Raw genomic sequence first — 53,607 nt, 5'->3', positions numbered from 1 at the left:
GTGGGGCTGATGGTGGAGCCTGCTTCGATCAGTACTTCCTGTTCATGTTCCATGCCGGCGCCGCCTTTGCGATAGACCACGGCCTTGCGGTTGCCGTAGGGCGCGCTGAGGATCCAGATCGCCGGGGCTGGGTTGGGGGCCGGGAGCAGGTCGTTGTACGCATGCCAGGCGGCAATTTGAGGGCACAAAGAGGTCGAGAGCGGTTTGTTGGTGACGAAGGTTGCTACTTCGCTCGGGCGGCAGGAACCACCGTGGAACAGCACCTGGCCGGGGGCGATAAACCGTCCGAAGTGCCTGACCTCGGTATTCAAGGTGTCCGCAGTGAACTTGCCAGATGCTCTTTGATACTCCTTGAGCGGTGCGGAATCCTTGAGGTAGGGCATGGCCGCCTTGGCTTGCCTGAGCTGGGGGTGCACTTGGAGTTGGCGGCGGAATTCGTTGACCACGCCCGAACCGACGTAGTGGCCCAGGGTGTGCAGCACAAAGTCCCTGGCGTTACGCACGGTCTGTTGCACGCGCAAGGGCCGGGTTGGCCAGTTGTTCTTCAGCGCGGCCTCGTGATACAGCCGTTCCCGCTCATCCGGAGGGCTGTCGCTGATGGGGTAGAGGTCGATCAAGGGAAGGTGGGTCATGGGGGGCTGGCCTGGTACTCATCCGCGGCGGGCGGCGGGCAAATAGTCGCCAAGCCTCTGCTGCAGAGGCTTGGGCGCAGGAGTCTTGCATGCTTGCCGGGCCCCGGCAATGGTTCGCGGGGCACTGGTTCAGCTGGCCTTGCTGAACCATTCCTGGGCCGAACGCCACAGGCACACGCCGAGAAAGTAGGCCGAGGCTGCCAGCCACAAGCCCATGATCGGCGGGCTGTGCAGCGGGTGGCTGAGGATCAGCAATGCGCCGCTGAGCAGCCAGACGAAGGTCACGATGATGTTCAGCCCCATCCACTTGCGTACCCGGAACGGATGCAGGAACTGCACCCGGGTGGCGGTCAGCAGGGCCAGGGCGAAGATGCTCAGCAGGCTCAGCCAGGGGCCGGGCTCGATCAGATAGAAGCACAGGGCGACCACGTTCCAGGCCGCGGGAAAGCCCTGGAAGTAGTTGTCGTGGCTCTTCATGTTGACGTTGCAGAAACACAGCAGCGACGACAGCAGGATCAGCGAGGTGGCCAGCAACGCGCTGTATTCCGGCAGGGGAATGTAGCGGTAGATGAACAGCGCCGGGATGAACACATAGGTCAGGTAGTCGATCACCAGGTCCAGCACGGAGCCGTCGATGTTGGGCAGCACCGAGCTGGTCTTGACCTTGCGCGCCAGGGAGCCGTCGACGCCATCCACCAGCAGCGCCACCCCCAGCCATAGCAGGCAGGCCTTGGGCTGGTTGTCGAACAGTGCCAGGGTGGCGAGCAAGGCACTGACCACCCCGGTGGCGGTGAAGCCATGGGCGCCCCAGGCTTTGATTCTGGCGATCTGCAGGGTCGATATCACGGACGTTTCTCCAGCGGCTGTGGTGCCCGGGCGATGTCCGGCGCAGCAGCGCCGGCAAGCCTGGCCAGGTTGCAGTTATCGACCGGAAAGCCTGGCAGAAGGTTCAGCGCGAACCTTGAATCAGGCCCGGCGCCGCAAGCGCCGGGCCAGTGGCTGGCCTGGCCCGAGTGCGCGGTCGAGGGGGCTGGTTTGAGTCTAGGCGCCACTCTGGACGAGGCAACAGGAAAAACGCCACGTGACCGAAGGTCAGGTGGCGTTGCGGGCAGGCGCAGGCACCGGAGGGGCTGCCGGGTTGATTACTTCCCGGTCTCCAGGGCCGTGAGGATGGCGTGGGCGGCCTTGATCCGTTCCTCGTTGGGGTAGTTCTTGTTGGCCAGCAGGACAATGCCGATCTGCTGGCTCGGCACGAACACTACATAGGCGCCGAAACCGCTGGTGGAACCGGTCTTGTTGTACAGCGCGTCGGCCTTGGGGGCTGCGGCCGGGGTCAGCCATTGCACCGGGTGCGGCTCAAGGGCCATGGCCGATGAGTTGCCCGCCAGCAGGCGCGCCAGGGGCACCGGGTAGGCGTAGCGCTCCCAGCCCAGGCCCTGGGTCATGTCGCCGACCTGGTAGTAGCCGCTCTGGGTCGCCACCATGGCTTGTTGCAGGGGGCGGTCGAACTGGCCCGGTTGCAGGTTGCCGGCAATGAATTGCAGCAGGTCCGGGGCGCTGGTCTTGACCCCGTAGGCTTCGGCGTCCAGCGGCCCGGGGCTGAGGCGGATCGGCCGGTTCTGCTTGTCGTAGCCCTGGGCGTAGTGCCCCAGCTGGTCCTTGGGCAGATGGATGTAGCTGTGCTTGAGGCCGAATTTGGGAAACAGCGTCTGCTCCATCAGCCGGTCGAAGGGCTGGCCCAGGCTGCGGGCGGCCAGGTAGCCGAGCAGGCCGATGCTGGGGTTGGAATACTGGCGCTGGGTGCCGGGGCTGAAGGTGGGTTTCCAGGTGTTGTAGTAGTCCAGGGTCTTGTCTTCACCCTGCACCTCGTCGGGGAACTGCAAAGGCAGGCCGCCAGCGGTGTAGGTGCCCAGCTGCAGCAGGCTGATGCCGTCGAAGGCACTGCCGCGCAGGGCCGGCAGGTACTGGCTGGCGTGGTCCTCAAGGGCCAGCTTGCCGCTGGCCTGGGCGTAGCCGGCGAGGGTGGCGGTGTAGGTCTTGCTCACCGAACCCACCTCGAACAGGGTGTCGTTGTCCACCGGCTGTTGATTGTCCTTGGAGGCAACCCCGTAGTTAAAGTAATGTCGCTTGCCGTTGGCGATGATCGCCACCGCCATGCCGGGAATGCCCTGCTGGTGCATCAGCGGGCGGATGGTGGCGTCCACGGTGGTTTTCAGAGCGCTGTCCGCGGTGGTCTCGGCGAAGGCGCTGGAGGCGCCCAGTAGCAGTGCGCAGGCGCTGATGACGCTTAGTCCGGTCAAGGTTGTGTGCCGCATGATTGGTTGGTTTCCCTGGGTTCTGGTTATGTACGCCGCGTTTGTCCCAGCGGCTTTGCGGCCCCGGCGTTCTTCGTGGGAACGCCTCGGGCGGCCTGCCCGCGAAGCCTTCCTGGCTCAGGAGGGCGTGGCCGGTGCTGCGCGAGCGAGGCCAATGTAGGCAGTTTAGGGCAGATCGACAAACGACCATATTTCGCACGAGCCATTAGAAAAACTAGGGAATGCCCATGCTCCGTCCCCATCTGCCCCTGAATGCGCTGCGGGCTTTCGAAGCCTCGGCGCGGCACTTGAGTTTCACCCGTGCGGCCATTGAGCTGTGCGTGACCCAGGCGGCGGTCAGCCACCAGGTCAAGAGCCTGGAGGCCCAGCTCAACGTCACCCTGTTCAAGCGCCTGCCCAGGGGCCTGATGCTCACCAGCGAAGGCGAGACCCTGCTGCCGGTGCTGCGCGAATGCTTCGACCGCATCGCCCAGACCCTGGGACGATTCGAGGGTGGGCACTATCGTGAAGTGCTGACGGTGGGCGCGGTGGGCACCTTCGCCGTGGGCTGGCTGCTGCCGCGGCTGGAGGACTTCCAGGCACGCCATCCCTATGTCGACCTGCGCCTGAGCACCAACAACAACCGGGTGGACGTGGCGGCGGAGGGCCTGGACTATGCCATCCGCTTTGGCACCGGGGCCTGGCACGGCATCGAGGCGCTGGCGTTGTTGCAGGCGCCACTGTCGGTCTTGTGCGTGCCGGAACTTGCCCGCCAGTTGCACAGCCCGGCGGACCTGCTGGGGCAGACCTTGCTGCGCTCCTACCGCACCGACGAATGGCCGCAGTGGTTCCAGGCGGCGGGGCTGGGGGCCAACAGCCTGTTGCCCCAGAGCGTGGTCTTCGACTCGTCCCTGGGCATGCTCGAAGCGGCGCTGCAAGGCCTGGGCGTGGCCCTGGCGCCGCCCTTGATGTTCCAGCGCCAGTTGGCCAGTGGCGCGGTGGTGCAGCCCTTCGACATCGGCATTGTCACCGGCAGCTACTGGCTGACCCGCCTGCAGTCCCGGGCCGAAACCCCGGCCATGGGCGCGTTCAAGGCCTGGCTGCTGGAAGCGGTGGCCGGCTAGCCATCAATAGCGCCAATGCCCCGGTGTCCAGACCCACTGGCCGGCGTGCCAGCGGTAATGCCCGGCAACCCAGTGATAGCTCGGCGCCGGCGCCATCGGAATCACCTCGACAATGGGCGGCGGTGGCGGCCGGCGAGGATGGGCCGGGGCCACCACGCAGCCTGCCAGGGTGGTGCCAAGCAAGGTGGCGATGAGAATGCTTTGGATCGTACGAAGCATGGGCGGTTTCCTGAGGGGGCTGTGGGCCCGCGGCCATCGCGGGCGGTTGAGGGTTGAACGTGGCCCGGGGCGAAATCCGTCGCCGGGCCTTCAATCTCTATTGGCTGCGCGGTTTTTCCCCGGGCCCCGCAGGTACATGGCGTCCACCAGTTGCTGGCGCTCCTTGAGCGACAGGCTGCCGGCAAAGTCGGCCAGGACCTCGTCGACCCGGGCCCGCAGGGCGATGTCGGCATCCCGGGACTTGCCCAGTTGGGCATCCAGGGCATTGCGGTCCAGTGGTTCGGCCCCCAGTTCACGCACCACCGCCTGGCGCGCCTCGCGCCCGGCGATGATCAGCGGTTGGCTATCGATGCGAGTCTGGCGCAGCAACTGGCGCAACTGGCGCCGGCGCTCTTCCGGCATCTGCGCCATGGCCTGGCGCAGGCCGTGCTGGGGTACCGCCAGGGCCTGGGCCGGCTTGGGGTGGCCAAGCCACTGATAGAGGCCGCCGGCCACGCCGCCGATCAGGAACACGTTGATCAGCAGCGACAGCACCAGGCAGGTTTTCAGCGCACGCATGGACAGGCTCACTGTTCGGCCTCCTCGGCATTGATGCTCAGGACGAATTCCGCATCGCTCTGGTCGAACACGCTGGGCAGGGCCTCGGCGGAGGTCGACAGCGGCAGGCTCAGGGCCACCGCAAGCATGCCGGCGGCGACCCCGGTAAGGCCGACCCCGACCCAGCCCAGGGAGGCCAGCCAGCCGGCGTAGCGGCTCCAGAACGGCGCGCCGGGCTGCTGCGCGGCGGCGATGATGCGCTGGGCCAGGGCCGGGCTCGGTGCGGGCACCTGGTAGCGGTCCAGCTGGCTGTCGAGCCAGTGCGCCTGGCGCAGGGCTGCCACGGCCTGGGCATCACCGCAGTCGAGCAGGGCCTGGGCGGCGGCGCGTTCAGCGCTGGGCCAGCGTTGCAGGTCAGCGCCATAGGCGTCGGCCAGGTGCACGAAGCGTTCGGGGGTCATGGTTTTCTCCTTCCTGAGAGGTCTGCGCCGGGGGCCTCGGCGAGGTGGCTGCGCAGGTTGCGCCGGGCCCGCGACAGCAGGCTTTCCAGGGCTTCGACGCTGATCTGCATCAGCGCCGCGGCCTCGGTGTTGGACAGTTCCTGGTAGTACTGCAGGACGATCGCCTCGCGCTGGCGATCCGGCAGCTGGTCCAGGGCCTGGGCCATGCGCCGGCTCTGCGCGCTGGCCTCCAGTTGTTCATCGGGCGCCGGGCGGGTGTCCAGGGCCTCGCAGGCGTGCTCGCTATCGACCGGCACATGTTCCTTGCGCCGGCGCAGGCGGTCGTAGCACAGGTTCAGCGCCACCCGGTGCAACCAGGTGTCGAACCGTGCCTGTTCGCTGCGCCAACTGGCGGCCTGTTTCCAGATCCGCAGGAAGCTCTCCTGGGCGATGTCCCGGGCTTCGTCGGCATCCCCCAGCAGCCTGCTGGCCAGGGCCAGCAGGCGCGGCAGCTTGCGCGTGACCATTTCCTTCACGGCCTGCGCGTCGTTGTTGCCGATGCGTTTGAGCAACTCCAGATCCGGGTCGTTTTCGTTCAAGTGGGCAAGTCTCGGTGCGCTAACGGGGTAGTCCAGGGCATCACGGCATCAGCGCACCCAGCGGCCTTCGACCCAGTACCAGCGCGGCCCATGGGCCTGCCAATGGCCGGGCATCCAGCGCCCGCGCTGCATCACCGGTTGCCAGTGGCCGGGCACCCAGACGTAGCCGTGCCCGCGCCAGCGCCAGTTGCCGCGATCCCAGGCGTAGCCGGGGCGGGCCACCGGCATCGGCTCATAGCGCATGGGCGGTGGTGCCTGCTGGATGATGATGGTTTCGGCATAGGAGGGCGTGCTTGCCAGCGCACCAAGTGCCAGGGGGATCAGCAGCAATGTGCGCAGACGCAGCAGGGAACGGACAAGCTTCATGATGACTCCTTCAGGCCTGCGTTCGCTGATGAACGCAGCTGATGGGTTCAACGATAGATGGGCTGGGAATCCGTCGCGGGCAAATGAAATTTTTATCCGCGCCTGGTTCAACCCGGGTTCAGCTGGCGGGGGCAGGGCGCTGGCAGCGGCGGCTGGAAATATTTGTGCAGGGGCGGCGACGGATCTCTGCGCGCTGCGCCGTTGAATCAGTAACCGTGCAGCCACGGCTGGCGATGGTCGCCAGCGGCGCTTGCCGGTCGTATCACTGAACCCATGAGGAATTCACCATGTCCCGTCGCATTGCACTGCTGATTGTCATGGCCACCATGCTCTCCCTGGGCGGTTGCGTGGTTTACCCCGGGCACTACCACGGCTGCTGCTATCGCTATGGCTATTACCGCTAGGGCACTGGGATGAATAGCGGTGTGCCCCGCGGTTCTTGGCTAACCCCCAGGGGCCCGGCACAATCCTCGACCTTGCAGGGCTTGCCTGGCCGTCAGACGGATGGCGGGCATGGCCCGATGCCGTGGAGGAAGGTGGATGCCCGTCTTGAACGAACAGGATCAGCCCCAGGATCCGGATGCGATTGCGCGCCCGGTGTGCGCCTTGCGCATCTCGACTCAGGAACAGCGCTGGGAGCGGCCGTGGCACAGCCATCGCAAGGCCCAGCTGCTGTTCCCATTGTCCGGCGTGCTCAGTTGCGAGAGCGCCGAGGGCCTGTGGCTGGCCCCGCCGCAATGCGCGGTATGGATCCCCAGCGCCACCGACCATCGGGTCCAAGGGTTGGAGAACGCCCTGGGCTATTGCCTGTTCGTCGAACCCGAGCATGCCCGCTCACTGCCGCAGGCCTGCTGCACCCTGGCAGTGTCGCCCCTATTGCAGGAGCTGCTGCAACGCTGCGCGCAATTGCCCTATCTCTATGACCAGCAGGGTGCCGAGGGGCGGTTGATGGCCGTGGCCCTGGACGAGCTGGCGGCGGCGCCCCGGGAGCAGATCCACCTGCCCATGCCCCGGCATGAACAGCTGCGGCGCCTGGCCGGGCAGATCCTTGAACAGCCGGAACGCCGCCTGAGCCTTGGGCAATGGGCCGAGCAGATCGGCCTCAGCGAACGCAGCCTGAGCCGTCTGATTGTGGCCGAGACTGGCCTGAGCTTTGGCCGCTGGCAGCGCCAGTTGCACATTCTTCTGGGGCTCAAGCAATTGGGCCGGGGCGACTCGGTGGAACGGGTCGCGCTGACCCTGGGCTATGACAGCGCCAGCGCCTTTATCCGCATGTTCAAGAAAGCCGTCGGCCAGCCGCCGGGGCGCTTCTTTGCCGAACGCCGCCAGGCCCTGGAACACGACCTACCCCTGTAGCCGCCGAGCCCGTGAGGCTGCGCAAAGGCTCGCAGGGCCTTGCTTGACGCACACCAGCGCCTGCAAAACCGCCACGGCCACCTCCATCACTGCGGTCGTTTGGCCGGATTGATCAATAATTTGTCAATCTCGACTGATGCGGACAGGTTTATACGGGAAGATGATAACCATTCTTGTTTATCAGCTTTCTTGAGGTGTTCCCATGTACTTCGATCATCAGCATTTTCCCCTGGTCTGGATGCGCCCCGCCAAAGGCGCCGGGCAGCCGGGAGTCGAGCCGTTCCAGCAGTTGGAGGCGTTGATGCAGCGCGGTCAGGCCTTCGTCCTGATGAGCGATGCCATGCCCGATCCTGCGCAGCGCAACACCGAGCAGAGCAAGGCATTGCTCAAGCAGGGGGCGTTATGGATGAAACGCAACAAGGCGGCGATCCGTCGCTGGATCAAGGCCATGATCGTCATCGCCCCGGAGCCCGAGGCCCAGGCCGGGGTCGAGGCCTTTGCCGATACCTATGAAAAGTTCTGGGGTTATCCGCTGTTGCACAGTGCCTCGCCGCTGGCGGCTGCCAGCCTGGCCCAGCAACTGCTGGCGCCACCGCGCAGCAACCGGCACAACTGGTGACGGCGGGGCGGCGGCCCCGAGCCACGCAGGTGTTCGGGTAGGTTGGCGCTGATCACCTTGCCCATGCTGATCCGCGGTTCGACCTGATAGCCCAGGGCCTGGTAGAAGCTTTGCACGGCGGCGTTGCTGCTGAGGATCTGCAGGTTGATCTTCAGGCAGCCGCGGCCCTGCAGGGCTTGTTCGCCATGGCGCACCAGGGCTCGGCCAGTGCCGAGCCGGCGCTGTTGCGGGTCCACCGCCAGGGCGTAGAGCCAGCCGCGGTGGCCGTCATAGCCGGCCATCAGGGTGCCTATGACCTGTCCTTGGTCCAGGGCGACGAAGAACAGAGCGTCATCCACCGCGAGCTTGCGGTCGATGGCCAGGCTCGGGGTGTTGTGGGCCGTGTCGTAGCCGAAGCTGCGGTTCCACAGGTCGATCACGGGCTGGCGATGGTGGGGGTTGCTGTATTCGACGATCTGGATCATGGCGTGGCTCGCTAAAGTGGGGGAGCACAGAAGGGCGGGTTTCAGTCCTGATGGCCGGGCCAGGTTTCGGTGGGGAAATAGGCCTCCAGCCCCGGTTCCTTGTGGTCCACTCCGTCCCGGGTCCAGTAGCAGCTCAAGCGTGAGTAGTTGTCCAGGTCGCCGCGCACCAGGCAGGTGGCGTTGTGCCCCGGCCAGCTGAAACGCAGCACATCGGCCTCGGCCATGGTGGCCCGTTCCACTTTGCCGGTGGCGGTGGTGGTCTTGCCGTCGATGGTCTTGACCAGGGTCAGGGCCTGGTTCTCGTAGCGGATCACCGCGGTGCCCGAATAGGTCGGCCCGCCATCGGGCTCCTTGCCGATCAGCATGAACTGGCCGGGCACCATGCTGTAGTAGATGTGAAGGTCCTGGTCCTGCTTGGGGGCGGCCTGGGCGGCAAGGCTGGCCAGCAGCAGGCCGAGGAGGGGCGCGCGGCGGGAGAAATACGGCATTGATGCTCACTCCTGTTGAGGCGGGGGGCCATGATTCCAGACTTGGCCCTGCAGATAAATGCCCGGGCTCTAGCGATGTTCGATGACCAGGATCGCCGTGGTGTCGGCCTCCAGGGCTTCGAACAGGTGGGGCAGGTCGGCGCTGTAGCGGATGTAGTCGCCGGCCTCCAGGCTCACCGGGCTGTCCGCAGGCCCGGCCAGGGCCCGCCCGCTGCAGATCACCAGGTGTTCCACGGTGCCCGGCAGGTGGGCCTTGGACTGGCGCGCCTGGCCGGGTTGCGCCTTCAGGCGATACAGGTCGCGCTGCGCCCCCGGCGGGCAGTCATCGAGCAGGGTCGCCGCGTAGTGGGCATCCTCGGCATGGGCGGTGGTGCCTTCGTGGGCACGGATGACTTTCAGCTGATGCGCCGGTTGCTGGAAAAACCGCGTCACCTGCAAGCCCATGGCCTGGGCCAGGGCCCACAGGGTCTCGATGCTCGGGTTACCCAGCCCGGCTTCCAGCTGGGACAGGGTGGACTTGGCCACCGCAGCCCGCTTGGCCAGTTCCGAAATGGAGAAACCAGCGTTCAGGCGCTCGCGCTTGATGGCCATGGCCAGCAGGCCGATGGGCGACAGGGAGGTTGGGTCGTTCGTTTTATCGTTCATATCTCTATTAAATTATCCTTGATTCTCTTGACGCAGATAAATTTTGCTGTTCATTATATCGGTTAAATGTTCGGTATAAATAAAACAAGGGCGCCGAGATGAACCGATTGTACAAGGCGGGCCCATGGGCCTGAGCCTGCGCCTGATGGCCATTCCGTACCACGAAATCTACCTGGCCGTGCATTGCCTGGCCCACCTGCAACAGTGCCTGGGGGACTGGCTGGTGGCGGGGCAGACTCACCTGTTTGTCGAGTCGCCGCGCTGGTACAGCCGCTAGGGCCGACCGCCGGGCGCGAGGTGGGCGGTGAATCCATTGCCTGCATTAATGCGAAGCATTACTATTCACGCCCCACTTCCCCAGCGCCCCGCGATGACAGCCAAGCCGCCCCGCAGACCAGGCTTTTTCGAGCACTACGAAGAGTTGATCGGCACCTGGACCCGGCGCTTGCGCAATCGCCAGCAGGCCGAGGACCTGGCCCACGACACCTTTGTCCGGGTGCTGGAATCCGATGCCGCCACGGTGCAGCAGCCGCGGGCCTACCTGCATCAGACCGCGCGCAATATCGCCGTGGATGCCTTTCGCCGAGAAGACCGGCGCGGTGCCCTGGAAGAACAGGGGGTCCACCTCAGCGTGTCGCCCAGCGGCGACCCGGAGCATTTCATGCACGCGATCCAGTTGGCCGATTCCATCGAACGGGCGCTTGGCGAGTTACCGGTCAACTGTCGCAAGGTGTTTGTCTGGCAGAAGATCGAGGGCCTGACCCAGGCCGAGATCGCCGAGCGCCTGGGGCTGTCAAAGAACATGGTGGAAAAGTATATGATCCGCACCCTGCGGCATCTGCGCGACCGTCTGGACGGGTCGGCCCCATGATCAGTCGTGGCGATTTCTCACCCTCTGCCAAACAGGAATTTGCATGATGGACAGCCGCGATTGCGCCAGCGCGCAGGCCAGGATTCGTGACGAGGCGGCGGCCTGGTTCACGCGGTTGCAGGAGCCCGAGGTGAGCCCGGAGCAGCAATTGCGGTTCCAGCAGTGGCTGGCCGAGGATCCGCAGCACCGGCACGAGTTCCAGTTGCTCGAAGCCCTGTGGGCGGCCACCGACCTGGTGCCCAGGGCGCGCCTGCAAGCGCTGTGCGCCACCCCGCCGGCCAAGGCCCGGCGGCGCCCGCTGCTGCGCTTTGCCCTGGCTGCCGGGGTGGCGACGCTGGCCGTGGGCCTGGGGCTGTTCAGTGGCCTCAACCAGCCGGTTTCCTACAGTGCGCAATTCGTGACCGCCCTGGGCGAGCGCCGCCATGTGGCCTTGCCCGATGGCTCGCAGGTCGACCTGAACAGCCGCAGCCACCTGCAGGTGCGTTATGCCCGGAACCAGCGGCTGATCGAGCTGGTGGAAGGCGAAGCCCTGTTCAACGTCGAGCACGACACGGATCGGCCCTTCGTGGTGGCGGCGGGAGCGGGCAAGGTCACGGTCACCGGCACCCGCTTCGATGTGCGCCGCGATGAACGCCAGACCCGGGTGGCGGTGGAGCAGGGCCGGGTCAAGGTGCAGGGGCGCGACGCCGCGACGGATGATTTCATTGCCCTGACCCCGGGCCAGGGCACCCATGTCGATGAGCACGGCAAGGTGGCTCAGGCCTACGCGGTGAACCCCGAGGCGCTCACGGCCTGGCGCAGCGGCAAGCTGGTATTCAACAACGCCTCCCTGGCCGAGGTGGTGGCCGAAGTCTCGCGTTATCGCGAACAGCCCCTGCGGGTGGCCAGCGCCGCAGTGGGTGAGCTGCGCCTGACCAGCGTGTTCAAGTCCGACGACACCCAGGCCCTGCTCAAGGCCCTGCCGAGCATCCTGCCGGTGGAGGTGCGGACCCTTGCCGACGGTAGCCAGGAAATTTTTTCACGTTAGATTCAGGTTTTTTTTCAGTTCATCGTCTTCTTGTCCAACTGCAACTGGTTTGCATTAACAGACGCACCTTTGTGTGATCGACAGGACTGCCGCCGACGTGAAAAAAATAGCCGTTTCTCCCGCCGTATCCCCGTTGCCCGCGCGCCGCTGGCTGCCCCTGGCCCTGGCCCTGGCGGTCAGTGCGGCCTTGCCCCAGGCCCAGGCCGGGCAAGCCGCCGCCATTCACATCCAGGCCCAGCCGCTGGGCCAGGCCCTGAGCCAGTTGGGCCTGCAGACCTCGTTGCAGGTGTTCTTCAGCCCCGAGCTGGTGGCCGGCAAGCAGGCCCCGGCGGTGGACGGCAACCTGTCCCCGGAACAGGCCCTGGGCCAGTTGCTCCAGGGCAGTGGCCTGCAATACCGGATCGACGGCGGTTCGGTGACCCTGAGCCCGGCTCCGGCAGCCACGGGCGGTGCCCTGGAGCTGGGCACCAGCAGCATCAGCGTGGTGGGCGACTGGCTGGGCGATGCCGATGTGCAAAAGGTCCAGAACCACCCCGGTGCACGTACGGTGATCCGCCGCGAGGCCATGGTGGAGCAGGGCGCGATGAACGTCGGCGACGTGCTGCGCCGGGTGCCCGGGGTGCAGGTCCAGGATGCCAACGGCACCGGTGGCAGCGATATTTCCCTGAACGTCGGCGTGCGCGGCCTGACCTCGCGCCTGTCGCCGCGCTCCACGGTGCTGATCGACGGCGTGCCGGCGGCCTTTGCACCCTATGGCCAGCCGCAGTTGTCCATGGCGCCGATTTCCTCCGGCAACCTGGACAGCATCGATGTGGTGCGCGGCGCCGGTTCCGTACGCTACGGGCCGCAGAACGTCGGCGGGGTGATCAACTTCGTGACCCGGGCGATTCCGGAAAAGGCCACCGGGGAAATCGGCACCACCCTGGAAACCTCACGGCAGGGCGGCTGGAAGCACATCGACACGGCTTTCCTCGGCGGCACTGCGGACAACGGCCTGGGGGTGGCGCTGCTGTATTCCGGGGTCAACGGCAATGGCTACCGCGAGGGCAACAACGGCAACGACATCGACGACGTGATTCTCAAGACCCACTGGGCACCCACCGAGCAGGACGAGTTCTGGTTCAACCTGCATTACTACGACGCCACCGCCGACATGCCCGGCGGCCTGACCCAGAAGCAGTACGACGCCAAGCCCTACGACTCCGATCGCGACTGGGACAACTTCAGCGGCCGGCGCAAGGATGTGTCCTTCAAGTACCAGCGCCAGGTCGGCGACCGCACCCAGTTCGAAGTGCTGACCTACTACTCCGACAGCTTCCGCGGCAGCAACATTGCCGCCAGCGACCAGAAGACCCTGGTCTCCTACCCGCGCACCTACTACACCTTTGGCATCGAGCCACGGGTGTCCCATGTGTTCGACCTGGGGCCCACCACCCAGGAAGTCAGCGTGGGTTATCGCTACCTCAAGGAAGGCATGCATGAACAGGCCAGCCGCGTGGCCCTGGTGAACAACCAGCCGGTGCTCACCGCGGATTCCGACGGCCATGTCTACCAGGACCGTACCGGCGGCACCGAGGCCAATGCCTACTACATCGACGACAAGATCGACGTCGGCAACTGGACCATCACCCCGGGCATCCGCTTCGAGGACATCAGCACCAACTGGCACGACCGGCCGGTCCCGGGCACCAACGGCGTGCGAGTGCAGGAGAAGCGCCGCAGCATCGACAGCAACGAACCGCTGCCGGCCCTGAGCGTGATGTATCACCTGTCCGATGCCTGGAAGCTGTTCGCCAACTACGAGACTTCCTTTGGCAGCCTGCAGTACTTCCAGCTGGGCCAGGGCGGCAAGGGCGACCAGACCGCCAACGGCCTGAGCCCGGAGAAGGCCAAGACCTACGAGATCGGCACCCGCTACAACGATGATGTGTGGGGCGGTGAAGTGACGCTGTTCTACATCGACTTCGACGACGAGCTGCAATACATCAGCAACGACGTGGGCTGGACCAACCTGGGGGCCACCAAGCACCAGGGCCTGGAGGCCTCGATGCATTACGACCTGGCAGCCCTGGACCCGCGCCTTGACGGCCTGACCGCCAACGCCGGCTTCACCTACACCCGCGCCAGCTATGAAGGCGAGATCCCCGGCTTCAAGGGCCGCGACCTGCCGTTCTACTCGCGCCAGGTGGCCACTGTCGGCCTGCGCTACGACATTGACCGCTGGACCTACAACATCGACGCCTTCGCCCAGTCCAAGCAGCACTCGCCGGGCACCGGGGTGAACGCCAACGGCAGCTTCAACGGCAACTACATCACCGATGGCAGCGCCGATGGCCGGTACGGCGACATGCCGGGTTATGTGCTGTGGAACATCCGTGGTGGCTATGACTTCGGGCCGCAGTTGTCGAACCTGAAGTTGGGGGCCGGCGTGAAGAACGTCTTCGACCGCCAGTACTTCACCCGTTCCAGCGACAACAACTCGGGGATCTACGTGGGCGCGCCCCGGACCTTCTTTGTCCAGGCCAGCGTCGGCTTCTGACCCCCGCAACAGGCGCCGGCTTGCCGGCGAATCCCCAGAGCGGCGCAGGTTCTGGGAGATGGGCCATGGCTGGCGGCCCCTCGCTGGCAAGCCAGCTCCTACAGGGAGGGCGGCGCCTGTAGGAGCCGGCTTGCCGGCGAATCCCCCGAGCGGCGCAGGTTCTGGAGGATGGGCCCTGATTGGCGGCCCCTTCGCTGGCAAGCCAGCTCCTACAGGGAGGGCGGCGAATCCCTGGTGCAATGCTGTGCTTTAGTGGCTCAGACCTTGAGCACCTTGCCGCTGGCGGCCACCGCCAGCAGCAGGACGGCGATCAGGCCGAAGGCCGCGCTCAGGCTGCTGCCATGGGCAATGAAGCCGATCACCGCCGGCCCGGCCAGGATGCCGGCGTAACCCAGGGTGGTGATGGCCGGCACGGCGATGCTTTCGGGCATTACGTTCTGCTTGCCCACGGCGGTGTAGAGCACCGGCACTATGTTCGAGCAACCCGCGCCCACCAGGGCATAACCCACCAGCGCCGCCTCCCAGGCCGGGGCCAGGGTCGCCAGCAACAGGCCAGCGGCGGCGGTGGTGCCGCCGATGATGATCACCCGGCGCGCGCCCAGGCGATGGACGATGGCATCGCCCGTCAGGCGGCCCAGGGTCATGGTCAGGGCGAAGGCGGCGTAGCCCAGGCCGGCGTAGGCGGCATCCAGGTCGCGCTCGGCGGTGAGGAAGACCGCGCTCCAGTCCAGCACCGCGCCTTCGGCGAGGAACACCACGAAGCACAGGCAGCCGATGAACAGCACCACACCATGGGGCACGGCAAAGGCCGGGCCCGAGCTCTGGCTGCCATAGGGCAGCATGTGCGGCGCGGCCTTGAGCAGCGCCAGCAGCATCAGGGCGATCACCACCAGGGTCGCGCCCAGTGGCGACAGGCCCAGGCCGAGCAGGGCGCTGACCCCCGCGGCGCCGACGATCCCGCCCAGGCTGAACAGCCCGTGAAAGCCCGACATCATGGTCTTGCCGCTGGCCCGCTCGACAATCACCGCTTGCAGGTTGACCGTGGAATCCACGCCGCCCAGCCCGGCGCCGAACATGAACAGCGCGGCCATCAGCAGCGGAATCGAGGTCAGGGTGGCCAGCAAGGGCAGGGCCAGGCAGATCAGCAGGGTGCCGCCGGCCATCACTTTGCGGCAGCCGAAGCGCCCGGCCAGGGCGCCGGCAATCGGCATCGCAAGGATCGAGCCCACCCCCAGGCACAGCAGCAACAGGCCCAGGGTGCCTTCGTCGAGCCCGGCCCGGGCCTTGGCGTAGGGCACCAGCGGGGCCCAGGCGGCAATGCCGAAGCCGGCGATGAAAAAGGCGATGCGCGTGGACATCTGTTCGAGGCGGCCGGGGGTGGCCTGGAAGTGGGTGTTGCTGGCAGTCATAAAAATCCTTGGCGATCGAACTCGCTGCCGGCCGCCTGATGCCCCCATGGCGTGATGGCGGCCGGGTGGGGATTGTGACAAATCTGGCCCTCGAAGGTTGCAGAAATCCGCAGCGCAGTGCTTCTGCACAGGGTTGCGGGTGAAATAAATTTGCGCAGGCCGGCGGTTTGTTTCGCATAATCGGCGGCTGTGCACAAAAACGTTGCAGTGCGTGCCGTTCCTTCCCGGAGTTTTCCTGCCCATGAATGCCAGCCTCGACGCCTACGACCTGAAGCTGCTCGCCGAGCTGCAACGTGACGCCAGCACCGCGCAAAGCGAGCTGGGGCTGCGGGTCAACCTGTCCACCGCGGCGGTCAACCGGCGGCTCAAGCGCCTCTGCGACGAGGGGGTGATCGAGCGCTACAGCGCCATCGTCGCGCCGGACGCCCTGGGGCACGAACTGAGCATTATCGTCGAGGTGGAAGTGGAGAGTGAGCGCATCGACCAGATCGACGCCCTCAAGCGCAACTTCCAGGTCTGCCCCCAGGTCCAGCAGTGCTACTACGTGGCCGGCGAGTGCGATTTTGTGCTGATTTTCTGCGTGCGCAACATGGCCCAGTACACCCAGCTGACCCGCGAACTGTTCTTCGACAACCCCAACGTCAAGCGCTTCAAGACCCTGGTGGCGATGAACCGGGTCAAGGTCGGCCTGGAAGTGCCCACGGCCGGCTGAGGTTCAGGGGGCCTGTGGGGCTTGCCCGAGAAAGCCACGAACCCAGGGGCTTCTGTGGCAGGTGGCGTCGGCTGGGGTACCGCGCACAGGTCGTCTTGCCGGCCTGAGCCGGTGTTGTCCTCTGGTCGAGCCGCCGGTTTCTCCGTAATGTCAGCGGCTCGGTTTTCCAGGAGGCGGTGTGATGGCGGCGTTCTACGATGCACGGGGCAACATCTATGGGGTGGTGACACCCGCGCGGTTGCGCAGCCTGGGGGTCGCCTTGCCCGGCAGCGCCGCCCAGGCCGCGCGGGACCGGCGCTTGTGGAGCGAGCAGGCCATCGCCGCCCTCTGTGACTGGGCTCCGGGCACCCGCCCGCCGGGGGCCAAGGCCCACCGTAGCGACGGTCTGCTGGTGGGGCCGTTCCAGGACGTGGCGCCCTTCGATCTGCTGATCGTCAACACCGACGGCACCCTGGCCGAGCGCAGTGGCAATGGCCTGACCATCTTTGCCCAGGCCCTGGCCGAGCAGGGGTTGCTGGCCGAGCAGGGGCCAACCCTGTTGCAGGTGCACCATGACCAGCCCACCGGTACCTCGCCGGTGGCCACCGTGGTGGAGCCGGCCCGGGTGGCGGGGGTGCCAGGGTTCTGGCTGGACCTCGGCCAGCCGTCCTTCGGGCCCGAGGCGGTGGCCGCCATTGGCGTCGAGACGGTGACCCTGAACGGTCGCGAGCTGAGCCGGGTGGCACCGTTGCAGGCACTCGACCCGCGGTGGGAGCACAGCCAGTTCGTGCGCATCGGCAACCCCCACTGCGTGACCCTGCTGGAGGATGCCGAGGCCTTGCCCGGCAACCCGCAGATGCTCGAAGCGCCCCTGGCCGAAGGGCTGACGGCCACTGCTTTTGCCTTGCCCCTGGGCAGCGGCGAACCCTGCCCGGCGGGGGTCAACCTGCAATGGGCGGCGCGGGAATCGGCGCAGCGCATCGTCGCCCGGGTGTTCGAACGGGGCGAAGGGCCGACCGCCTCTTCGGGCACCAGCGCCAGCGCCGTGGCCTGCGCGGCGTGGCGGGTGGGCTGGGTCAAGGCCGGACGGGTCGAAGTGCTGATGCCGGGCGGCACCGCGCCCTTGATGTTGCAAGAGACCGACGGGGTGTTGACCCGGGTGAGCCTGTTCGGCACGGCGCTGGCACTGGCTGAGTGAGGACGCCGGAGTCGCGGTGGCGGAGTGCAAAACGGCTGGAGTTTCTATAGCGTGGCGGCAGTCGCGGCTGGTCGCTCGATACAGCCCACATTTACCGAAAGGACTCGACATGCAAAAAGGAACGCCTCGCCGAGCTTTGCTCAAAGGCACGGTTATGGCCCTGGGGGCTGCGGTCGCTGGCAGCCTTGGCGGCTGTCTGACCAGCAGGCTGTACGAAAGCCGGGCCAGCAATGAGGTCTATACGGAAACCGTCAGCCAGTTCTACATCACGGCGGACGCGAAGAGCTTCGTCATTTTTGGCAAGCAGTATCACTACTTCGTGATGGTCGATCCTGAGTTGCTGAAGGCCATCAAGTCGGACCTGCATGGGAAAATGCAGGCCGAGTTTTCGCAGATCCTCGTCAATGCGTGGCAGAACCTGGAGGGTGAGCTGGTCCTGAGGATACCCGGGCTGGACCAGCTCGACGCCCAGCAGATCGATGCAGCCCAGGCTTTGGGCTTCGTTGTTGCAAGGTCGCAAAACGCCCTGTTGCACCGCTATGCCATTCGCGGCAGCCGCTTTGAGTCAAAGCGGGATATCAGCGCCTATCCGGCCAACGCGTTGAACAGCACCTACACCCTGTACTTCTCGGCGTACCGGGAGAAGAGCAAGGTCGGGCAGGTGCTGCTGACGCCGGTGACCCTCACCGCAGACGGCGTATTGACGATCCTCGCCCTGCCGCTGTTGCCGGTGGCGTTCATGGCGGCCCAGCCGTTTCGGGTCAAGTAAGCATCGCCACGGGTCAGTCGCCGGCCAGTTGCACCTGGGCCATCTGCCGCTGCATCAGCACCTTGCCGTGGCGGATCGAGTACAGCGCCAAGCCCTGGCTGCGGATCATTTCGTAGTCGCTGTCGGCAGACAGGATCAGCAGGTTCGCCGGGCGACCTTCTTCGATGCCGTAGCGCTCGCCCAGGGCCAGGGCCTTGGCGCTGTTGTCGGTGACCAGGTCCAGGGCGTTCTGCAAGTTGCGGTAGCCGAGCATGTGGCAGATGTGCAGGCCGGCTTCCAGTACCCGCAGGATGTTGCCGTTACCCAGGGGGTACCAGGGGTCGACAATCGAGTCCTGGCCGAAGCACACGTTCATCCCGGCCTCCAGCAGCTCATTGACCCGGGTCACGCCGCGGCGTTTCGGGAAGCTGTCGAAGCGCCCCTGCAGGTGGATGCTTTCGGTGGGGCAGGAGACGAAGCTGATGCCCGAATGCCCCAGCAGGCGGAACAGCTTGGCGCAGTAGGCGTTGTCGTAGGAGCCCATGGCGGTGGTGTGGCTGGCGGTGACCCGGGAGCCCATGCCCCGGCTGCGCGCTTCTTCGGCCAGCACTTCAAGAAAGCGCGAATGCGGGTCATCGGTTTCGTCGCAGTGCACGTCCACCAGGCAATCGGTGCGTTCGGCCAGGTCCATGAGGAACTTCACCGAGCTCACGCCCTGGTCCCGGGTGTATTCGAAGTGCGGAATACCGCCCACCACATCGGCGCCCAGGCGGATGGCTTCTTCCATCAGCTCGCGGCCGTTGCGGAACGATTCGATGCCCTCCTGGGGGAAGGCGACGATCTGCAGGTCGATCAGGTGCGCGCTTTGCTCGCGCACTTCGAGCATGGCCTTGAGGGCGGTGAGGTCCGGGTCGGTGACGTCGACATGGGTGCGTACATGCTGGATGCCGTGGGCGGCCAGGGCGCGGATGGTCTTGTGGGCGCGGGCGCGGGTGTCTTCGGCGGTGATGGTGGCCTTGCGTTCGCCCCAGCACTCGATGCCTTCGAACAGGGTGCCGCTCATGTTCCAGCGCGGCTCGCCCGCGGTGAGGGTGGCGTCCAGGTGAATGTGCGGTTCGACGAAGGGCGGCACCACCAGGTTGCCGCCGGCATCCAGGTGCTCGGGGCCGAAGGCCGGCGCGGCGGTGGGGGCGTCCGGGCCCTGCTGGACGATGCGGGCGATGCGGCCGTTTTCCAGGTGCAGTTGGTGCAGGCCTTCACGGTGGCGCAGGCGGGCGTTGGTGATCAGCATCGGAGCGGTTCCTCGGGTCGGGCAATCAGCGGTTCAGCCGTGGGATCCGGGCGGCGGCCCTTGTCCCTCGGTCATTGGGCTGTGCTTCAACCGGTACCGGTCGAAGCAGGCAGGTGGTTCGGGGCGGGTCATGATAGACCCGGAACGCGCCGGGAGGGCAAGGCCCGGGTTCAGGCCCGGGCGTCGAGGGTGGCGCTGGTGCGGGCGCCGAGCCAGGCGCTGAGCAGGACATAGCTCAGGCTTGCTACGCCGATGCCCACCAACGGCGCGACCCAGGGCGAGCAGAAGGCCGCCAGGGTGCCCAGGCCATAGGCGGCCAGGCCCGGCCAGTTCCAGGCCGGCAACTGGCTGTCGGCCAGGCGCGGGTAGCGGCCGCGCCAGCGGTAGAAGAAGTCCGCCATGATCACCCCGCCAATCGGCGGAATCACCGTGCCCAACAGGATCAGGTAGGGCACCAGCAGGTCGTACATGCCGAGCATCGCCAGCAGGGTGCCGATCAGCGCGCCCACCAGGGTCACGGTCTTGCGCCGGTCGGTGCGCAACAGGTTGCAGCCGGCCACGGCGAAGTTGTAGATGGTGTTGTCCTGGGTGCTCCAGATGTTCAACAGCAGCATGGCCATGGCCGCCATGGCAAAACCCTGGAGCAGCAGCACTTCGACCACGTCCGGCTGCTGGTAGACGATGGCGCCGTAGGCACCGATCAGCACCATCAGGCCGTTGCCGATAAAGAAGCCGATCAGGCTGGCGCTCACCGCCACCCGCGCCGAGCGGGAAAATCGGGTCCAGTTGGTGGCCTGGGTGGCGCCGCTGACGAAGGTGCCGAACACCAGGGTGATGGCGCTGGAGAGGTCCAGGCTGGCGCTAGGCGTGACCCCCAGCAAACCGTCGAGGCCGCCGATCTGCCGGGTGGCCACCCACATCGAAAGCAGCAACAGCAGGCCCATGGCCGGCACCGCGATCCAGGACAGGATCTCCAGGCCGCGATAACCGATGTAGGCGGTGGCGCAGAAGGCCATGCCGAACAGCAGCATCAGCCCCAGTACCGCACCCGGATCCAGCTGGAAATACTTGCCCAGCACCACCGCGGCGGTGGCGGTGCCCCAGGCGTACCAGCCGATCTGGGTGAAACCCAGGATCAGGTCGCTGAGCTTGCTGCCCCGTTCGCCGAAGCAGAAGCGCCCCATCAGCACCGTGTTCAGCCCGCTCTTGAAGGCGATGTAGCCCAGGCTGGCGGCGTAGATCCCCAGCAGCAGGTTGCCGACGAGGATCACCACCAGCAGGGTGGTGAAGTCGAAGGCCACCCCCAGCTTGCCGCCGGCGAACATGGTGGCAGTGAAGAAGGTGAAGCCCAGCAGCACCATGGCCATGGAGGCCAGGCCCTTGCGGGCGTGCTGCGGAACTTCGCTCAAGGGGTAGTCGTTGCCGGGTTCGTGCTGGGTCATGGGCCTGTCCCTGGTCGCAGTGATGCCACGCTGTTGCAGGCGCCGTGCCAATCCTTGACGGCAGGGCCGGGCGCCCCAGCAGTTATAGCCGATGCCCGTGCCCCTGCACCGGGTGCCTGTGGCCCGGGGGCGAAAGCGGTGCACCCTTGGGCCAGATTGGTTCACCGGCGGTTCAGTCCTCGTCGGGGCTGAAAATGCTTTCGATGGGCAACTGGAAGGCCCGGGCAATCTTGAACGCCAGGGGCAGGCTGGGGTCGTAGCGCCCGGTCTCGATGGCATTCACCGTCTGCCGTGACACCTCGAGGCGGGTGGCCAGTTCGGCCTGGGACCAGCCTTGCCGGGTGCGCAGTTCGCGCAGTTGGTTGTTCATCGGTAGCGCCGCACGCCGGCCACCGTGGCCAGGGCCCAGACCAGCCCCATCACGGGCCATACGTAGAACATCGAGAGCCGGGGCAGGCCGGCGGTTTCCAGGAAGCCGTAGCTGAAGGTGATCAGCGCGGTGCAGACAAAGGACAGGCCCAGGGCTTCGAGCTGGATGCGCCGGGCCAGTTCGTCCATGCGTCGCAACTGGCGCACCACCGCCAGGGCCATGGCCACCATGGGGACCACCGGCACCAGGGCCAGGGCGATCTTGCCCGGGCCCGGGTTCATGTCCGCCAGCCAGTGGCTGCTCAGCAGCACGCAGGCGATGTAGGCCAGCAAGGCCAGGCCGAATTCCCTGAAATAGCGTTTGGTGCCCATGGGCGATCTCCTTTTAGTAAAGTGTCCTTTACATTAGGGGAGGCGCTTTTTCATGTCAAGGGTGCTTTACATTAACGCCGTCACGCTCAGTCGAAGAGGGCCACGCTGCGCCGGCCTTCGTGGAAGTCGAAGGCCTCCTGGATATCCCGTTCCACAGTGCGTCCCTGGGACAGCGGCGGCAACTGGTCCGGGGCGAAGAACGCCGCGTCGCTGGTTTCGCTGCCGGCCATCGGGGCCTCGGCGTCTTGCCGTTCGCAGAGGAAGTAGAGCTTGTAGAAGTCCCGGTGATCGGGCTTGTAGGGCCCCTTGGCCTTGTGCCGCAGGCCGTACAGCTGGCGCACCGAAACCTGCAGCCCGGCTTCTTCGCGGATTTCCTTGATGATGTTCTGCGCCGCCGACAGGCCCACATCGGCGTAGCCCCCGGGCAAGGCCCAGAGGCCGTCGTGCTGCTCGCGCACCAGCAGGATCTTGCCGTCCTCGATCAGCGCGCCGCGCACTTCCACCATCGGCGTCGAGTAGCGCTGGGCGAAGTCCGAGACCAGTTCGTTGATGCGTTCCAGGGGCACGTTGCCCAGCTGCGCGAGCATGTCGTGGGCGATCTCGGCGACTTCCTGGTAGCGCTCGCGATCATGCACGTCGCGGCAAAAATGCAGGCCGGTGGAGGCGATGGCTTGCAGGCGTTTGGCGTGGGTCAGCCAGCTGCTTTCCATGAGAGAGGTTCCTGCAACGTCAGAGAGAAGGCGCTTGTTTAAGCCCTGGGCGCGCCGGGAGCAAGCACCACGCCGTGGCCGGCGGCGTGGCGCGGTGGGATCACCCGGTGAGCTGTTGCCGATGGCAACGCACTTGCTGCGTCGCATCGCCCAGCAGCTGTTGCGGCAGCTCGCAGCCCGGGCCGCGGCGGCTGCAGCGGTCGAAGAAGAAACAGCCGGCGGGCAGCTTGCGGTTGCCCGGCAGTTCGGTGGGCGCCGAGAGCTGGCTGTCCGCCAGGGGCGCACCGAGGCGCGGCACCGCATCCAGCAGCAGTTGGGTGTAAGGGTGGCGCGGGCGCTCCAGCACCTGTTCGGCGCTGCCCAGCTCCACGATCTGCCCCAGGTACATCACTGCCACCCGGTCGGCCATGTGCCGGACCACCGAGACGTTGTGGGAGATCAGCACGAAGGTCAGGCCGCGGCTGCGTTGCAGGTCCGCCAGCAGGTTGAGGATCTGCGCTTGCACCGAGATGTCCAGGGCCGAGGTCGGTTCGTCGAGGACGATGATGTCCGGGTTCGACGCCAGGGCCCGGGCAATGGCGATGCGCTGGCGTTGGCCGCCGGAGAACTGGTGCGGGTAGCGCTCCAGGTATTCGCCGCGGATGCCTACCTGCTGCGCCACCTTGGCGGCGATTTCGCGCATCTGCGCCACCGGGGTGTTGCCCAGGGCGAACAGCGGCTCGGTGATGATCTTCCAGATCGGCAGGCGCGGGTCGAGGGACGACTGCGGGTCCTGGAACACGATCTGCACGTGGCTGTGGCGCTCGCGGTCGCTGGCGTAGGCCCAGCGCAGGTCGCCGCTGCTGGGCTTGACCAGGCCCATGAGCAGTTGCGCCAGGGTGCTCTTGCCGCAGCCGGATTCGCCGACGATGCCCAGGGTTTCCCCGGGGCGCAGTTCCAGGTCGATGCCGTTCAGGGCATGGGCGAAGGCCCGCGGCCGGCCCAGCCAGTCGTTGCTCAGGGGAAAGCGCACCTGTACATCGTTGAGGCGCAGCAGCGGCTCGCTGCCGGCTCGGGGTTGCGAAGCATTCATTGGGCGGACTCCGGGGCAGCCAGCCAGCAGGCGCTCTTGTGCTGCTGGCTGGCGTTGATCGAATGCAGCGGCGGCCGTTGGGCACACACCGCCATGGCCTGGCTGCAGCGCTCGCGGAAGGTGCAGCCGCCGGGCAGGTGAGCAAGGTTGGGCACCTGCCCGGGAATGGTCAGCAGCGGCTCGCCGGGGCGCACTTGCTCCGGCAGGCCGCTGAGCAGGCCACGGGTGTAGGGGTGTTGCGGGTCGAGCATGACCTGGGCAGTACTGCCTTGCTCCACCACGGCGCCGGTGTACATCACATAGACCCGGTCGCAGAACTGCGAGACCACCGCCATGTCGTGGGTGATCAGGAGGATCGCGGTGCCCCGTTGCCGGGCTTTCTCGCGCAGCAACAGCAGCACCTGGCGCTGCACGGTCACGTCCAGGGCGGTGGTGGGTTCATCGGCGATCAGCAACTGCGGATCGCAGGAAAACGCCAGGGCGATCATCACCCGCTGGCGCATGCCGCCGGACAGCTCGAAGGGGTAGGCCTGCAGCACCTGCTCGGGGTCGGCGATGTGCATGTCGCGCAGCAGGTCGATGGCCTTGGCCCGGGCCTGTTCCTGGCTCAGGCGCTGATGATGGATGATCACGTCGAGCATCTGCCGACCGATGCGCCGGGTCGGGTTGAGGGCAGTCATCGGCTCCTGGAAGATCATCGCCGCATCGCGGCCGCGGATCTGCAGCAGCTGTTTTTCCGGGGTGGCGAGCATGTCGCGGCCCAGCAGGCTGAGGCTGCCGGAGGTGATGCGGTAGCTGCGCTCGGGCAGCAGCCGCAGGCTGAGCATGGCGGTCACCGACTTGCCCGAGCCGGATTCGCCGACCACGCCGACGATTTCCCCCGGGTTGACGTGCAGCGACACGCCGTTGAGGGCCTGCACATTGCTGCGGTAGGCGGGGAATTCCAGGCTCAGGTTGTCGATGTTGAGAACGGCGGATGAGCTCATGGTCATTTCCCCTGTTGTCGTGGATCGAGCAGGTCACGGATGCCGTCACCCAGCAGGTTGAAACCGGTGGCGGTGAACAGGATCGCCAGCCCGGGGAAGGTCGAGTACCACCAGTTGTCGAGGATGAAGTTGCGCCCGGTGGCCACCATCGCCCCCCATTCGGCGGTGGGCTGCTGCGCACCCAGGCCAATGAAGCCCAGGGCCGAGGCCATGAGGATGGCGCTGCCGATGTCCAGGCTCAGTTGCACCAGCAGCGGCGGCATGGCGTTGCGCCCCACGTGCCAGCTTACGATGTGCCAGCGCCCGGCGCCGTAGGTCTGGGCCGCCTTGACGTAGCCCATCTGGCGGATGCTCAGGGCCTGGCCCCGGGCCAGGCGCACATAGAACGGAATGCGTACCAGGGTGATCGCCAGCATGGCGTTGAACAGGCTCGGGCCCAGGGCGGCGGCCAGGGCCATGATCAGCACCAGCGATGGCACCGAGAGCATGATGTCCATCAGGCGCATGATCAGGCTGTCGAAGCGCCCGCCGATGATCCCCGACAGGCAGCCCAACAGGCCCCCGGCCAGGCACGAGGCGAAGGCCACGAACAGGCCCACGCCCACCGACTGGCGGCTGCCGTGGAGCACCCGGGTGAACAGGTCGCGGCCCACTTCGTCGGTGCCGAACCAATGGGCGGCGCTGGGAGCGGCCAGGCGCTGGGCCAGGTTCAGGGCATTGGGATCATGGCTCGACAGCCAGGGGGCGAAGGCCATGCACAGCAGCACCAGCAGGGTCATGCACAGCCCGGCGATGGTCAGCGGGCTTTGCCGCACGCGGTAGCCCAGGTAGGCCAGGCGGGTGCGCCAGCCGCTGGCCTGCGCGGTGGGTTGTGGCAGGGGAATGTTCAAGGGAGCGGACATCTCAACTTACCTCGCCAATGCGCGGATCGATCACCCGGTACAGCAGGTCGATCGCCATGTTCAGCAGCACATAAATGAACGACACCAGGATCGCGAAGCCCATCACCGCCGGGAAATCCAGGGCCTGGATCGACTTCACCACGTAGGCGCCCATGCCCGGCCAGGCGAATACCGTTTCGGTCAGTACCGCGCCGTACAGCAAATCGCCCAGGGTCAGGCCGAGCACCGTCACCGAGGGGATCAGGGCGTTGGGCAGGGCGTGGCGCAGGATCACCGCCCAGCGCGACAGGCCGTAGGCCCGGGCGGTGCGGATGTAGTCCTCGCCGAGTTGGTCGAGCATCGCCGAGCGGATCTGCCGCGCCACCACCCCGAGGTTGACGAAGCCCAGGGTCACCGCCGGCAGGATCAGGTGCTGCAGGGCATTGAGGAACAGCGGGATGTCCCCGGCCAGCAGCGAGTCGATCAGGTAGAAGCCGCTGACCGTGGGCGGCGGCTCCAGGCCTTCGTCCAGGCGCCCGCTGCCGGGCATCCAGCCGAGGTGGCCGTAGAACAGCACGATCAGCCCCAGCCCCAGCCAGAACGCCGGGGTGGAAATGCCGGTGACCGCCAGGGTGCGGGCGATCTGGTCGATGAAGCGGTTGTGATAGACCGCCGACAGTACCCCCAGTGGCACCCCCACCAGCACCGACAGCAGCAGGGCGGCCAGGGCCAGCTCCAGGGTTGCCGGGAAGAAGCTCTGCAGGTCCTCCAGCACCGGGCGGCTGGTGCGGATCGAGGTGCCCAGGTCGCCGTGCAGCAGGTCGAGCATGTAGCGCCCGTACTGCTGGTACAGCGGCAGGTCCAGGCCCAGCTGGTGGCGGATGTTCTGCACGATGGCATCGCTGGCCCGGTCGCCGGCGATCAGCCGCGCCGGGTCACCGGGAATCAGGTGCGAGATGGTGAAGGTAATCAGCGAAACCCCGACCACGACCAGCAACAGGCCGAGCAGGCGTTTGCGCAACATATTCAGGAAGGCCATGAGGCAACCTCGTTAACGCTTGACGAACGGCAGGGGGCACGACGGCCCCTCGCCGGGGACACGGCAACCCGGCGCCGCCCCGTTTCAGGGGCCGGCGACGGGGAACGCAGGGCCGGTCCTACTTGCTGATTTCGGCGATGTTGAACACCTGTTCCAGCATCGGGTGGAACACGTAGCCCTTCACCGAATCGCGCATCGGCAGGCTGTAGTTCTTCTGGTACAGGTAGGCGTAGACGTTGTCCTTGAGGACGATCTTCTGCGCCTTCTGGTACAACTCGATGCGCTTGGCGGTGTCGTTGGTGGCCGCGGCATCGCGGATCAGGCTGTCCACCTCGGGGTTGCTGTAGAACGAGCGGTTGCCCGGCAAGCCCTGCAGGCTGGAGTCGAACCAGAAGTTCATGAACATGTAGGGGTCGGCGAAGTCCGGGCTCCAGGAGCCGATGGCCACGTCGTAGTCGCCCTTGCCCACCCGTTCACGCATGGTGGCGTTGGCCAGCTTCTCCATCTTCAGGTTGATGCCCAGGGGCGCCAGGCCCGCTTGCAGGGTCAGGCCGATGGACTCCCAGTTGGCGTCCTTGTCCGAGTAGAGGTAGGTCAGGTTGCTGATTTTCTGCGGGACCTTGGCCAGGCTGGCCTTGGCGCCGTCGAGGTTCTGCTGCATCAGCGGCAGGCTCGGGTCGTGGGCCCACATGCCGTCGGGGATCGGCCCGTTCATCAGCTTGGCCTGGCCCTTGAGGATGCCGTCGACGATGCCCTTGTAGTCGATGGCCTGGACCAGTGCCTGGCGCGCTTCGACGTTGTCCAGGGGCGCACGCTTGTTGTTCAGGTACAGGTAGTTGACCCGCAGCGAGGGGAAGGTCTGGATCACGATGCCTGGCTTGCCGGCCAGGGTGCCGAGCTGGTCTTCGGGCATGTCCTCGATGATGTCCAGGTCGCCGCGTTCCAGTTGCAGGCGGCGCACCGAGGCCTCGCTGATGATCTTGATCACCACCTTGTTCAGGCTCGGCTTGGGGCCGGCGTAATAGCTGTTGGGTTCCAGCGTCAGCGCCTGGCCCTTCTGCCAGTTGCTCAGGCGGAAGGCCCCGGAGCCGGCGGTGTGGGTCGAGAGGTAGGCGTTGACGTCCTCGCCCTTGTTGGCCACGTCCGGGTTGATGATGCCGCCGCCGTTGTGGGCCAGGGTGTAGAGGAAGGGCGCGTAGGGTTTCTTCAGGGTGAAGCGCACGGTCAGCGGGTCGACCACGGCCACGCTCATGTCATCCGGGAAGGCGCCGGACGGGCCTTGCTTGAGCTGCATCAGGCGGTCGAAGGAGAACTTCACCGCGGCGGCGTCCACCGGCTTGCCGTCGTCGAACTTGTTGCCCGGCTTGAGCTTGAAATCCCAGGTCAGGTTGTCGGCGGAGGTGCTCCAGCTCTCGGCCAGGTCGCCCTGGACTTCGGTGCTGCCCTTGCCGTTCTCGACCTTGTAGGTCACCAGCTTCTGGTAGGCCGGGTAGGTCACGGCCCAGTCGTTGTTGTCGATGGTTACGGCGGGGTCGAGGGTCTGCGGGTCGGCGGCCTTGCCGATCATCAGGGTGTCCTTGGGCGCGGCGGCGCTGGCTGCCTGCCACGCGCCCAGGCTCAGGGCGGCGCACAGCAGGGACAGGGCGACACGGGTGGACAGACGCACATCAGGGTGATTGCGGTTAGGGGTCATGCCGGTTTCCTTGATCATTCGATGTTGGGAAGTTCGTCAGGTTTTTTATAAAAGCTATAACCGGGCAGTTGTTGCTGAAGCAGTGTTGCAGTAGGACCGGCTTGGGGCAGTTAGCTGCCTGTTGTTGTGGCCGGTGGGGAGCGGGAAATCAGTGTTCGAAGGGCTGGTCGTGCTCCTGGATCAGGGGAAAGTCCTCGGCGTTGGGCAGCTCGTAGTGCCACCACTCGGTGGGGATGGCCTCGAAGCCGGCGCTGAGCATGATCCCCAGCAGCATCAGGCGGTTGCGCTGCACCTGGGGCGGCAGGTCGCTGTAGAACTGGTGCGACTTGGGCTCCATGGCGTCGAAGGCGGTGCCCATGTCCAGCGGCTGGCCGGTTTCATCCACCAGGGTCAGGTCCACGGCCACGCCCCGGGTGTGGTGCGAGCCCAGGCGCGGGTCGCGCACGTAGTCCGGGTTGGGCAGGGCCTGCCACAGCAGGTGCTGGGCGTAGGCCGGGCGGTAAGCGTCGTAGATGCGCAGGCCCAGGCCGGCCATGCGTGCCAGCTGGCTGGCCTTGTACAGGCAGGCGGCGGCGTCCTTGTGCAGCAGGCAGCGGGCGTTGCGATAGATCACCTGGCCGGCCAGGTTGTCGGCGCTGGCGTAGATCAGGTCGATCTGAAGCTGATGGCGCTGGGCGTCGATTTCGACAAGGGGGCTGTTGTTCACTCACTCACTCCATCTGGGTTAACGCTTGAAGGTCAGGACTCGAACTGGCCGAAGGCTTCCTGCAACTGTCGGTTCTTGGCCAGGCGCTGGTCCAGGCGCTCGCCATAGCCCTCGGCCACGGCGGACACCATCAGGTTGAACAGGCAGGTCAGGGGCGCGAGGGAATCCCAGAACTGGCCGACATCGGTTTTCAGTTGCAGCAGGTCCAGCGGGTAGTCCCGGGCCCAGGGGCACTGCAGGTCGGTGACCAGGGCCAGGGGCAGGGCGTTGGCATTGGCCACTTCGCAGAAGGTCTGGGTGATGCTGGAGTAGGCGCGAAAGTCGGAGATGATCGCGTAGGGCTTGGCAAAGCCGGAGTTCAGGGTTTCGGCGTAGATGCCTGAAAGCCCGTCCACGTAGTAGACCTTGGGCCGGATGTATTCCAGGTGGCTGTGGAAGGCGTTGAGGATGCCCCGGGTCGACTGGATGCCGATGATGAACACCGCGTCGGCCTCGACGATCTGTTGCACGATGGCGGCGAAGGGCTGGCTGCGGGCCAGGCCATAGACATGCTGGATGGCCTCGATCTCGCGATGCATCGAGCGCTCCAGGGCATCGTCCTGATGGGCTTCGCTGCGAAAGGCGCCGAGCCGATCGGTGATCAGCCAGGAGGCCGGGGCATCGCCGCGCAGGCCTTGCTTGACGTCATCCAGGTTGCGATAGCCCAGCGAGCGCAGGAAGCGCCCCACGGAAATCCCCGTGGTGCCGGCTTGCTGGGCGATGCTGTCGGCGGTCTCGAAGGGCAACTGCTGGAGGTTGGCCAGCAGGTAGGTGGCGATGCGCTTGCCGGTGGGGGTCAGGCTTGCAAACTGCTGTTCCAGGGTGACTTGGAAACTGTTCTTGTCCATGACCATCTCGCCGGGCGTTCGCTGGAAATGTTATTTGTGTTTCATTTTTGTATCTCGTGTTAGAAACATAACATCGGCTTTCGCGACAAGACAAGGCTTTTGTCCGGGGTGGTCGTTTTCGGCAGAAAGTGACGTTGCCGGCTATCTCAGCCCGATGGAGGGGAAGCGCTCAGCCAGCACCCGAGGTCGAAGATGGCGGCTTCCACACTGCTGCTGCGGCCGCTCCAGCTGCAGGCCAGCATCAGGTTGCGCGGCAGGTTGAAGTCCTCCACCGCAAAGCCCTGGGCGTCGCGCCCGGCGTGATCGTGGGGCACCTGCCGGCGCAGGGTGGCGGGGCCTTCGAAGTAGGCCCACACCGGTTTGCCCAGGGCGACCGCCGCGCCCACTTCGAAGGCGGTGCCGGAATCCGGCTCCAGGCCGCGAAAGTCATTCAGGTTGGCCAGCAATGCATCGCAGCCGCGGATCATCTGCAGGTTCTGCCGGTAGATCCACTGTGCGGTGGCTTCTGGCGTGAGGTGAGGTGGCGCCTGGTTATCCAGGGGAAACAGGCCGTGCAGGCCCTGGGCGCTGCACAGTTGCTTGAGGTATTCGCCATGGGCCGGGGCGTCGGCGCGAAACACATCGAAGCCGGCGAGGTAGATACGTGGAGGCATGGAGAGGGCTCCTGGGTTCAGTCCAGTGGCTTGCTCATGTACACCCGGTGCAGGCCGTGCTCCACGGCGCGGTGGGTTTCCACGTAGCCGTGGCGGCTGTACAGGGCGATGTTCTCGCTCATGGCTGCGTTGGTGTACAGGCGCACGCAACGGTGACCGGCGGCCACGGCCTGTTGTTCGGCAAAGGCCAGCAGTTGCCGGCCATGGCCCCGGCCCTGGGCCTCGGGGTGGACCGCCAGGTTGTCCAGCAGCAGGGCTTGATGGGCGTCCAGCAGGACAACGAAACCGGCGATTGCCTGCTGCTCCTCCAGGACCCAGACCTGCCGGGCCAGCACCAGGCACGAATAGTCTTCGAGCATGGGCGCCGGTTCCCGGCCGATCCGCGCGATATAGGGCGCATAGGCGCGCTTGGCGATGCCTTCGATGGCGGCGAGGTCGGGCAGGGCAGCGGGGCGAATGGTCGGCGGCATGGGCGCGAGTGCTCGGGTAACGGCGGGGTGGGGCAATCATAGGCATAAAAAAACCACCCCGTGGGGTGGTTTCTTCGGCGGGCTTATTCGCCGCGGTAGATGCAGCCGCTGGTGCAGGTTTCGTGGATGCGGATCGCACTCAGCTCCGGCAGCAGGGGCTTGAGCTCATTCCAGATCCATTTGGCCAGGACTTCGCTGGTGGGGTTTTCCAGGCCGGGAATGTCGTTCAGGTAGTTGTGGTCCAGGCGCTCGTACAGCGGCTTGAAGATCGCCTTGATTTCCGAGAAGTCGCGGATCCAGCCGGTGTGTGCGTCGACCTCGCCACTGAGGTGGATCGCCACCTTGAACGAGTGGCCATGGAGGCGGCCGCACTTGTGGCCCTCGGGCACGAAAGGCAGGCGGTGGGCGGATTCGAAGGTAAATTCTTTGAAGATTTCCACAGTGTCGGTCAGCTCTGTCAGATGGCTATCGCCCGGGGGCGAGTTGAGGCAGGCGGCGAGTTTATCAGCTTGCCCCGGCGCTTGCGGAAAAACCCTGACTAAAGGGTCAGTGCGCGGCCTGGGGCACCCTCACAGGCTTTGCAGGCGTTCGCCCAGGCGATTCTGCGCCGCCAGTTCGAGGAACTCGTCCCCCAGGCGCCGGCTTTCGTCCATGGCGCTGCGCCAGTATTTTTGCCGGCCGGCGTCGTCGCCCATGAAGCGCTTGAAGTCGTTGCGGTCCGGCAGCTTGCCGTAGGGCAGGCGCGCCAGGTATTCCTTCGACGGCGCCAGCAGCAAGACGTCCCGCAGGCGCTCCGGGCTGGCCCGGCGCCAGGGCAGGGTCTTGTCGAACCAGCCGGGGATCACCCGGTCGGTGAAGTGCGGGTAGAGCACGATGTCGCTGCCGCTGTAGGGCAGGTCCAGGTGGTAGTCCAGCAGGCCGCCGTCGCGGAAGGTGCCGGCCCCGGCGCCGGGCAGTTCGCGCACGCCCTGCATGACCATGGGGATCGAGCCCGAGGCCAGCAGCGCCTGGCGCAGGTTGCCGCGGTCCAGGGGCACGAAGCGCGAGGGGAAGTCTTCCAGGGCGTGCAAGGGCGGGGCCAGGCGCGGGTCGTGCAGCACCAGGCGCTCGAAGTGCCGGGCCAGGCGCGCGCGGCCCCGCAGATTGTCGGCGATCACCGAGGACAGCCCCAGGCCGAGGCGCCCGCGATGGTCGTCGGCGAGCAGGCCGTGGCTTTTGACCACCATGATGTTCAGCCGGTAGTGAGGGTTGTCGAGGATCGAGGCGTCGCGGCCCTCCAGCAGGTCCTCGAGCATGCGCCGGGAGCTCTGGCTGATCTGCGCCATGGTCACGCCCTTGGCAAAGCTCTGGGCGTTGTACAACTGGCCGAGGCGGCGGATGCCTTCGGCGGCGTCCGGCAGGCAGGCGCTGGCGAAGCGCCAGGAACCCACCGAGGCGCCGATCAGCGAGCGTTCCCGGGGCGCCGATGGCAGCCATTCACCGAACAGCGCCAGGTCCAGGCCCTGGATGCCCAGGGCCTTGGGGCCGCCGGCGGCGCCGGGCAAGGTGCCGACTTCACGGGGGTGCAGGCCTTGCTGGCGGATGCGGGCCAGGGCGCGGGGGCCGGCCTTGAGGGTCAGGGCGGGAAACTTGATATGGATGGCGGTCATACCGGGCTCACTCTTGAATCAGCCGCCGAGTATAGAGACACCTGGGGCCGCGGGCCGAGTGAAACCTGTGTCAGACCCATGCTGGCCATTCAGTTTCAATTAAGTTGCCTTGGGTATGGTCTGCGGCATCGGCCTTTGGCCACCGACTTTGGAGAACTGCCATGAAGACCCTTGCCGCGCTGTTCGGCGCCAGCCTTGTCGCCCTGACCGCCAGCCTGGCCCACGCCCGCGACCTGGGGCCGGACGAAGCCCTGAGACTGCGCGACGCTGGTACCATTGTGTCCTTTGAAAAACTCAATGCCACGGCCCTGTCCCGGCATCCTGGGGCGAGCATCAGTGAAACCGAGCTGGAAGAAGAGTACGGCAAGTACATCTACCAGGTTGAACTGCGCGACCCGCAGGGGCTGGAATGGGACCTGGAACTGGACGCCGTGAGCGGCCAGGTACTCAAGGATCATCAGGACACCTAATGAACCGCACTCTGCGCACCGCCGGCAGCCGTGCAGCCCTGGCGCTGCTGCTGTTCTGCTCCCTGGCCATGGCCCGCGACCTGGACCAGGACGAGGCCCTGCGCCTGCGCCAGCAAGGGGTGATCCTGCCCCTGGAGCAACTGCTCAAGCAGGCCATGGACCGTTACCCCGGGGCCAAGCTGCTGGAGGCCGAGCTGGAAGAAAAGCACGATGTGTACATCTATGAAGTCGAGTTGTTGACTGTGGACGGGGTGGTTCGCGAGCTGGACCTGGAAGCCGCCACCGGGCGTTTGTTGAAAGATGAGGAAGACGACTGATGCGCCTGCTTGTGGTGGAAGACCACGTATCCCTGGCCGATGAACTGCTTGAAGGCCTGAACCGCCAGGGCTACGCCGTGGACTGGCTGGCCGACGGCCGCGACGCGCTGTACCAGGGCGCCAGCGAACCCTATGACCTGATCATCCTCGACCTCGGCCTGCCCGGGGTGCCGGGCCTGGAGGTGCTGCGAAAGTGGCGCGCCGATGGCCTGGCAACGCCGGTGCTGGTCCTCACCGCCCGCGGCTCCTGGGCCGAGCGCATCGAGGGGCTCAAGGCCGGCGCCGACGATTACCTGAGCAAACCGTTCCATCCCGAAGAGCTGCACCTGCGGGTCCAGGCCCTGCTGCGCCGCTCCCATGGCCAGGCCAACCAGCAGACCCTGCAGGCCGCCGGGCTGCACCTGGACGAGGGCCGGCAATGTGTGGTCCGCGACGGCCAGGATGTCTTGCTGACCGCCGCGGAGTTCCGCCTGTTGCGCTATTTCATGCTGCACCCGCAGCAGATCCTTTCCAAAAGCCACCTGGCCGAACACCTCTACGACGGTGAAACCGAGCGCGATTCCAACGTCCTTGAAGTTCACGTCAACCACCTGCGGCGCAAGCTGGGCCGCAGTGTGATCGAAACCCGCCGCGGCCAGGGTTATCTGTTCGGCGGAACCGCTTCGTGAGATCGATCCAGCGCCGCCTGAGCCTGGGCCTGATCACGGTGATGGTGGTGGTCGGGCTGGTGCTGGCGCAGACCAGCCTCTGGCTGTTCGAGGTGGGCCTGCAACGCTACCTGGAAGCCGGCCTGCGCAACGACAGCGAGAGCCTGCTGCTGGCCCTGGTGCGCGGCCCTCAGGGGCTGCAGCTGGATGAACGACGTCTGTCGCCGGCCTACCAGCGGCCGTTTTCCGGGCACTATTTCCGTATCGATTTTGCCGATGTGCACTGGCGCTCGCGCTCGCTGTGGGACCAGGAACTGCCGCAACTGGAGCGCGCCGGCCTGCAGGGCAACCTGCAACTGGGGCCGGAGGGCCAGCAACTGCTGGTGCTGCGCAGCGACTACAAGCGCCTCGGGCAGTCGATCTCCATCAGCGTGGCCCAGGACTACACCCCGGTGCGTGAAAGCTTCCAGCGCATGCGCCAGATCGGCCTCGGGCTGGGGCTGGCCGGGCTGCTGCTGATCCTGCTGCTGCAACGCCTGACCGTGCGCCGCGCCCTGCGCCCGCTGGAAACCGCCCGCGAGCAGATCGCCCAGTTGCAACAGGGCCAGCGTTCGCAACTGGATGCCCAGGTGCCGGTGGAACTGGAGCCCCTGGTGGCGCAGATCAACCACTTGCTGGCCCATACCGAAGACAGCCTCAACCGTTCCCGCAATGCCCTGGGCAACCTGGGCCATGCCTTGAAGACCCCGCTGGCGGTGCTCCTGAGCCTGGCGTCGAGCCCCAGGCTCGACGGCCACCCCGAGGTGCGCAGGATGCTCCAGGAACAGTTGGAGCAGGTGCAGCAGCGCCTCAATCGCGAACTCAACCGCGCGCGGCTGGCGGGGGATGCGCTGCCCGGGGTGCTGTTCGAGTGCGATGCCGAGCTGCCGGGGCTCCTGGCGACCTTGAACATGATCCATGGCCAGCACCTGGAACTGAGCTACCAGGCGCCACCGGGGCTGCGCCTGCCCTGGGACCGGGAAGACCTGCTGGAGCTCCTGGGCAACCTGCTGGACAACGCCTGCAAATGGGCGGATGCCCAGGTGCGCCTGAGCGTGGAAGAGCGGCCGCAGGGCTTCTGCCTGGCGGTGGACGACGACGGCCCGGGCATCCCCGAAGCGCGGCGCGATGAGGTCTTCGGCCGGGGCACGCGCCTGGATGAACAGACCCACGGCCACGGGCTGGGCCTGGGCATCGTGCGCGACATCGTCGACGCCTGCGGTGGAACCCTGAACCTGGGGGAAAGCGAGTGGGGCGGCTTGCGGGTAGAGATCGAGCTGCCCAGGCGCTGAACTTGCCGGGCGCCAGGTTCGGCGCCCGTGGCGGCTATCGCAGCCTGCGGCAGCGGGGTCAGACGCGGAACTGGTCCATCAGGCTCTGTTGCTGGTTGGCCAGGCTGTTGAGCGACTGGCTGACCCGCGCCGATTCATTGGCCTGCTCCGACAGCGATTCGGTGACATCGCGAATGGTCGCCACGTTGCTGTTGATCTCTTCGGCCACCGCGCTCTGCTGTTCGGCCGCGCTGGCGATCTGCAGGTTCATGTCGCTGATCACGGTTACCGCATCGCCGATCTGGCGCAGGGCGGTGACCGCCTGGCCCACTTGTTCGACGCTGCCCTGGGCCTGGCGATGGCTGTTGTTCATCGAACCCACCACCTCCCGCGTGCCGTTCTGCAGTTGCTCGATCACCAGGCGGGTTTCTTCCACCGACTCCTGGGTGCGCTGGGCCAGGTTGCGCACCTCATCGGCCACCACCGCGAAGCCGCGGCCGGCTTCCCCGGCGCGAGCGGCTTCGATGGCCGCGTTCAAGGCCAGCAGGTTGGTCTGCTCGGCAATCGAGCGGATCACTTCCAGTACCGTGCCGATCTGCTCGCTGTTGGCAGCCAGGCCTTCGACCTGGGTCATGGCGGCGCTCATGTCGGCGGCCAGCAAGTCGATGCTGCGGGTGGTGTGGTCGATCACGTTCAGGCCCTGGCGGGTGGCCTGGTCGGCATCCCGCGCGGCCTGGGCGGCCTGGGCCGCGCTGCGGGCCACGTCCTGGGCGGTGGCGCTCATTTCATGGGAAGCGGTGGCCACCTGGTCCACCTGGCGATACTGCTGCTCCATGCCGGCGCTGGTCTGGGTGGCGATGGCCGAGGACTGGTCGGCGGTGCCGCGAGCGTCCTGCACCGAGCGTTTCACCTCGGCGATGATCGGCTGCAGCTTGTCCAGGAAGCGGTTGAACCAGCCGGCCAGTTGGCCCAGTTCGTCCTGCTTGTCGTAGGCCAGGCGCCGGGTCAGGTCGCCTTCGCCGCTGGCGATGTCTTCGAGCATGTGGGCCACGCCGAGGATCGGCCGGGTCACGCTGCGGGCCATCAGCCACACCAGCAACAGGCCCACCACCGCGGCCAGCAGGCCCAGGCCGAGCTCGATCAGGGTGCCGCTGTTGTTGCGCGCATCCAGCTCGCTTTTCAGGGCTTCGGCCGGGCCTACCAGGACTTTTTCCGGCACATCCAGCAGTACGCCCCAGGCCTTGCCACCGGGGATCGGGGTGAAGGGCGCCAGCACCTTGAGTTCACGGTTGCTGTGCAGGCTCTGGGTCTGGGTGCTGTTGGCCAGCAGGCGGATCAGCTCGGCGCCGTTGGTGGTGTCGACGCTGTCCAGGCGCTGGCTGAGCTTGCTGGCGTCCGGGCTGTAGCCGGCCAGCAGGCCCACCGGGCTCAGGATGCTGACGTTGGTCTGGCCGGCATAGAGGCGCTTGCTGGCGCTCTGGCTGATGGCCTGGAGGCTGTTGAGGTTGATGTCCACCGACAGCGAAGCGATGACTTTGCCGTCCACCATCAGCGGGAAGACGATGCTGGTCATCAGCACCTTCTGGCCGTCGATGTCATAGAAGTAGGGTTCGATCACGCAGGGCTTGAGGGTGCTGCGCGGGCAGGTGAACCAGGCGTTGGCCGGCTGGCCGCTGGGGCCGGTGCGGGTGTCGCTCATGTCGCTTTCGGGCAGTGACATGGAGGTCAGCTTGCCCGGGGTGGGTTGGGACCAGTACAGGGCGAAGCGGCCCTTTTCGTTGCTACCCAGTTCGCTCTGGCCGCCGAACAACTCGTCCTTGCCGTCCAGGGCGTTGGCTTCGAACACCAGGGACAGGCCCAGCAAGTCGGGGTTGGCCTGCAGCGCCGACTTGACCTGGCGGGTCAGGTCCTCGCGCAGGTCGAAGGCGTCGAGGAAGCGTTTCTCGGCCTGTTCCCGCAGGAACAGCACCTGGCGCGAGAAGCCGTGGCCGTATTGATAGGCGTCCATGAATTGCTGGCGAATGCCCAGTGCCTGGACTTCACCCTGGGCCTCGATCCGCGCCTGGGCGGCTTCGTTGAGCATCTCCATGCTCGAGGCCTTCACCAGCTCGGAGCTGTGCTCCATGCGATACAGCGAAAGCCCCACCAACAGCGACACGATGCCCAACAGGCAGAGTCCGGCCAGCAAGGTGATTTTCCATTGGATGGAAAGTTGTCTGAGCGACATGGAGACGTCCTTTATTCGATAAATATCTGAGACTTTGCACTGTAGCGGCCGACCAATGGCGTTCTTTAAACGCTTGTTCGAAATAAACCGCGAGGCGCTGGGGCTGCTGTGCAGCCCGGTGCGGGCAAGCTCCCTCGCCACGGGTACGGGGTTGGTCTTGGGGGCTTTACGAGCAAGCTCGCTCCTGCGGGCGGCGGGGTGCGGGGTTTTGACAAGCCGGGTCGGCTGCTGCAAAGTGCGCCCCCCTAATAAGAACCTCTTTCATTTCGATGTCGGCAGCCCGCTGCCTTCCGGTCGGTCACAGGCTTTTGCGCCATTTTTAGCGGCGCAGTAATGAGGTAACGATGATTAACGCAGTAATTGCCGCGGTTGGCGTAATGCTGGTGCTCAGCCTGTCCCGCGTGCATGTAGTGATCGCCCTGATCATTGGCGCCCTGGTGGGTGGCCTGGCCGGCGGCCTGGGCATCGAGGCCACGCTCAAGGCCTTCAATAGCGGCCTGGGGGGCGGTGCCACCGTGGCCATGTCCTACGCCTTGCTCGGTGCTTTCGCCGTGGCGATTGCCAAATCCGGGCTGGCCCACGCGTTGGCGGACAAGATCCTGCTGCTGGTGGACCGGCAGGACGCCAACGGCGGCGGCCAGGTCAAGTGGCTGCTGATCGGCCTGCTGTGGGTGGTGGCGATTGCCTCGCAGAACATCCTGCCGATCCACATTGCCTTCATTCCGCTGCTGGTGCCGCCGCTGCTGTATGTGCTGACCAAGCTGCAACTGGATCGCCGGCTGATCGCCTGTGTGATCACCTTCGGCCTGATCACCCCCTACATGTTCCTGCCGGTGGGTTTCGGCAACATCTTCCTCAACGAAATCCTCCTGGCCAACGTGGCCCGCAGCGGCGTCGATATCAGCCAGGTCAACGTCACCCACGCCATGGGCATTCCCGCCCTGGGCATGCTTTGCGGCTTGCTGCTGGCGTTCTTCAGCTACCGCAAGAAGCGCGTCTATGACCTGGACCGTATCGAGAAGGTCGAACAGGTGGCGGTGCAGTACAACCCGCGGACCCTGCTGGTGGCCGCGGCGGCCATAGTCGCGGCGTTCGTGATCCAGCTGCTGCTGGACTCGATGATTATCGGTGCCTTGTGCGGCTTCCTGATTTTCTCGGTGTCGGGCATCGTGCGCTGGCGCGAGACCGACGACCTGTTCACTGAAGGCATGAAGATGATGGCCATGATCGGCTTCATCATGATCGCCGCCTCGGGGTTCGCCGAAGTGATGAAGGCCACCGGCGAGGTCAATTCCCTGGTCCAGGCCTCGGCGGCCTGGATCGGCCACAGCAAGGGCGTGGGCGCCTTGCTGATGCTGCTGGTGGGCCTGCTGGTGACCATGGGCATCGGCTCGTCGTTCTCCACGGTGCCGATCCTCGCGGCGATCTTCGTGCCTTTGTGTGTGCAACTGGGCTTCAGCCCGCTGGCCATCGTCTGCATCGTCGGCACCGCCGGTGCCCTGGGCGATGCCGGTTCGCCGGCCTCGGACTCGACCCTGGGACCGACCTCGGGCCTGAATATCGACGGCCAGCACCACCACATCTGGGACACCGTGGTTCCGACCTTCCTGCACTACAACCTGCCGCTGCTGGCCTTCGGCTGGGTGGCGGCCATGGTCCTCTGATCATCTCGCTCTCGTAGAAGCCGGGGGTTGTCGTAAGAGCTGGCTTGCCAGCGAAGGCATCGGCAAGGTCGGTGCAAGGCTCGAGGGCCCCTTCGCCGGCAAGCCGGCTCCTAGGGGTTCAGGCTCAACTTTTTTTTTGGCGTGCCGTTAACGGCATATCACGCCAATAAAAAACCAAGAGTGAGCCCCCTATGCGCTTGAGCCTGAAGGCCAAAGTCCTGTCCCTGGCAGTACTCCCGGTACTGCTGTTCGCCCTGGTGATCAGCCTGAGCACCGTGCTCATGCTGCGCCAGCAGGCACAGAAGGAAGTCGAGGAAACCCGCAACCGGCTGCTGACTGAAGCCAAGGCCACCCTGCAGAGTTATGTGGAAGTCGCGCTGACTACCGTCAAGCCGCTCTACGATGCGGCGGCGCAGGGCGATCAGGCCGCCCGGGCCGAAGTGGTCAAGCTGCTGTCCAATATCAGCTATGGCAAGGACGGCTACTTCTTCGGCTACGACTCCGAGACTGTGCGCCTGTTCAAGGGCAACAGCCCGGACGGCGTGGGCAAGAGCTTCAAGGACAACCGCGACCCCAATGGGGTGTACGTCAACCGCGAGCTGGTGCGGGTCGGCAAGGACGGCAGCCACTATGTGCAATACAGCTCGACCCAGCCGGGCAGCGACGTGCTGGTGCCCAAGCTGGGCTACACCGAGTACCTGCCCAAGTGGGACATGGTGCTGGGCACCTCGGTCAACCTCGATGGCATCGACGCCCAGGTCGCCGCAGTGCAGAGCAGCGTCAACCAGCGCATGGAAGGCATGGTCCTGAGCATCCTCGGGATCGCCGCGGTGGTGCTGGTGGTGATCGCCGCCCTGGGCATGCTGGTGGCCAACACCATGCTGCGCCCGCTGAACCTGATGAAAGCCAACCTCGACGATATCGCCGCCGGCGAGGGCGACCTGACCCGGCGCCTGGCCATTACCAGCCAGGACGAACTGGGGCAGTTGGCAGGCTCGTTCAACCGCTTTGTCGACAAGATCCACGGCCTGGTGCGCCAGATCACCGAGATGACCGGCCAGCTCACCGAGCTGGTGACCCAGGTCTCGGATCAGGCCCAGCGTTCGGAACAGGCCATGGAGCGCCAGCGCCACGAGACCGATCAGGTGGCCACGGCGATCAACGAAATGTCTTCCGCAGCCCATGAGGTGGCTCGCAGTGCCCAGGGCGCAGCCGTTGCCGCCCAGCAGACCGATGAAGAGGGCCAGGCGGCCAAGCGCGTGGTGGATGGCAGCATCCAGCAGATCCATGCGCTGGTCAGTGATATCCGCAACAGCGGTACTTCCCTGGACAGCCTGCAGCAGGACGTGACGTCGATTGTCAGCGTGCTGGACGTGATCCGCTCGATCGCCGAGCAGACCAACCTGCTGGCCCTGAACGCCGCCATCGAAGCGGCTCGGGCCGGGGAGGCCGGGCGCGGTTTTGCGGTGGTGGCCGACGAAGTACGGGCCCTGGCCAGCCGCACCCAGCAGAGCACTCAGGAAATCCAGGGCATGATCGACCGCCTGCAGCAGGGCACCCGGGTGGCGGTGGACGCCATGCGCCGTTCCAGCGATGCGGGCGACGGCACCTCGGTGAAGGCCAACGAAGCCGGGGCGTCGCTGGACACCATGGCCCAGTTGATCGGCACCATCAATTCGATGAACGCGCAGATTGCCAGTGCGGCGGAAGAACAGACCGCGGTGGCCGAAGAGATCAATCGCAGCGTGCATCAGATTGCCGTGGCGGTGGACAGTGTGGCCGATGAAACCCAGCGCGGCGCCCAGACTTCCCGCAGCCTGGCGGACCTGGGCCAGCGCCTGGGGCGGCTGGTGGGACAATTCCGTATCTGAGGGCGGGGCGCCGGTGGCTGGTGTAGCCGCTGCCAAGCCTGCGAGGCTGCGAAAAGGCCCGAAGGGCCTTGCGTGGCGGTCTTTTGGCAGCCCATCAGAAGGTCCCACCGCCCCCGTCAGCAGCTACATCAGGGTGTTACCTGCACGGCTCAGGCGCTGATATCGCGCATCAGCAGGCCAAAGCGCAGGTCCACCTGATCAGGGATCGGCAGGTACACCGTATGGCCGTCACCTGGCGCCACTTCGATGGCTTCGCCCTTGGCGTTCTGCAACTGGTGCAGGTCGAAGTGGAAGTTGCCCCGAGGGGTCATCAGTTCCATGTGATCGCCCAGGGCGAAACGGTTTTTCACCTTCACTTCGGCCAGGCGGTCGCGGCGTTCGCCGGTCAGTTCACCGACGAACTGCTGGCGCTCCGACACCGAGCTGCCGTTCTGGTAGTTCTGATACTCGTCATGCACATGCCGGCGCAGGAAACCCTCGGTGTAGCCGCGCTGGGCCAGGGACTCCAGATCGCTCATCAACTGGCGGTCGAACTCGCGGCCAGCGGCGGCATCGTCGATCGCCCGGCGATAGACCTGGGTGGTGCGTGCGCAATAGAAGTGCGACTTGGTGCGCCCCTCGATCTTCAGCGAGTGCACGCCCATGCGGGTCAGGCGCTCCACGTGCTGCACCGCCCGCAGGTCCTTGGCGTTCATGATGTAGGTGCCGTGCTCGTCCTCGAAGGCCGGCATCAGCTCGCCCGGGCGATTGGCTTCCTGCAGCAGGAACACCTGGTCGGTGGGGGCGCCCAGGCCCAGGGTCGGCTCCGGCTGGTAGCTCTGCACGATGTCGCCCACGGCATTCTCGGTGGCCGCCTGGGCGCTGTATTTCCAGCGGCAGGCATTGGTGCAGGTGCCCTGGTTGGCGTCGCGCTTGTTCATGTAGCCCGACAGCAGGCAACGCCCGGAGTAGGCCATGCACAGCGCCCCGTGGACGAAGACTTCCAGCTCCATGCCCGGCACCTGCTGGCGGATTTCCTCGATCTCCTCCAGGGACAGTTCCCGGGACAGGATGATCCGGGTCAGGCCCTGCTGTTGCCAGAACTCGACGCTGGCCCAGTTCACCGTGTTGGCCTGCACCGAGAGGTGGATCGGCATCTGCGGGAAGTGCCGGCGTACCAGCATGATCAACCCCGGGTCGGACATGATCAGCGCATCCGGGGCCATCTCGATCACCGGCGCCAGGTCCTTGAGGAAGGTCTTGAGCTTGGCATTGTGTGGGGCGATGTTGACCACCACGTAGAAGCGCTTGCCCTGGGCCTGGGCCTCGCGGATGCCGAGGGCCAGGTTGGCATGGTCGAATTCGTTGTTGCGTACCCGCAGGCTGTAGCGCGGCTGGCCGGCGTACACCGCGTCGGCGCCGTAGGCGAAGGCGTAGCGCATGTTCTTCAGGGTGCCGGCGGGGGCCAGGAGTTCGGGTTTGGCGAGGAGCGTCATGGGGCTGTCGGTCGCAAAAGGTCGCGAGGGTAAGCCAGTGCGCTAGGGTATTCATTGATCTGGATCTATGCCGACAGCAGAAAAAACGGCACTCGGCGCCGCGGCCGGGGACTAAGCCTCAGGACGCTGATTTTCCGCGTGACAGACCTGGACCTGTAGATGAACCAAACCAACCTGCAAAACAAAAGCCTGCTGCTATTGCTGGCACTGGTGACCCTGGCCTTTATCTGGATTCTGCTGCCGTTCTACGGTGCGCTGTTCTGGGCAGTGATCCTGGGCATTGTCTTCGCCCCCTTGCAGCGTCGGCTGCAGGCCCGCTTCGGCTGGCAGCGCAACTTGACGTCCCTGTGCACCCTGTTGATCTGCCTGGTGATCGCGATTCTGCCGGTGATCATCACCAGCGTGCTGCTGGTGCAGGAGGGGGCCGAGCTGTACAAGAAAATCGAAAGCGGCCAGCTGGATATCGCCGCCTACCTGGCTCAGTTCAAGCACAGCCTGCCGCCGTACTTCCAGCACCTGCTGGACCGCTTCGGCCTGGGCGAACTCAAGGGGCTGCAGGAGAAGGTGGTCAAGAGCGCGATGCAGGGCAGCCAGTACCTGGCGACCCAGGCTTTCAGCTTCGGCCAGGGCACCTTCGAGTTCGTGGTGAGCTTCTTCATCATGCTCTACCTGCTGTTCTTCTTTCTGCGCGACGGCCCGGAGCTGGTGCGCAAGATCCGCACCGCCGTGCCCCTGGCGGAATACCAGAAGCGCCGCCTGCAATTGAAGTTCAACCGAGTGGTGCGGGCCACGGTCAAGGGCAATGTGCTGGTGGCGGTGACCCAGGGCGCCCTGGGGGGCTTGATCTTCTGGTTCCTCGAAATTCCCAGCGCCTTGCTCTGGGCGGTGCTGATGGCGTTCCTGTCACTGTTGCCGGCCGTGGGGGCGGGGATTGTCTGGGGGCCGGTGGCGGCCTACTTCCTGATCAGCGGAGCGATCTGGCAAGGGGTGGTGCTGGGGCTGTTCGGGGTGTTCGTGATCGGCCTGGTGGACAACCTGCTGCGGCCCATCCTGGTGGGCAAGGACACCAAGATGCCGGACTACCTGATCCTGATCTCGACCCTGGGAGGGCTGGCGATCTTCGGCCTCAACGGCTTTGTCATCGGGCCCCTGATTGCCGCGCTGTTCATGTCCAGCTGGGCCCTGTTCGTCGAGACCCGGCCTCGGGTGCAGTTGCCTTAGGGCTGGACGATGCGCAGCGCCAGTTGCCGGGACAGGGTCTGGGCGGCGGGCAGGGAGGTCAGCGGGCCGCTGACCATCTCGCCGTCGCGCACCAGGTACCAGCAAGCCAGCAACCCCAGTTCCCTGAGCGATGCGGGGACCGCGCTGCCAATGACGGACATGATCTGAATCTTGGGCATGACAACCTCCTCGATCTGAGGGGGTTACCTTACAAAGCCCCAAGTGCTACGAAAAATCACCCAATCTGATAGTGGACATTGATGCCGGTGCTACCGCAGCCGGCAGTTCAGTCCACCACCTGGTCGAGCATGTGCAGCACTTCCTGCTCGTTGAGCAGGCCCTTGCGCACCAGGTTCTGGGCCAGCAGCGAGAGGAACTTGGCGCTGCGGTGGCCTTCCAGGTGCTTGAGTTCGGTCAGGGCGTCGTACACCCGGCTGGAGGTGCAGAGGCCGGCGACGCGGTGCGGGTTTTGCGTGGGCATGGATTCGTCCTTGTTGTTATGGGCCTGTGGCGAGCGGACTGTGTCGATCTTGTCGTCCTTGAATGACACAAACATGACAGTCGCATGTCGCTCACCGCAGCCGTAGGATCAGTACACTATTGCCGGATTTAAACGCAAATACTGTTCCAGTCACGACATGCTTGAGAATTATTCAGACATTCGGATAGTGGCAAAATGCAACAAGCCCCGCTTTGGGGGCGGGGCCTGTTGTTTGATTCTGCCAGTGCTTACCAGCGGCCGGGACCCGGGCCGTAGTAGTAATGCGGGTGGCCGTAGTAACCGCGAGGTGGCCCGTAGTACACCGGTGCCGGGCGGTAGTAGACCGGTTGCTGCACATAGACCGGTGCCGGCTGGTAGTAGACCGGTGGTGGCGGTGCGGCATAGACCGGCTGCGGTTGGACATACACCGGCGCTTGCTGCACATAGACCGGGCGATCCTGGTTGGCGATCACCGAACCCACTACGGCAGCGCCGACAACAGCACCCAAGGCGGCGGGCCCGACCCAGCCACCACCACCGTGGGCTGAAGCCTGGCCTGCGACAGCGAGTGCACCAATGAGCAAGGCTATCTTGGGGATTTTGGAGATCATGGTCATTCCTCGGTTCAACCCCAGCGTTTATGGTCTGCACCAGACTCAAGAACTGACGCGGGGATACTTCTAAGACAGCGGTTCCTGCGAAATCTGCACAGCCGCTGAGTAAATATTGTGTAAGGTCTGTACCGGTCTCTTTACCGTCATCCCTGGGCGGTGGCGAAGGCCGGTGAACACGCGCCGATATGATCAGGCCAAGCGGCGCGCCAGACCAATCCCGTCCATCTGAAAGTGCCGAGCGAGGAAACCGATATGCAAATGAACCCCAACAAAGACACTCAGTTGTGCATGTCCTTGTCCGGGCGCCCGGGGAATTTCGGCCTGCGTTTTCACAACCACCTGTATGAGCAGTTGGGTCTCAATTTCTACTACAAGGCCTTCAGCAGCCAGGACCTGCCCGGCGCCGTCGCCGGGATCCGGGCGCTGGGCATCCGCGGTTGCGGGGTGTCCATGCCGTTCAAGGAAGACTGCATCGCCCTGGTGGATGAGCTGGATGCCTCGGCCCGGGCCATTGCCTCGATCAATACCATCGTCAACACCAACGGCCATCTCAAGGCCTACAACACCGACTACATCGCCGTGGCGCAATTGCTCGCGGGCCACGGGGTGCCTCGAGAGTCGAGCTTTGCCCTGCGCGGCAGCGGCGGCATGGCCAAGGCCGTGGCCAGTGCCTTGCGTGATGGTGGTTATGCCAACGGGGTGATCGTGGCCCGCAACGAAGTGGCCGGGCGCGCCCTGGCCAGCTCCCTGGGTTATGAGTGGCAGGCCGAGTTGGGCAGCCTGCGGCCGCAGATGCTGATCAACGTCACCCCGATCGGCATGAGCGGCGGGCCAGAGGCGCAGCAGCTGGCGTTCGACGCCGAGGCGATAAAGGCGGCGCAGACGGTGTTCGATGTAGTGGCGGTGCCGCCGGAGACGCCGTTGATCCTGCGGGCCCGGGCCGAGGGCAAGCAGGTCATCACCGGGCTGGAAGTGATTGCCATCCAGGCGCTGGAGCAGTTCGTGCTTTATACCGGGGTGCGCCCGAGCGAAGAGCAGTTCCAGAAGGCCGTGGCCTTCGCCCGCCCCTGAGCCCGAAGCCCTGTCACCGCTGCCGCAGGCCGCGACAAGGTCCGCAGGGCCAGCAGGGCCCTGAAGCCCCTTTCGAGGTCGATCGCAGCCTGCGGCAGCGGCTCCGGGGTTCAGCCTTCGAGTTGGGCCAGGCGCTCTTCCAGGGCAGCGATCCGCGCTTCCAGTTCTTCGATGCGTTCCACTGAAACCGCGCCGCCGGCGCTGCGCTCAACCGGGTTGCTGCGGGCGGCGAGGATTGCCTCGATGTCCGCCGGGTCACCCAGGGCGTGGGTATAACGGTCTTCGCGCTGGCCGGCCTGCCGCGGAATGTGCAGGGCCAGGCCCCGGGCAATCAGGCGTTCGAGCTGGTGCAGGACCTGTTCGCTGTCTTCGAAATCATGCATGCGCCCGCTACGGGTCAGCAGTTCGTTGACCGTCTGCGGGCCACGCAGGAACATCAGGCTGCACAGGATCAGTTGCGCCGGCACCAGTTCCAGGGCCTTGTCCAGGCGCTGTTCCCAGCGGTCGGCGCGGCTGCCCATCACCAGGCGTGTGAAGCCCCGGGCTTCGAGGGCACGCAGGCTTTGCCCGACCTGGCCCTGGGTCAGGTTCATCACCGGTTCGCGGCTGGTTTTCTGATTGCAGGCAATCACCAGGGCGTTGAGGGTCAGGGGATAGGTTTCCGGGCTGGTGGCCTGCTTTTCGATCAACGAACCCAGGATGCGGATATCGGTACTGCTCAAGCGCAGTGCTTCACCGGGTGTGTCGTGCTCGCTGCTCATAAGTGCTGGTCCCTTGGTCACTGATGGATGGATCGTGAAAAAAACGCCACCGGGCGCTGGAACAGCGTCCGGGTTTTCTGCGTGGCCGGGTCGGCCACTTTCGAGGGGCTCTGTTTTACCTCCAGAACCCGGATCTTGCCATCAGAACTTGGCGCGGCCCGCGCCGGCGCCGGTTGACCGGGCCGCCCCCGCCACCATGCTTTGGGCGAGGGCGGCCGGTTCAGCTGGGTTGCGGATCTGTTGCAGGCTGTGTCGTACGGGGTGAGTCGGCTGCCTGCGGGGTTTGGCCCGCGGTCTCCAGGCACTGGCGGGCAAACCGGGCGAGGCCCAGCAGGGCGTTTCTCGCGGAGCGCAGGTAGAACGCCTGCAACTGGAACACATGCCAGCGGCCCTGGTGGATTTCCAACTGGCAAGCCACCCCGGACTGCCTGGCACGCTCAGCCAGGCGCGTGGAGTCGGATAGCAGCAGTTCCTGGTCGCCCACCTGGATCAGCATCGGTGGCAAGCCGCGCAGGTCTGCTTCCAGGGGGCGGTGGCTCAGTGCTTGAACGGGCGCTGCGTAGGCCTTGAGGGCTTGCTCCAGCCAGTCGCGGCGGATCATCGGGTCGGCCTCCTGGCGCGATTGCATGCTGGCGCCGCCCAGGTCCGGATCGGTGACCGGCGACAGCAGCATCAGCCCGGCGGCAATCCCGTCACCACGCTCCTTCAGGGCCAGGGCCAGGGCCAGCACCAGGGCGCCGCCGGCGGAGTCGCCGGCAATCAGCAGCTTGTCCGCCGGGCAGAGCTGGGCGCGGATCGCGTCGTAGCAGGCCAGGCAATCCTCCAGCGCGGCGGGGTAGGGGTGTTCCGGGGCCAGCCGGTAGTCCGGCACCCACACCGCGCAGCCGCTGTCCCTGGCCAGGCGGCTGGTGACGCTGTAGTGAGAGCGCGGGCTGCCCAGGCAGAAGGCGCCACCGTGCAGGTAGAGAATCACCCCCTTGGGCGCCCTGGTTCCGGGTTCGACAATCTGCAACGAGAGCCCGTCCAACTGCATGCTCCGGCGGTTCACGCCCAGGCAGCCGGGCATCAGCCATGACAACCGGTCGACGATCTTGCGCTGGCTGGCCAGGGCCCGGGGCGGGCCGATCAAGGCCCTGAAACTGACCCGCAGGAAAACCCGCAGGAAGGCTGCGTTGGCCCGCTCCAACCAGTCCTGGGGGGCGGCTATGCGTTGCCCGTCGCAGGCTGGGGATTGGGTGTCCAGCGGGCTGGACAGGCGATAGGCCGCCAGCCCGGCATAGCGCGCCAGCCAGCGGTAGGACCAGGTGAAGCCTGGCCAGTTGGTGCTGTTGTGCCCCCGTTCGTCGACATACCAGCTCTTGCAGCCGCTCCACACCGAAGTGGCCAGGCGGCGCTGGATGCCCAGTTGAAAGCGCTGGTGGCGCTGCTCGTCCACTTCCACATGGCTGGCGCCGCTGTCCAGCAGGGCCTGGCGGGCCTGCATGACGTGGGAAATCTGGCTTTCCAGCATATGGATGATGGAGTTGTGGCCCAGGTTGGTGTTGGGCCCGTAGAGCATGAAGAAGTTGGGAAAACCCGGCACGCTGATGCCCAGGTAGGCCGCCGCGCCACCTTGCCAGGCCTGGTTCAGGTCGAGCCCGTCGCGTCCGGTGATGCGCATGGGCGAGAGGAACTCGGTGGCGGCGAAACCGGTGCCATAGATGATCGCGTCCACGGCGTGTTCCTCGCCGTCCAGGGTTTCGATGCCGTGCTCGGTGATCTGCCGGATGCCTCGGGTCAGCAGGTGCACATGGGGCTGGTCGAAGGTCTTGAGGTAGTCGTTGGACAGCAGGATGCGCTTGCAGCCGATGGGGTAGTCCGGGGTCATCTGGCGGCGCAGTTCGGGGCTGGCGACCGAGGTGTGCAGCAGCTTCTTGAACGGGCCACCGACCACCCACTTGGTCAGGCCCTGCAGGCGCGTGAAACCCAAAGCCCGGGATTCGAAGTGCAGGTAGTGGGCCGCACGCACCAGCTTCATCTTCCAGGGTTGGCGCAGGAAGCGCTGCTTTTCCTCGGCACTGTAGGGGTGGTCGGCCTTGGGCATGATGTAGGCCGGTGAGCGTTGGAAGACCTTGAGTTCGGCCACCTGCCTGGCAACCTCCGGGACGAACTGGATGGCCGAGGCGCCTGTGCCGATCACCGCCACCCGCTTGCCCGCCAGGGGATAGTCATGATCCCAGTGGGCGGAGTGGAAGACCCGGCCGCGGAAGCTGGCCATGCCCGGCAGGTCGGGCAGGGCCGGGCGGCTCAACTGGCCGGTGGCGCTGATCAGCAGGCGGGCGGCATGGCGCTGGCCATCGGCGCAGGTGACATGCCAGCAGGCATTGGTGGTATCGAATTCGGCATGGCGCACCTCGGCGCCGAAGCGGATATGGGGTTTGAGCTCATAGACGCCGGCACAATGTTGCAGGTAACCATGGATTTCTGCCTGGGGCGCGAACACCCGGGACCAGTGCGGGTTGGGTTCGAAGGAAAACGAATACAGGTGCGAGGGCACGTCGCAGGCAGCGCCGGGATAGCTGTTGTCGCGCCAGACGCCGCCCACGTCCTGGCCTTTTTCAAGAATGACGAAACGGTGCACGCCCGCCTTGCGCAGGGCGATGGCCATGCCCAGGCCGCCAAAGCCGCTGCCGATGATGATGGCCTCCAGCGGTGTGGCCGAGTCGGGGGCGGGGTGTGTAGCAGGTGCGAATTCGCGCATGACGACCTCGTTGTTATTGTTGTGCGGCGCAGGGTTGATGCTCCCGGGGCCACTTCCTTGTTTCTGCGGTGCAGCCCCGATCAGTGAAGCATGCGGGGAATAAACCGTGGACCCCATGCTGTAACGGGACAAGTGCTTTAGTATTTGGGCCAACACCTTTCTTCACGAGCCGCGCCCATGAGCACTCAGTCGTTCACCCGGGGACCGTCCAGCGCCTTGCTGCTGCTCGGTTTCGGCTGCGAAAAGGGCTTGGCGCCAGCGCGGTTGCTGGCCGGTTGCGGGCTGTCCCGGGAGCAGTTGCAAAACCCCAACAGCCTGCTGTCGGCGGCCCAGGAGTTGCGCCTGGCCAGTAACCTGCTGGCGCTGCTCGGCCAGCCCCGGGGCCTGGGGTATGCAGTGGGTGCGCGTTATCACTTCTCCACCTATGGCCTGTTCGGCTACGGCCTGATCAGCAGCGCCACCCCGGCGGATGCCCTGGCCCTGGCCTTGCGCTTCCTGCCGCTGACCTATGCCTTTGCCGAGATCGGCTACCGGCTGGAGCCGGGGCTCGGGGTGCTGACCTTTGCCGAGCCTCGGGTGGCGGACCCCTTGTTGGCGCAGTTCCTGTTACAGCGGGACATGGCGGCCGCCGCGACGCTGATGCAGGAAATAGTCGGTGCGGATTTTCGCCTGCTGCGTTTCGGTCGCAGTGTCAGCCCTGAGCTGGAAGGGGACGAGCCGGCGCAGATTCTCGGGGTGCCCGCCGACTATCGGGCCGACGCCAATAACCTGGCCTTCGACCGGCGTTTCCTGCACCGGCCCTTGCCCCAGGCCAACCCGCTGACGGTGGCCATGTGCGAGCAGATGTGCGCGCAGTTGCTGGAGCGGCGACAGGCCCATCAGGGGGTTGCCGCGCTGGTCCGCCAGCACCTGGATGCCCTGCCGGCGGCAAGCGTACCGGACTTGCCGGCCATGGCCCGGCTGCTGTGCACCAGCGTGCGGACCTTGAAGCGACGCTTGCAGGAGGAGGGCACCTGCTATCGGCAGGTACTGGCCGGGCATCGAGGCGCCCGGGCCCTGGAGTTGCTGGGCAATCCGCGGCTGAGCCTGTCCCAGGTTGCCGAAAGGCTTGGCTTCAGTGACCTGTCGAGTTTCTCCCAGAGCTTCAAGCGCTGGTTCGGCGTGGCCCCCAGCGTGTATCGCCAGGAGCGCTGCGGATAAAGGCCCCGTGCTGGCGTGCTGTGGCTATAATCGCTGCTCGCTGTATTCCCGCCATTCCCTGTCGAGACTGTCATGACTATTTCCCTGTACGCCGCTTCCGTTCCTGTCTTCAAGCAAATGCTCAATGCCTTGAGCGACGTGCTGCACAAGGCCGAAGCCCACGCCACGGCGAAGAACATCGAGCCCAACGCCCTGCTGCAGGCGCGCCTGTACCCGGACATGTTCCCGCTGGTGCGCCAGGTGCAGATCGCCGTGGACTTCGCCAAGGGCGTATCGGCGCGCCTGGCCGAAGTCGAGCTGCCCAAGTACGACGACACTGAAACCACCTTCGCCGACCTGCAGGCGCTGATCGCCAAGGTCCTGGCCTTTATCGACGGCATCCAGCCGGCGCAGATCGATGGCAAGGAAGGCATCGAGATCGTGACCCGTCCGGGCACCCCGAAAGAGAAGCGCTTCAGTGGCCAGTCCTACCTGCTGACCTACGGCCTGCCGCAGTTCTTCTTCCACGTCACCACCACCTACGCAATCCTGCGTCACAACGGTGTGGAAGTGGGCAAGCGCGACTATATGGGCGCGTTCTAAGGCGTTTGGCTACGAGGTTCTCGTAGCGCACAAAAAAGCCCGGCCAGGTTGACCCTGGCCGGGCTTTTTTGTGGCTGCTGCCGCAGGCTGCGAACGGTCCGCAGGGAGCGGGTTCGGCAGTGGCTACAGGGCCATGCCGATCCGGGATGTGCGCATCAGGCCGAGGCTTGCGCCTTGTCTTCCTGGGCCATGCACGCGGCGGCGGTGAAGAGTACGTCGGTGGAGGAATTCAGCGCGGTTTCCGCCGAATCCTGCAGCACGCCGATGATGAAGCCTACGGCCACCACCTGCATGGCGATTTCGCTGGGAATGCCGAACAGGCTGCAGGCCAGGGGAATCAGCAGCAGCGAGCCGCCGGCCACGCCGGAAGCACCGCAGGCGCAGATGGCCGCGACCACGCTGAGCAGCACGGCGGTGGGCAGGTCGACGGCGATACCGAGGGTGTGCACGGCGGCCAGGGTCAGCACGGTAATGGTGATTGCCGCGCCGGCCATGTTGATGGTGGCGCCCAGCGGGATCGACACCGAGTAGGTGTCTTCATGCAGGCCCAGGCGCTTGCTCAGTTCCAGGTTGACTGGAATGTTGGCCGCCGAGCTGCGGGTGAAGAAGGCGGTGATGCCACTTTCGCGCAGGCAGGTCAGCACCAGCGGGAAGGGATTGCGGCGGATCTTCCAGAACACGATCAGCGGGTTCATCACCAGGGCCACGAACAGCATGCAGCCGATCAGGACCGCCAGCAGGTGCAGGTAGCCGAGCAGGGCGTTGAAGCCCGAGGTGGCCAGGGTCGAGGCCACCAGGCCGAAGATCCCCAGGGGCGCAAAGCGGATCACCACGCGCACGATGACGGTCACCCCGTTGGAGAGGTCATCGAGCACGGTGCGGGTGGTCTCGCCGGCATGGCGGATGGCCACGCCCATGCCAATGGCCCAGGCCAGGATGCCGATGAAGTTGGCGTTCATCAGGGCGCTGACCGGGTTGTCCACCACGCTCAGCAGCAGGCTTTGCAGCACTTCGGTGATCCCGCCGGGCGCGCTGATGGCCACGTCGTGGGTGGACAGCACCAGGGCGGAAGGAAACAGGCTGCTGGCGATCACCGCCACCACGGCGGCGGCGAAGGTGCCCAGCAGGTAGAGCACCAGGATCGGCCGGATATGGGTTTCCTGGCCGTGCTTGTGGTTGGCGATGGAGGCCATGACCAGCACGAACACCAGGATCGGGGCCACGGCCTTGAGCGCCGAGACGAATACCTTGCCGATAAAGGTGGTGGATTTCGCCACCTCCGGTGCCAGCAGTGCCAGGGCGATACCGGCGATCAGGCCGATAACGATCTGCGTGACCAGGCTCAGGCGTTTGAGGGAATGCAGAAAGGAAGGGGGTGAAGCGCTCATAGCGGTATCTCTGTTTTTTTTAATGTGCGGAGCCTGCCGGTCGCCAGCGCCGGTGGTTGAACCGCCAGGCACAGACGCAGTCTGAAAAGGCGACGGGCGATCGAGACGTTTGAAGGGTAGACGAACTCGACAGGGCCTGTTTTCAGCAGGGGGCGGACTTTATCACAGCAGGCCGGGGTTACCGCGTCGATGTGACGATCTGCCACTTGCCCCTTGCAGAGCCGTGCACGCGGTGGTTGCCCGGAGCCGGGCGCACTCTGTTAAGATTCGCCATCCCCTTTTTCTATCCAGTCAGCGGGCCCTTCGGGCTGTCGCTGCTGTCGCTGTTTCTGGAGTTCTGCATGCTGTTGCCCATCCTGCTGTTGTCGGCCGCCGGTTTTACCGTGCTGACCACGGAGTTCATCATCGTCGGCCTGTTGCCGTCGATTGCCCGCGACCTGCAGGTCAGCGTGTCCCAGGCCGGGCTGCTAGTGACCCTGTTCGCCTTTACCGTGGCTGCCTTCGGGCCATTTCTGACCGCCTACTTCGCGCGTTTTCCCCGCAAGAAGCTGTTTATCAGCGTGCTGGTGATGTTCGGCCTGGCCAATACCCTGGCGGCGCTGGCGCCGAACATCTGGGTGATGTCCCTGGCGCGGCTGGTGCCGGCCCTGGGGTTGCCGGTGTTCTGGGCCCTGGCCAGCGAGACGGCGGTGGACATCGTCGGCCCGGACTACGCCGGGCGGGCGATTGCCAAGATCGGCTTCGGCATTGTCTGCGCCACGGTGTTCGGGATTCCCGTGGGCACCCTGATTGCCGATGCGTTCGGCTGGCGCAGCGCCTTCGGCATCCTGGCGGTGGTGGCGTTCGCCAAGGCCCTGTTGCTGTTTATCTACCTGCCGCAAACCCGCCAGCACAACGAGCAGGTGAGCTTGCGGGCGCAGTTTCGCATCCTGCGCGGCCCGCTGATGCAAGGGCATGTGCTGCTGTCGATCCTGGTATTTAGCGGCATGTTTACTGCCTACACCTACCTGGCGGACATACTCGAGCGCCTGGCCGGGTTCGACGGTGCATTGGTGGGCTGGTGCCTGATGGGCTTTGGCGCG

General features: G+C 65.7%; 57 protein-coding genes and 2 pseudogenes (2 of these 59 cut by a window edge). 22 read left to right on the top strand and 37 right to left on the bottom strand.

Going from position 1 to position 53,607, the window contains the following annotated elements; genetic code table 11:
• From ACUXVH_RS14625 to ampC, 3 genes are all read right to left on the bottom strand, one after another.
• Positions 1–632: the 5' portion of a hypothetical protein gene (locus ACUXVH_RS14625; protein ID WP_011062339.1), read on the bottom strand. Its footprint begins 64 nt before the window's first position; 632 of the gene's 696 nt are visible here — the first part of the coding sequence; the start codon lies at positions 630–632; its stop codon lies beyond the left edge, outside the window.
• Positions 633–761: 129 nt separating this feature from the next.
• On the bottom strand, positions 762–1,478 hold the full coding sequence (gene pcsA, locus ACUXVH_RS14620; RefSeq protein WP_011062338.1) for a phosphatidylcholine synthase: 717 nt from the start codon (positions 1,476–1,478) through the stop codon (positions 762–764).
• Between the two features lie 296 nt (positions 1,479–1,774).
• Positions 1,775–2,947, bottom strand: a complete 1,173-nt coding sequence (gene ampC / locus ACUXVH_RS14615) for a class C beta-lactamase (RefSeq protein WP_011062337.1) — start codon at positions 2,945–2,947, stop codon at positions 1,775–1,777.
• 227 nt (positions 2,948–3,174) lie between these two features.
• Between ampC and gcvA the strand changes: the two genes are divergently transcribed.
• Positions 3,175–4,050 (top strand): transcriptional regulator GcvA, encoded by an 876-nt coding sequence (gene gcvA, locus ACUXVH_RS14610; RefSeq protein ID WP_011062336.1) that lies wholly within the window; start codon positions 3,175–3,177, stop codon positions 4,048–4,050.
• Positions 4,051–4,053: 3 nt separating this feature from the next.
• On the opposite strand, the gene ACUXVH_RS14605 is transcribed toward gcvA, so the two are convergent.
• From ACUXVH_RS14605 to ACUXVH_RS14585, 5 genes are all read right to left on the bottom strand, one after another.
• Positions 4,054–4,269, bottom strand: coding sequence for a YXWGXW repeat-containing protein (locus tag ACUXVH_RS14605; protein WP_445495208.1), 216 nt, complete (start codon positions 4,267–4,269; stop codon positions 4,054–4,056).
• Positions 4,270–4,359: 90 nt separating this feature from the next.
• The gene (locus ACUXVH_RS14600) at positions 4,360–4,827 is read right to left on the bottom strand and encodes a periplasmic heavy metal sensor (RefSeq protein ID WP_011062334.1); all 468 of its coding nucleotides are present in this window, start codon (positions 4,825–4,827) and stop codon (positions 4,360–4,362) included.
• Between the two features lie 8 nt (positions 4,828–4,835).
• A complete protein-coding gene (locus ACUXVH_RS14595; protein ID WP_011062333.1) occupies positions 4,836–5,267 on the bottom strand; it encodes a hypothetical protein in 432 nt (143 codons plus the stop codon).
• Positions 5,264–5,845 (bottom strand): RNA polymerase sigma factor, encoded by a 582-nt coding sequence (locus tag ACUXVH_RS14590; protein ID WP_065363191.1) that lies wholly within the window; start codon positions 5,843–5,845, stop codon positions 5,264–5,266. The genes ACUXVH_RS14595 and ACUXVH_RS14590 overlap by 4 nt, the downstream gene beginning before the upstream one ends.
• Positions 5,846–5,893: 48 nt before the next feature.
• On the bottom strand, positions 5,894–6,211 hold the full coding sequence (locus ACUXVH_RS14585; protein WP_041119210.1) for a YXWGXW repeat-containing protein: 318 nt from the start codon (positions 6,209–6,211) through the stop codon (positions 5,894–5,896).
• A 540-nt stretch (positions 6,212–6,751) separates the two neighbouring features.
• On the opposite strand from ACUXVH_RS14585, the gene ACUXVH_RS14580 reads away from it, so the two are divergent.
• Together ACUXVH_RS14580 and ACUXVH_RS14575 are read left to right on the top strand one after the other, a co-directional pair.
• Entirely contained in the window at positions 6,752–7,567 is an 816-nt protein-coding gene (locus ACUXVH_RS14580; protein WP_011062330.1) for an AraC family transcriptional regulator, read from the top strand.
• Between the two features lie 202 nt (positions 7,568–7,769).
• Positions 7,770–8,186, top strand: coding sequence for a hypothetical protein (locus ACUXVH_RS14575; protein ID WP_011062329.1), 417 nt, complete (start codon positions 7,770–7,772; stop codon positions 8,184–8,186).
• Here ACUXVH_RS14575 and ACUXVH_RS14570 read toward each other — a convergent pair.
• The 3 genes from ACUXVH_RS14570 to ACUXVH_RS14560 form a co-directional block, all read right to left on the bottom strand.
• Positions 8,093–8,650: a GNAT family acetyltransferase gene (locus tag ACUXVH_RS14570; protein ID WP_305955101.1), complete on the bottom strand. Its 558-nt coding sequence runs from the start codon at positions 8,648–8,650 to the stop codon at positions 8,093–8,095. The two genes, ACUXVH_RS14575 and ACUXVH_RS14570, sit on opposite strands and share 94 nt — an antisense overlap.
• 41 nt (positions 8,651–8,691) lie before the next feature.
• Positions 8,692–9,138, bottom strand: a complete 447-nt coding sequence (locus ACUXVH_RS14565) for a hypothetical protein (protein WP_015636386.1) — start codon at positions 9,136–9,138, stop codon at positions 8,692–8,694.
• A gap of 69 nt (positions 9,139–9,207) precedes the next feature.
• Positions 9,208–9,783 (bottom strand): helix-turn-helix domain-containing protein, encoded by a 576-nt coding sequence (locus tag ACUXVH_RS14560; protein WP_065363192.1) that lies wholly within the window; start codon positions 9,781–9,783, stop codon positions 9,208–9,210.
• 124 nt (positions 9,784–9,907) lie between these two features.
• On the opposite strand from ACUXVH_RS14560, the gene ACUXVH_RS14555 reads away from it, so the two are divergent.
• The 4 genes from ACUXVH_RS14555 to ACUXVH_RS14540 all read left to right on the top strand — a co-directional run bounded on the left by ACUXVH_RS14555 (position 9,908) and on the right by ACUXVH_RS14540 (position 14,220).
• Positions 9,908–10,060: a hypothetical protein gene (locus ACUXVH_RS14555; RefSeq protein WP_176707085.1), complete on the top strand. Its 153-nt coding sequence runs from the start codon at positions 9,908–9,910 to the stop codon at positions 10,058–10,060.
• A gap of 93 nt (positions 10,061–10,153) precedes the next feature.
• On the top strand, positions 10,154–10,654 hold the full coding sequence (locus ACUXVH_RS14550) for a sigma-70 family RNA polymerase sigma factor (protein ID WP_011062325.1): 501 nt from the start codon (positions 10,154–10,156) through the stop codon (positions 10,652–10,654).
• A 43-nt stretch (positions 10,655–10,697) separates the two neighbouring features.
• The gene (locus tag ACUXVH_RS14545; protein ID WP_065363193.1) at positions 10,698–11,681 is read left to right on the top strand and encodes a FecR family protein; all 984 of its coding nucleotides are present in this window, start codon (positions 10,698–10,700) and stop codon (positions 11,679–11,681) included.
• 97 nt (positions 11,682–11,778) lie between these two features.
• Positions 11,779–14,220 (top strand): TonB-dependent siderophore receptor, encoded by a 2,442-nt coding sequence (locus tag ACUXVH_RS14540; protein ID WP_445495201.1) that lies wholly within the window; start codon positions 11,779–11,781, stop codon positions 14,218–14,220.
• A 257-nt stretch (positions 14,221–14,477) separates the two neighbouring features.
• Here ACUXVH_RS14540 and ACUXVH_RS14535 read toward each other — a convergent pair whose 3' ends face one another.
• A complete protein-coding gene (locus ACUXVH_RS14535) occupies positions 14,478–15,629 on the bottom strand; it encodes an MFS transporter (RefSeq protein ID WP_011062322.1) in 1,152 nt (383 codons plus the stop codon).
• A 241-nt stretch (positions 15,630–15,870) separates the two neighbouring features.
• Here ACUXVH_RS14535 and ACUXVH_RS14530 point away from each other — a divergent pair, with 241 nt between their 5' ends.
• The 3 genes from ACUXVH_RS14530 to ACUXVH_RS14520 all read left to right on the top strand — a co-directional run bounded on the left by ACUXVH_RS14530 (position 15,871) and on the right by ACUXVH_RS14520 (position 18,287).
• Positions 15,871–16,341 carry an Lrp/AsnC family transcriptional regulator gene (locus ACUXVH_RS14530; RefSeq protein WP_445495198.1) on the top strand — a complete coding sequence of 157 codons (471 nt, stop codon included), beginning with the start codon at positions 15,871–15,873 and terminating at the stop codon, positions 16,339–16,341.
• A 181-nt stretch (positions 16,342–16,522) separates the two neighbouring features.
• Positions 16,523–17,518: a diaminopimelate epimerase gene (locus ACUXVH_RS14525; protein WP_445495196.1), complete on the top strand. Its 996-nt coding sequence runs from the start codon at positions 16,523–16,525 to the stop codon at positions 17,516–17,518.
• Between the two features lie 109 nt (positions 17,519–17,627).
• Positions 17,628–18,287, top strand: a complete 660-nt coding sequence (locus tag ACUXVH_RS14520; protein WP_445495194.1) for a hypothetical protein — start codon at positions 17,628–17,630, stop codon at positions 18,285–18,287.
• 13 nt (positions 18,288–18,300) lie between these two features.
• Here the strand turns inward: ACUXVH_RS14520 and codA are convergent, their stop codons facing one another.
• The 16 genes from codA to ACUXVH_RS14440 form a co-directional block, all read right to left on the bottom strand.
• On the bottom strand, positions 18,301–19,557 hold the full coding sequence (codA, locus tag ACUXVH_RS14515) for a cytosine deaminase (protein ID WP_015636379.1): 1,257 nt from the start codon (positions 19,555–19,557) through the stop codon (positions 18,301–18,303).
• Positions 19,558–19,727: 170 nt separating this feature from the next.
• Positions 19,728–20,999: a cytosine permease gene (codB, locus tag ACUXVH_RS14510; RefSeq protein ID WP_011062316.1), complete on the bottom strand. Its 1,272-nt coding sequence runs from the start codon at positions 20,997–20,999 to the stop codon at positions 19,728–19,730.
• Positions 21,000–21,171: 172 nt separating this feature from the next.
• Positions 21,172–21,369: a helix-turn-helix transcriptional regulator gene (locus ACUXVH_RS14505; protein ID WP_015636377.1), complete on the bottom strand. Its 198-nt coding sequence runs from the start codon at positions 21,367–21,369 to the stop codon at positions 21,172–21,174.
• Positions 21,366–21,740 (bottom strand): hypothetical protein, encoded by a 375-nt coding sequence (locus tag ACUXVH_RS14500; protein ID WP_065363198.1) that lies wholly within the window; start codon positions 21,738–21,740, stop codon positions 21,366–21,368. The genes ACUXVH_RS14505 and ACUXVH_RS14500 overlap by 4 nt, the downstream gene beginning before the upstream one ends.
• A gap of 86 nt (positions 21,741–21,826) precedes the next feature.
• Positions 21,827–22,450, bottom strand: coding sequence for an NUDIX hydrolase (locus tag ACUXVH_RS14495; RefSeq protein WP_011062313.1), 624 nt, complete (start codon positions 22,448–22,450; stop codon positions 21,827–21,829).
• Positions 22,451–22,550: 100 nt separating this feature from the next.
• A complete protein-coding gene (locus tag ACUXVH_RS14490) occupies positions 22,551–23,522 on the bottom strand; it encodes an oligopeptide/dipeptide ABC transporter ATP-binding protein (protein WP_011062312.1) in 972 nt (323 codons plus the stop codon).
• Entirely contained in the window at positions 23,519–24,514 is a 996-nt protein-coding gene (locus tag ACUXVH_RS14485; protein ID WP_011062311.1) for an ABC transporter ATP-binding protein, read from the bottom strand. The genes ACUXVH_RS14490 and ACUXVH_RS14485 overlap by 4 nt, the downstream gene beginning before the upstream one ends.
• Positions 24,511–25,410, bottom strand: a complete 900-nt coding sequence (ddpC, locus tag ACUXVH_RS14480) for a D,D-dipeptide ABC transporter permease (RefSeq protein WP_445495190.1) — start codon at positions 25,408–25,410, stop codon at positions 24,511–24,513. Before ddpC ends, ACUXVH_RS14485 begins: the two co-directional genes overlap by 4 nt.
• A gap of 1 nt (position 25,411) precedes the next feature.
• Entirely contained in the window at positions 25,412–26,428 is a 1,017-nt protein-coding gene (locus ACUXVH_RS14475; protein WP_445495188.1) for an ABC transporter permease, read from the bottom strand.
• A 118-nt stretch (positions 26,429–26,546) separates the two neighbouring features.
• Entirely contained in the window at positions 26,547–28,121 is a 1,575-nt protein-coding gene (locus ACUXVH_RS14470; protein WP_011062308.1) for an ABC transporter substrate-binding protein, read from the bottom strand.
• 148 nt (positions 28,122–28,269) lie between these two features.
• Positions 28,270–28,827 carry a D-alanyl-D-alanine dipeptidase gene (gene ddpX, locus ACUXVH_RS14465; protein ID WP_093409446.1) on the bottom strand — a complete coding sequence of 186 codons (558 nt, stop codon included), beginning with the start codon at positions 28,825–28,827 and terminating at the stop codon, positions 28,270–28,272.
• 32 nt (positions 28,828–28,859) lie between these two features.
• A complete protein-coding gene (locus tag ACUXVH_RS14460; protein WP_015636369.1) occupies positions 28,860–29,720 on the bottom strand; it encodes a MurR/RpiR family transcriptional regulator in 861 nt (286 codons plus the stop codon).
• A gap of 140 nt (positions 29,721–29,860) precedes the next feature.
• Positions 29,861–30,367, bottom strand: a complete 507-nt coding sequence (locus tag ACUXVH_RS14455; RefSeq protein ID WP_194237549.1) for a nucleoside 2-deoxyribosyltransferase — start codon at positions 30,365–30,367, stop codon at positions 29,861–29,863.
• Positions 30,368–30,384: 17 nt separating this feature from the next.
• Complete coding sequence (locus ACUXVH_RS14450; protein WP_346625187.1) at positions 30,385–30,837, bottom strand: GNAT family N-acetyltransferase; 453 nt, start codon at positions 30,835–30,837, stop codon at positions 30,385–30,387.
• Between the two features lie 83 nt (positions 30,838–30,920).
• The gene (queD, locus tag ACUXVH_RS14445) at positions 30,921–31,277 is read right to left on the bottom strand and encodes a 6-carboxytetrahydropterin synthase QueD (protein WP_011062303.1); all 357 of its coding nucleotides are present in this window, start codon (positions 31,275–31,277) and stop codon (positions 30,921–30,923) included.
• Between the two features lie 129 nt (positions 31,278–31,406).
• Entirely contained in the window at positions 31,407–32,486 is a 1,080-nt protein-coding gene (locus ACUXVH_RS14440; RefSeq protein ID WP_065363203.1) for a patatin-like phospholipase family protein, read from the bottom strand.
• Positions 32,487–32,647: 161 nt separating this feature from the next.
• On the opposite strand from ACUXVH_RS14440, the gene ACUXVH_RS14435 reads away from it, so the two are divergent.
• The 4 genes from ACUXVH_RS14435 to ACUXVH_RS14420 are packed head-to-tail and all read left to right on the top strand — an operon-like array spanning position 32,648 to position 35,251.
• A complete protein-coding gene (locus tag ACUXVH_RS14435) occupies positions 32,648–32,956 on the top strand; it encodes a PepSY domain-containing protein (protein WP_011062301.1) in 309 nt (102 codons plus the stop codon).
• Positions 32,956–33,273 carry a PepSY domain-containing protein gene (locus tag ACUXVH_RS14430; protein ID WP_011062300.1) on the top strand — a complete coding sequence of 106 codons (318 nt, stop codon included), beginning with the start codon at positions 32,956–32,958 and terminating at the stop codon, positions 33,271–33,273. The genes ACUXVH_RS14435 and ACUXVH_RS14430 overlap by 1 nt, the downstream gene beginning before the upstream one ends.
• On the top strand, positions 33,273–33,941 hold the full coding sequence (locus ACUXVH_RS14425) for a response regulator transcription factor (RefSeq protein ID WP_011062299.1): 669 nt from the start codon (positions 33,273–33,275) through the stop codon (positions 33,939–33,941). Before ACUXVH_RS14430 ends, ACUXVH_RS14425 begins: the two co-directional genes overlap by 1 nt.
• Complete coding sequence (locus ACUXVH_RS14420) at positions 33,938–35,251, top strand: sensor histidine kinase (RefSeq protein WP_011062298.1); 1,314 nt, start codon at positions 33,938–33,940, stop codon at positions 35,249–35,251. Before ACUXVH_RS14425 ends, ACUXVH_RS14420 begins: the two co-directional genes overlap by 4 nt.
• A gap of 58 nt (positions 35,252–35,309) precedes the next feature.
• Here the strand turns inward: ACUXVH_RS14420 and ACUXVH_RS14415 are convergent, their stop codons facing one another.
• Together ACUXVH_RS14415 and ACUXVH_RS14410 are read right to left on the bottom strand one after the other, a co-directional pair.
• Positions 35,310–36,065 (bottom strand): methyl-accepting chemotaxis protein, encoded by a 756-nt coding sequence (locus tag ACUXVH_RS14415; protein ID WP_401402980.1) that lies wholly within the window; start codon positions 36,063–36,065, stop codon positions 35,310–35,312.
• Positions 36,066–36,167: 102 nt separating this feature from the next.
• Positions 36,168–37,238 (bottom strand): annotated as a pseudogene (locus ACUXVH_RS14410) (HAMP domain-containing protein); the annotation flags it as partial.
• A gap of 566 nt (positions 37,239–37,804) precedes the next feature.
• Here ACUXVH_RS14410 and ACUXVH_RS14405 point away from each other — a divergent pair.
• From ACUXVH_RS14405 to ACUXVH_RS14395, 3 genes and pseudogenes are all read left to right on the top strand, one after another.
• Positions 37,805–39,121, top strand: coding sequence for a Na+/H+ antiporter family protein (locus ACUXVH_RS14405; RefSeq protein ID WP_161466524.1), 1,317 nt, complete (start codon positions 37,805–37,807; stop codon positions 39,119–39,121).
• Positions 39,122–39,312: 191 nt separating this feature from the next.
• A pseudogene (locus ACUXVH_RS14400) lies at positions 39,313–40,086 on the top strand (cache domain-containing protein); the annotation flags it as partial.
• Between the two features lie 84 nt (positions 40,087–40,170).
• Positions 40,171–40,992 (top strand): methyl-accepting chemotaxis protein, encoded by an 822-nt coding sequence (locus tag ACUXVH_RS14395; protein WP_370509004.1) that lies wholly within the window; start codon positions 40,171–40,173, stop codon positions 40,990–40,992.
• Positions 40,993–41,141: 149 nt separating this feature from the next.
• Here the strand turns inward: ACUXVH_RS14395 and trhP are convergent, their stop codons facing one another.
• On the bottom strand, positions 41,142–42,467 hold the full coding sequence (gene trhP / locus ACUXVH_RS14390) for a prephenate-dependent tRNA uridine(34) hydroxylase TrhP (protein WP_019092843.1): 1,326 nt from the start codon (positions 42,465–42,467) through the stop codon (positions 41,142–41,144).
• Positions 42,468–42,626: 159 nt separating this feature from the next.
• Here trhP and ACUXVH_RS14385 point away from each other — a divergent pair, with 159 nt between their 5' ends.
• The gene (locus ACUXVH_RS14385) at positions 42,627–43,688 is read left to right on the top strand and encodes an AI-2E family transporter (RefSeq protein WP_346625185.1); all 1,062 of its coding nucleotides are present in this window, start codon (positions 42,627–42,629) and stop codon (positions 43,686–43,688) included.
• On the opposite strand, the gene ACUXVH_RS14380 is transcribed toward ACUXVH_RS14385, so the two are convergent.
• The 3 genes from ACUXVH_RS14380 to ACUXVH_RS14370 all read right to left on the bottom strand — a co-directional run bounded on the left by ACUXVH_RS14380 (position 43,685) and on the right by ACUXVH_RS14370 (position 44,786).
• A complete protein-coding gene (locus tag ACUXVH_RS14380; protein ID WP_011062292.1) occupies positions 43,685–43,867 on the bottom strand; it encodes a hypothetical protein in 183 nt (60 codons plus the stop codon). The two genes, ACUXVH_RS14385 and ACUXVH_RS14380, sit on opposite strands and share 4 nt — an antisense overlap.
• A 107-nt stretch (positions 43,868–43,974) precedes the next feature.
• Positions 43,975–44,169, bottom strand: coding sequence for a hypothetical protein (locus ACUXVH_RS14375; RefSeq protein ID WP_011062291.1), 195 nt, complete (start codon positions 44,167–44,169; stop codon positions 43,975–43,977).
• A 248-nt stretch (positions 44,170–44,417) separates the two neighbouring features.
• The gene (locus ACUXVH_RS14370) at positions 44,418–44,786 is read right to left on the bottom strand and encodes a hypothetical protein (protein ID WP_015636359.1); all 369 of its coding nucleotides are present in this window, start codon (positions 44,784–44,786) and stop codon (positions 44,418–44,420) included.
• A gap of 249 nt (positions 44,787–45,035) precedes the next feature.
• On the opposite strand from ACUXVH_RS14370, the gene ACUXVH_RS14365 reads away from it, so the two are divergent.
• The gene (locus ACUXVH_RS14365; protein WP_011062289.1) at positions 45,036–45,854 is read left to right on the top strand and encodes a shikimate 5-dehydrogenase; all 819 of its coding nucleotides are present in this window, start codon (positions 45,036–45,038) and stop codon (positions 45,852–45,854) included.
• A 110-nt stretch (positions 45,855–45,964) separates the two neighbouring features.
• Here ACUXVH_RS14365 and ACUXVH_RS14360 read toward each other — a convergent pair whose 3' ends face one another.
• Together ACUXVH_RS14360 and ACUXVH_RS14355 are read right to left on the bottom strand one after the other, a co-directional pair.
• Positions 45,965–46,615 (bottom strand): YceH family protein, encoded by a 651-nt coding sequence (locus ACUXVH_RS14360; RefSeq protein WP_093409435.1) that lies wholly within the window; start codon positions 46,613–46,615, stop codon positions 45,965–45,967.
• A gap of 220 nt (positions 46,616–46,835) precedes the next feature.
• The gene (locus ACUXVH_RS14355; RefSeq protein WP_065363206.1) at positions 46,836–49,355 is read right to left on the bottom strand and encodes a flavin-containing monooxygenase; all 2,520 of its coding nucleotides are present in this window, start codon (positions 49,353–49,355) and stop codon (positions 46,836–46,838) included.
• 177 nt (positions 49,356–49,532) lie between these two features.
• Between ACUXVH_RS14355 and ACUXVH_RS14350 the strand changes: the two genes are divergently transcribed.
• Both ACUXVH_RS14350 and ACUXVH_RS14345 read left to right on the top strand, forming a co-directional pair.
• Positions 49,533–50,555: an AraC family transcriptional regulator gene (locus ACUXVH_RS14350; protein WP_065363207.1), complete on the top strand. Its 1,023-nt coding sequence runs from the start codon at positions 49,533–49,535 to the stop codon at positions 50,553–50,555.
• Positions 50,556–50,627: 72 nt separating this feature from the next.
• A complete protein-coding gene (locus ACUXVH_RS14345; protein ID WP_011062285.1) occupies positions 50,628–51,137 on the top strand; it encodes a DUF1993 domain-containing protein in 510 nt (169 codons plus the stop codon).
• Positions 51,138–51,292: 155 nt separating this feature from the next.
• On the opposite strand, the gene sstT is transcribed toward ACUXVH_RS14345, so the two are convergent.
• Positions 51,293–52,525, bottom strand: coding sequence for a serine/threonine transporter SstT (sstT, locus tag ACUXVH_RS14340; RefSeq protein WP_015636354.1), 1,233 nt, complete (start codon positions 52,523–52,525; stop codon positions 51,293–51,295).
• A 341-nt stretch (positions 52,526–52,866) separates the two neighbouring features.
• Here sstT and ACUXVH_RS14335 point away from each other — a divergent pair, with 341 nt between their 5' ends.
• Positions 52,867–53,607: the 5' portion of an MFS transporter gene (locus ACUXVH_RS14335; RefSeq protein WP_445495175.1), read on the top strand. 417 nt of this gene lie beyond the right edge of the window; the window shows 741 of its 1,158 coding nt (coding positions 1–741); its start codon is at positions 52,867–52,869; its stop codon lies off the right edge, out of view.

Source organism: Pseudomonas sp. 8(2025) (assembly GCF_052665325.1).
This window is presented reverse-complemented; position numbering and strand designations above follow the sequence as displayed.

What these genes read in the sequence shown, in the direction of transcription:
- ACUXVH_RS14550 (WP_011062325.1), top strand. Translation starts at nt 10,154, where the DNA reads ATGACAGCCAAGCCGCCCCGCAGACCAGGCTTTTTCGAGCACTACGAA.
- trhP (WP_019092843.1), bottom strand. Translation starts at nt 42,467, where the DNA reads ATGACGCTCCTCGCCAAACCCGAACTCCTGGCCCCCGCCGGCACCCTG.
- ACUXVH_RS14365 (WP_011062289.1), top strand. Translation starts at nt 45,036, where the DNA reads ATGCAAATGAACCCCAACAAAGACACTCAGTTGTGCATGTCCTTGTCC.
- ACUXVH_RS14435 (WP_011062301.1), top strand. Translation starts at nt 32,648, where the DNA reads ATGAAGACCCTTGCCGCGCTGTTCGGCGCCAGCCTTGTCGCCCTGACC.
- ACUXVH_RS14455 (WP_194237549.1), bottom strand. Translation starts at nt 30,367, where the DNA reads ATGCCTCCACGTATCTACCTCGCCGGCTTCGATGTGTTTCGCGCCGAC.
- ACUXVH_RS14350 (WP_065363207.1), top strand. Translation starts at nt 49,533, where the DNA reads ATGAGCACTCAGTCGTTCACCCGGGGACCGTCCAGCGCCTTGCTGCTG.
- ACUXVH_RS14425 (WP_011062299.1), top strand. Translation starts at nt 33,273, where the DNA reads ATGCGCCTGCTTGTGGTGGAAGACCACGTATCCCTGGCCGATGAACTG.
- ACUXVH_RS14595 (WP_011062333.1), bottom strand. Translation starts at nt 5,267, where the DNA reads ATGACCCCCGAACGCTTCGTGCACCTGGCCGACGCCTATGGCGCTGAC.
- ACUXVH_RS14570 (WP_305955101.1), bottom strand. Translation starts at nt 8,650, where the DNA reads ATGATCCAGATCGTCGAATACAGCAACCCCCACCATCGCCAGCCCGTG.
- ACUXVH_RS14545 (WP_065363193.1), top strand. Translation starts at nt 10,698, where the DNA reads ATGATGGACAGCCGCGATTGCGCCAGCGCGCAGGCCAGGATTCGTGAC.
- ACUXVH_RS14355 (WP_065363206.1), bottom strand. Translation starts at nt 49,355, where the DNA reads ATGCGCGAATTCGCACCTGCTACACACCCCGCCCCCGACTCGGCCACA.
- ACUXVH_RS14600 (WP_011062334.1), bottom strand. Translation starts at nt 4,827, where the DNA reads ATGCGTGCGCTGAAAACCTGCCTGGTGCTGTCGCTGCTGATCAACGTG.
- ACUXVH_RS14575 (WP_011062329.1), top strand. Translation starts at nt 7,770, where the DNA reads ATGTACTTCGATCATCAGCATTTTCCCCTGGTCTGGATGCGCCCCGCC.
- ddpC (WP_445495190.1), bottom strand. Translation starts at nt 25,410, where the DNA reads ATGTCCGCTCCCTTGAACATTCCCCTGCCACAACCCACCGCGCAGGCC.
- ACUXVH_RS14380 (WP_011062292.1), bottom strand. Translation starts at nt 43,867, where the DNA reads ATGCCCAAGATTCAGATCATGTCCGTCATTGGCAGCGCGGTCCCCGCA.
- ACUXVH_RS14475 (WP_445495188.1), bottom strand. Translation starts at nt 26,428, where the DNA reads ATGGCCTTCCTGAATATGTTGCGCAAACGCCTGCTCGGCCTGTTGCTG.
- ACUXVH_RS14440 (WP_065363203.1), bottom strand. Translation starts at nt 32,486, where the DNA reads ATGACCGCCATCCATATCAAGTTTCCCGCCCTGACCCTCAAGGCCGGC.
- ACUXVH_RS14490 (WP_011062312.1), bottom strand. Translation starts at nt 23,522, where the DNA reads ATGAATGCTTCGCAACCCCGAGCCGGCAGCGAGCCGCTGCTGCGCCTC.
- ACUXVH_RS14500 (WP_065363198.1), bottom strand. Translation starts at nt 21,740, where the DNA reads ATGGGCACCAAACGCTATTTCAGGGAATTCGGCCTGGCCTTGCTGGCC.
- ACUXVH_RS14505 (WP_015636377.1), bottom strand. Translation starts at nt 21,369, where the DNA reads ATGAACAACCAACTGCGCGAACTGCGCACCCGGCAAGGCTGGTCCCAG.
- ACUXVH_RS14520 (WP_445495194.1), top strand. Translation starts at nt 17,628, where the DNA reads ATGCAAAAAGGAACGCCTCGCCGAGCTTTGCTCAAAGGCACGGTTATG.
- ACUXVH_RS14525 (WP_445495196.1), top strand. Translation starts at nt 16,523, where the DNA reads ATGGCGGCGTTCTACGATGCACGGGGCAACATCTATGGGGTGGTGACA.
- ACUXVH_RS14560 (WP_065363192.1), bottom strand. Translation starts at nt 9,783, where the DNA reads ATGAACGATAAAACGAACGACCCAACCTCCCTGTCGCCCATCGGCCTG.
- ACUXVH_RS14460 (WP_015636369.1), bottom strand. Translation starts at nt 29,720, where the DNA reads ATGGTCATGGACAAGAACAGTTTCCAAGTCACCCTGGAACAGCAGTTT.
- ACUXVH_RS14580 (WP_011062330.1), top strand. Translation starts at nt 6,752, where the DNA reads ATGCCCGTCTTGAACGAACAGGATCAGCCCCAGGATCCGGATGCGATT.
- codA (WP_015636379.1), bottom strand. Translation starts at nt 19,557, where the DNA reads ATGCTGATCACCAACGCCCGCCTGCGCCACCGTGAAGGCCTGCACCAA.
- ACUXVH_RS14360 (WP_093409435.1), bottom strand. Translation starts at nt 46,615, where the DNA reads ATGAGCAGCGAGCACGACACACCCGGTGAAGCACTGCGCTTGAGCAGT.
- sstT (WP_015636354.1), bottom strand. Translation starts at nt 52,525, where the DNA reads ATGAGCGCTTCACCCCCTTCCTTTCTGCATTCCCTCAAACGCCTGAGC.
- ACUXVH_RS14450 (WP_346625187.1), bottom strand. Translation starts at nt 30,837, where the DNA reads ATGCCGCCGACCATTCGCCCCGCTGCCCTGCCCGACCTCGCCGCCATC.
- ACUXVH_RS14530 (WP_445495198.1), top strand. Translation starts at nt 15,871, where the DNA reads ATGAATGCCAGCCTCGACGCCTACGACCTGAAGCTGCTCGCCGAGCTG.
- ACUXVH_RS14415 (WP_401402980.1), bottom strand. Translation starts at nt 36,065, where the DNA reads ATGGAGCAGCAGTATCGCCAGGTGGACCAGGTGGCCACCGCTTCCCAT.
- ACUXVH_RS14345 (WP_011062285.1), top strand. Translation starts at nt 50,628, where the DNA reads ATGACTATTTCCCTGTACGCCGCTTCCGTTCCTGTCTTCAAGCAAATG.
- ACUXVH_RS14495 (WP_011062313.1), bottom strand. Translation starts at nt 22,450, where the DNA reads ATGGAAAGCAGCTGGCTGACCCACGCCAAACGCCTGCAAGCCATCGCC.
- ACUXVH_RS14385 (WP_346625185.1), top strand. Translation starts at nt 42,627, where the DNA reads ATGAACCAAACCAACCTGCAAAACAAAAGCCTGCTGCTATTGCTGGCA.
- ACUXVH_RS14375 (WP_011062291.1), bottom strand. Translation starts at nt 44,169, where the DNA reads ATGCCCACGCAAAACCCGCACCGCGTCGCCGGCCTCTGCACCTCCAGC.
- ACUXVH_RS14555 (WP_176707085.1), top strand. Translation starts at nt 9,908, where the DNA reads ATGGGCCTGAGCCTGCGCCTGATGGCCATTCCGTACCACGAAATCTAC.
- ACUXVH_RS14535 (WP_011062322.1), bottom strand. Translation starts at nt 15,629, where the DNA reads ATGACTGCCAGCAACACCCACTTCCAGGCCACCCCCGGCCGCCTCGAA.
- ampC (WP_011062337.1), bottom strand. Translation starts at nt 2,947, where the DNA reads ATGCGGCACACAACCTTGACCGGACTAAGCGTCATCAGCGCCTGCGCA.
- ACUXVH_RS14485 (WP_011062311.1), bottom strand. Translation starts at nt 24,514, where the DNA reads ATGACCATGAGCTCATCCGCCGTTCTCAACATCGACAACCTGAGCCTG.
- codB (WP_011062316.1), bottom strand. Translation starts at nt 20,999, where the DNA reads ATGACCCAGCACGAACCCGGCAACGACTACCCCTTGAGCGAAGTTCCG.
- ACUXVH_RS14470 (WP_011062308.1), bottom strand. Translation starts at nt 28,121, where the DNA reads ATGACCCCTAACCGCAATCACCCTGATGTGCGTCTGTCCACCCGTGTC.
- ACUXVH_RS14565 (WP_015636386.1), bottom strand. Translation starts at nt 9,138, where the DNA reads ATGCCGTATTTCTCCCGCCGCGCGCCCCTCCTCGGCCTGCTGCTGGCC.
- gcvA (WP_011062336.1), top strand. Translation starts at nt 3,175, where the DNA reads ATGCTCCGTCCCCATCTGCCCCTGAATGCGCTGCGGGCTTTCGAAGCC.
- ACUXVH_RS14605 (WP_445495208.1), bottom strand. Translation starts at nt 4,269, where the DNA reads ATGCTTCGTACGATCCAAAGCATTCTCATCGCCACCTTGCTTGGCACC.
- ACUXVH_RS14585 (WP_041119210.1), bottom strand. Translation starts at nt 6,211, where the DNA reads ATGAAGCTTGTCCGTTCCCTGCTGCGTCTGCGCACATTGCTGCTGATC.
- ACUXVH_RS14430 (WP_011062300.1), top strand. Translation starts at nt 32,956, where the DNA reads ATGAACCGCACTCTGCGCACCGCCGGCAGCCGTGCAGCCCTGGCGCTG.
- ACUXVH_RS14395 (WP_370509004.1), top strand. Translation starts at nt 40,171, where the DNA reads ATGACCGGCCAGCTCACCGAGCTGGTGACCCAGGTCTCGGATCAGGCC.
- ACUXVH_RS14370 (WP_015636359.1), bottom strand. Translation starts at nt 44,786, where the DNA reads ATGACCATGATCTCCAAAATCCCCAAGATAGCCTTGCTCATTGGTGCA.